46 protein-coding genes are annotated in these 48,433 nt (G+C 72.9%); 9 read left to right on the plus strand and 37 right to left on the minus strand.

What is annotated here, in order from left to right; all coding sequences use genetic code 11:
* Window positions 1-124: 124 nt before the first annotated feature.
* The 11 genes from KME75_RS12160 to KME75_RS12210 form a co-directional block, all read right to left on the minus strand.
* Complete coding sequence (locus KME75_RS12160; protein ID WP_219414719.1) at window positions 125-1,138, minus strand: restriction endonuclease subunit S; 1,014 nt, start codon at window positions 1,136-1,138, stop codon at window positions 125-127.
* Complete coding sequence (locus KME75_RS12165; RefSeq protein WP_219414720.1) at window positions 1,135-4,638, minus strand: DEAD/DEAH box helicase family protein; 3,504 nt, start codon at window positions 4,636-4,638, stop codon at window positions 1,135-1,137. The genes KME75_RS12160 and KME75_RS12165 overlap by 4 nt, the downstream gene beginning before the upstream one ends.
* Window positions 4,639-5,210: 572 nt before the next feature.
* Window positions 5,211-5,957: a hypothetical protein gene (locus KME75_RS12170; protein WP_219414721.1), complete on the minus strand. Its 747-nt coding sequence runs from the start codon at window positions 5,955-5,957 to the stop codon at window positions 5,211-5,213.
* Between the two features lie 41 nt (window positions 5,958-5,998).
* On the minus strand, window positions 5,999-7,978 hold the full coding sequence (locus tag KME75_RS45810) for a CHAT domain-containing protein (RefSeq protein WP_219414722.1): 1,980 nt from the start codon (window positions 7,976-7,978) through the stop codon (window positions 5,999-6,001).
* A 635-nt stretch (window positions 7,979-8,613) separates the two neighbouring features.
* Window positions 8,614-9,564: a ComEC/Rec2 family competence protein gene (locus KME75_RS12180; protein WP_219414723.1), complete on the minus strand. Its 951-nt coding sequence runs from the start codon at window positions 9,562-9,564 to the stop codon at window positions 8,614-8,616.
* Entirely contained in the window at window positions 9,564-10,466 is a 903-nt protein-coding gene (locus tag KME75_RS12185; RefSeq protein WP_308282719.1) for a ComEA family DNA-binding protein, read from the minus strand. The genes KME75_RS12180 and KME75_RS12185 overlap by 1 nt, the downstream gene beginning before the upstream one ends.
* A 1,267-nt stretch (window positions 10,467-11,733) precedes the next feature.
* Window positions 11,734-12,582 (minus strand): DegV family protein, encoded by an 849-nt coding sequence (locus tag KME75_RS12190; RefSeq protein ID WP_219414724.1) that lies wholly within the window; start codon window positions 12,580-12,582, stop codon window positions 11,734-11,736.
* Window positions 12,583-12,590: 8 nt separating this feature from the next.
* Entirely contained in the window at window positions 12,591-13,343 is a 753-nt protein-coding gene (octT, locus tag KME75_RS12195; RefSeq protein WP_219414725.1) for a diglucosylglycerate octanoyltransferase, read from the minus strand.
* Complete coding sequence (locus tag KME75_RS12200; RefSeq protein ID WP_219414726.1) at window positions 13,340-13,963, minus strand: histidine phosphatase family protein; 624 nt, start codon at window positions 13,961-13,963, stop codon at window positions 13,340-13,342. Before KME75_RS12200 ends, octT begins: the two co-directional genes overlap by 4 nt.
* Window positions 13,960-14,373: a ribosome silencing factor gene (rsfS, locus tag KME75_RS12205; protein ID WP_219414727.1), complete on the minus strand. Its 414-nt coding sequence runs from the start codon at window positions 14,371-14,373 to the stop codon at window positions 13,960-13,962. Before rsfS ends, KME75_RS12200 begins: the two co-directional genes overlap by 4 nt.
* Before the next feature lie 160 nt (window positions 14,374-14,533).
* Complete coding sequence (locus KME75_RS12210; protein ID WP_219414728.1) at window positions 14,534-14,719, minus strand: hypothetical protein; 186 nt, start codon at window positions 14,717-14,719, stop codon at window positions 14,534-14,536.
* On the opposite strand from KME75_RS12210, the gene KME75_RS12215 reads away from it, so the two are divergent.
* A complete protein-coding gene (locus KME75_RS12215; protein ID WP_219414729.1) occupies window positions 14,718-15,095 on the plus strand; it encodes an STAS domain-containing protein in 378 nt (125 codons plus the stop codon). The two genes, KME75_RS12210 and KME75_RS12215, sit on opposite strands and share 2 nt — an antisense overlap.
* 35 nt (window positions 15,096-15,130) lie before the next feature.
* The gene (locus KME75_RS12220) at window positions 15,131-15,553 is read left to right on the plus strand and encodes an ATP-binding protein (RefSeq protein WP_219414730.1); all 423 of its coding nucleotides are present in this window, start codon (window positions 15,131-15,133) and stop codon (window positions 15,551-15,553) included.
* Here the strand turns inward: KME75_RS12220 and KME75_RS12225 are convergent.
* The 9 genes from KME75_RS12225 to KME75_RS12265 all read right to left on the minus strand — a co-directional run bounded on the left by KME75_RS12225 (window position 15,540) and on the right by KME75_RS12265 (window position 23,282).
* Window positions 15,540-16,283 (minus strand): class I SAM-dependent methyltransferase, encoded by a 744-nt coding sequence (locus tag KME75_RS12225; protein ID WP_219414731.1) that lies wholly within the window; start codon window positions 16,281-16,283, stop codon window positions 15,540-15,542. The genes KME75_RS12220 and KME75_RS12225 overlap by 14 nt on opposite strands.
* A gap of 65 nt (window positions 16,284-16,348) precedes the next feature.
* Window positions 16,349-16,942, minus strand: coding sequence for a nicotinate-nucleotide adenylyltransferase (nadD, locus tag KME75_RS12230; protein WP_219414732.1), 594 nt, complete (start codon window positions 16,940-16,942; stop codon window positions 16,349-16,351).
* Between the two features lie 39 nt (window positions 16,943-16,981).
* The gene (locus KME75_RS12235; protein WP_219414733.1) at window positions 16,982-17,590 is read right to left on the minus strand and encodes a TetR/AcrR family transcriptional regulator; all 609 of its coding nucleotides are present in this window, start codon (window positions 17,588-17,590) and stop codon (window positions 16,982-16,984) included.
* A gap of 96 nt (window positions 17,591-17,686) precedes the next feature.
* Window positions 17,687-18,049: an SPW repeat protein gene (locus KME75_RS12240; RefSeq protein ID WP_219414734.1), complete on the minus strand. Its 363-nt coding sequence runs from the start codon at window positions 18,047-18,049 to the stop codon at window positions 17,687-17,689.
* Between the two features lie 78 nt (window positions 18,050-18,127).
* Entirely contained in the window at window positions 18,128-18,748 is a 621-nt protein-coding gene (locus KME75_RS12245; RefSeq protein WP_219414735.1) for an alpha-ketoglutarate-dependent dioxygenase AlkB, read from the minus strand.
* Between the two features lie 143 nt (window positions 18,749-18,891).
* Window positions 18,892-20,457 (minus strand): M20/M25/M40 family metallo-hydrolase, encoded by a 1,566-nt coding sequence (locus tag KME75_RS12250; protein WP_219414736.1) that lies wholly within the window; start codon window positions 20,455-20,457, stop codon window positions 18,892-18,894.
* Between the two features lie 105 nt (window positions 20,458-20,562).
* Window positions 20,563-21,984 (minus strand): vWA domain-containing protein, encoded by a 1,422-nt coding sequence (locus tag KME75_RS12255; protein ID WP_219414737.1) that lies wholly within the window; start codon window positions 21,982-21,984, stop codon window positions 20,563-20,565.
* A 193-nt stretch (window positions 21,985-22,177) separates the two neighbouring features.
* Complete coding sequence (locus tag KME75_RS12260) at window positions 22,178-23,062, minus strand: AAA family ATPase (protein ID WP_219414738.1); 885 nt, start codon at window positions 23,060-23,062, stop codon at window positions 22,178-22,180.
* Window positions 23,063-23,099: 37 nt separating this feature from the next.
* Complete coding sequence (locus KME75_RS12265; protein WP_219414739.1) at window positions 23,100-23,282, minus strand: hypothetical protein; 183 nt, start codon at window positions 23,280-23,282, stop codon at window positions 23,100-23,102.
* A gap of 83 nt (window positions 23,283-23,365) precedes the next feature.
* Between KME75_RS12265 and KME75_RS12270 the strand changes: the two genes are divergently transcribed.
* From KME75_RS12270 to KME75_RS47580, 3 genes are all read left to right on the plus strand, one after another.
* Window positions 23,366-25,459 (plus strand): RecQ family ATP-dependent DNA helicase, encoded by a 2,094-nt coding sequence (locus tag KME75_RS12270; protein ID WP_219414740.1) that lies wholly within the window; start codon window positions 23,366-23,368, stop codon window positions 25,457-25,459.
* Window positions 25,460-25,771: 312 nt separating this feature from the next.
* A complete protein-coding gene (locus KME75_RS12275; RefSeq protein WP_219414741.1) occupies window positions 25,772-26,026 on the plus strand; it encodes a hypothetical protein in 255 nt (84 codons plus the stop codon).
* A 344-nt stretch (window positions 26,027-26,370) separates the two neighbouring features.
* Window positions 26,371-26,490, plus strand: a complete 120-nt coding sequence (locus KME75_RS47580) for a hypothetical protein (protein ID WP_504739508.1) — start codon at window positions 26,371-26,373, stop codon at window positions 26,488-26,490.
* A gap of 8 nt (window positions 26,491-26,498) precedes the next feature.
* On the opposite strand, the gene fxlM is transcribed toward KME75_RS47580, so the two are convergent.
* From fxlM to dapA, 11 genes are all read right to left on the minus strand, one after another.
* Window positions 26,499-27,737 carry a methyltransferase, FxLD system gene (gene fxlM, locus KME75_RS12280; protein ID WP_219414742.1) on the minus strand — a complete coding sequence of 413 codons (1,239 nt, stop codon included), beginning with the start codon at window positions 27,735-27,737 and terminating at the stop codon, window positions 26,499-26,501.
* 116 nt (window positions 27,738-27,853) lie between these two features.
* Window positions 27,854-28,978, minus strand: coding sequence for a glutamate 5-kinase (gene proB / locus KME75_RS12285; RefSeq protein ID WP_219414743.1), 1,125 nt, complete (start codon window positions 28,976-28,978; stop codon window positions 27,854-27,856).
* Window positions 28,975-30,456: a GTPase ObgE gene (gene obgE, locus KME75_RS12290; protein WP_219414758.1), complete on the minus strand. Its 1,482-nt coding sequence runs from the start codon at window positions 30,454-30,456 to the stop codon at window positions 28,975-28,977. The genes proB and obgE overlap by 4 nt, the downstream gene beginning before the upstream one ends.
* Before the next feature lie 77 nt (window positions 30,457-30,533).
* Entirely contained in the window at window positions 30,534-30,791 is a 258-nt protein-coding gene (rpmA, locus tag KME75_RS12295; RefSeq protein ID WP_219414744.1) for a 50S ribosomal protein L27, read from the minus strand.
* A 14-nt stretch (window positions 30,792-30,805) separates the two neighbouring features.
* A complete protein-coding gene (rplU, locus tag KME75_RS12300; protein WP_219414745.1) occupies window positions 30,806-31,114 on the minus strand; it encodes a 50S ribosomal protein L21 in 309 nt (102 codons plus the stop codon).
* Window positions 31,115-31,234: 120 nt separating this feature from the next.
* Window positions 31,235-34,528, minus strand: a complete 3,294-nt coding sequence (locus KME75_RS12305; RefSeq protein WP_219414746.1) for a translation initiation factor IF-2 N-terminal domain-containing protein — start codon at window positions 34,526-34,528, stop codon at window positions 31,235-31,237.
* A 180-nt stretch (window positions 34,529-34,708) separates the two neighbouring features.
* Entirely contained in the window at window positions 34,709-35,512 is an 804-nt protein-coding gene (locus tag KME75_RS12310) for a TIGR03936 family radical SAM-associated protein (RefSeq protein ID WP_308282720.1), read from the minus strand.
* Window positions 35,513-35,874: 362 nt separating this feature from the next.
* On the minus strand, window positions 35,875-36,786 hold the full coding sequence (locus tag KME75_RS12315; RefSeq protein WP_308282721.1) for a 1-aminocyclopropane-1-carboxylate deaminase/D-cysteine desulfhydrase: 912 nt from the start codon (window positions 36,784-36,786) through the stop codon (window positions 35,875-35,877).
* A gap of 114 nt (window positions 36,787-36,900) precedes the next feature.
* Window positions 36,901-37,419 carry a GNAT family N-acetyltransferase gene (locus tag KME75_RS12320; RefSeq protein WP_219414747.1) on the minus strand — a complete coding sequence of 173 codons (519 nt, stop codon included), beginning with the start codon at window positions 37,417-37,419 and terminating at the stop codon, window positions 36,901-36,903.
* Entirely contained in the window at window positions 37,412-39,367 is a 1,956-nt protein-coding gene (locus KME75_RS12325; RefSeq protein WP_219414748.1) for a TIGR03960 family B12-binding radical SAM protein, read from the minus strand. The genes KME75_RS12320 and KME75_RS12325 overlap by 8 nt, the downstream gene beginning before the upstream one ends.
* 38 nt (window positions 39,368-39,405) lie before the next feature.
* Window positions 39,406-40,290, minus strand: coding sequence for a 4-hydroxy-tetrahydrodipicolinate synthase (gene dapA / locus KME75_RS12330; RefSeq protein ID WP_219414749.1), 885 nt, complete (start codon window positions 40,288-40,290; stop codon window positions 39,406-39,408).
* Between the two features lie 81 nt (window positions 40,291-40,371).
* On the opposite strand from dapA, the gene KME75_RS43065 reads away from it, so the two are divergent.
* The 3 genes from KME75_RS43065 to KME75_RS43075 are packed head-to-tail and all read left to right on the plus strand — an operon-like array spanning window position 40,372 to window position 41,279.
* Window positions 40,372-40,725 (plus strand): alpha/beta fold hydrolase, encoded by a 354-nt coding sequence (locus KME75_RS43065; protein WP_246631950.1) that lies wholly within the window; start codon window positions 40,372-40,374, stop codon window positions 40,723-40,725.
* Between the two features lie 11 nt (window positions 40,726-40,736).
* On the plus strand, window positions 40,737-41,000 hold the full coding sequence (locus KME75_RS43070; protein WP_246631951.1) for a hypothetical protein: 264 nt from the start codon (window positions 40,737-40,739) through the stop codon (window positions 40,998-41,000).
* A gap of 12 nt (window positions 41,001-41,012) precedes the next feature.
* Window positions 41,013-41,279, plus strand: a complete 267-nt coding sequence (locus KME75_RS43075) for an alpha/beta fold hydrolase (protein ID WP_308282722.1) — start codon at window positions 41,013-41,015, stop codon at window positions 41,277-41,279.
* Between the two features lie 74 nt (window positions 41,280-41,353).
* Here the strand turns inward: KME75_RS43075 and KME75_RS12340 are convergent, their stop codons facing one another.
* The 3 genes from KME75_RS12340 to pdxR form a co-directional block, all read right to left on the minus strand.
* A complete protein-coding gene (locus tag KME75_RS12340; RefSeq protein ID WP_219414750.1) occupies window positions 41,354-42,397 on the minus strand; it encodes a glycerophosphodiester phosphodiesterase family protein in 1,044 nt (347 codons plus the stop codon).
* A 75-nt stretch (window positions 42,398-42,472) separates the two neighbouring features.
* Window positions 42,473-43,261, minus strand: coding sequence for a TspO-related membrane protein (locus KME75_RS12345; RefSeq protein ID WP_219414751.1), 789 nt, complete (start codon window positions 43,259-43,261; stop codon window positions 42,473-42,475).
* 77 nt (window positions 43,262-43,338) lie between these two features.
* The gene (gene pdxR / locus KME75_RS12350; RefSeq protein ID WP_219414752.1) at window positions 43,339-44,757 is read right to left on the minus strand and encodes a MocR-like pyridoxine biosynthesis transcription factor PdxR; all 1,419 of its coding nucleotides are present in this window, start codon (window positions 44,755-44,757) and stop codon (window positions 43,339-43,341) included.
* Window positions 44,758-44,786: 29 nt separating this feature from the next.
* Here pdxR and KME75_RS12355 point away from each other — a divergent pair, with 29 nt between their 5' ends.
* Window positions 44,787-45,587 carry a B3/B4 domain-containing protein gene (locus KME75_RS12355; protein WP_219414753.1) on the plus strand — a complete coding sequence of 267 codons (801 nt, stop codon included), beginning with the start codon at window positions 44,787-44,789 and terminating at the stop codon, window positions 45,585-45,587.
* On the opposite strand, the gene KME75_RS12360 is transcribed toward KME75_RS12355, so the two are convergent.
* Genes KME75_RS12360 through KME75_RS12370 form a run of 3 tightly spaced genes read right to left on the minus strand, consistent with a single transcriptional unit; the run spans window position 45,515 to window position 48,098 of the window.
* The gene (locus tag KME75_RS12360; RefSeq protein ID WP_219414754.1) at window positions 45,515-46,348 is read right to left on the minus strand and encodes an ABC transporter permease; all 834 of its coding nucleotides are present in this window, start codon (window positions 46,346-46,348) and stop codon (window positions 45,515-45,517) included. The genes KME75_RS12355 and KME75_RS12360 overlap by 73 nt on opposite strands.
* On the minus strand, window positions 46,345-47,175 hold the full coding sequence (locus KME75_RS12365; protein WP_219414755.1) for an ABC transporter permease: 831 nt from the start codon (window positions 47,173-47,175) through the stop codon (window positions 46,345-46,347). The genes KME75_RS12360 and KME75_RS12365 overlap by 4 nt, the downstream gene beginning before the upstream one ends.
* Window positions 47,175-48,098, minus strand: coding sequence for an ABC transporter ATP-binding protein (locus KME75_RS12370; protein ID WP_219414756.1), 924 nt, complete (start codon window positions 48,096-48,098; stop codon window positions 47,175-47,177). The genes KME75_RS12365 and KME75_RS12370 overlap by 1 nt, the downstream gene beginning before the upstream one ends.
* Window positions 48,099-48,433: the final 335 nt, after the last annotated feature.

The following is a 48,433-nucleotide window of genomic DNA, read 5'->3' on the forward strand; positions in this document are numbered from 1 at the left end:
GGCCGCTGGCGAGCACTGCGCCGCATCACCGCCAGCCCCCGCAGAATCGGCGCCTACGTCAAAGCAGCGCTCGTCCTCACCCACATCGAACAACTCCAGCTACGCACTTCTTGCTGAGATCACCTCACTGACCCGCACTAGATGCGGCAAGCTCCTCAATCTGTCGCCGAACCGGAGGGCTTTGCAGGCATATCTGCGCCCAGCCCGGGAGCAATTGCGACCTGTCAAGTCGAATTCGGATCAAGTAGGAGGCGAAGGAGCAGTCGAAGTCTTTCTGGGCGACCGCAGACCTGCCAATTAGACCTTTCGTGCCATTAGTCCGAATAATGAGCAAGTCATCCTTTTGGATGGCGAGCCGAGTCAGATCGGGGGAATCGGTAACGGTGTACTTGATATCCGACAAGTCTATACGACCTGATTGCACGTTTGGGATCCGAAGCACGGGTCGGCCAGGGCCATCGTAGGAGCACTTCAGGGACGTTCCGTACCGAGCGTCGAGAGCGACACTGCCGAGCCGCGACCATGAATCGCGCGGACACGTCGCAACGGCACTAGCTAGTGCAGCATCGCGGGCGGCGCCAATCTTGCGCATGGCCGTTGCGAGATTCGAGCGGCCAACGTCGAGGCGGGAGATGTGGTCTTCGAGGGCGGCAACGATGCGTCGCTGCTCGTTCTGGGTAGGAACGGGGACTCGGATGCGACGAAGCTGCTGCTGAGGAAGGTGCTTGATCGTGCTACCGGTTGCGTACGGGATCAGTTGCCCGCTGACGCTCTGCCATTCGAGAAAGTAGCGCAGAAATCGGGCACTGATTCCAGTGTGAGGTCGAACGCGATGAAGTGCTTTTTGAAAGGCCATGTACGTTGCTGATCCCGGCCATACGGCACATCGGCCGATCTCGCCACCCTCGCACACTAGAAGATCGCCGCTCTTCACTTCGTAGGTGCTTAGCTGCTCGGGAGGAATGTCCATGGTGAACACACTGGAGAGGTCCAGGCGCCCCCACTGAACGTTCACGTTTCGTAGATATGGGACCTGGTTCGTTCCTGTTTCTCGTCCTCTATCGAGCATCTTGCCGAGACTTGTCTCGGCAATTTCACCAAAGGTTGCCCATTCCCAGCCGTGAGGAAGATCGCTCATGCGGGAAGGGTTCTGTTCAGGTCGTTCAATATCTCCTCCGCACGGTCCTCGCCGAAGTCGCGGACGAAGCCGTCGACGCCGCCGCGTTCGGTGAACGGTACGCCGTCGAGGTCATCGGGGGTCACGCAGAGTCGGTTGGCGAGCGCCACGGCGATCTTGTTGGCCCACCACACCTGGTCGGTGGTCAGGTGCACGCCCTGCTGCTCCTGCCGGGCGAGCCAGTTGGCCAGGTTGGCCTCGACCTTGCTGCGGAAGGGCCGCAGTTCGGTGTCGAGGCCCAACTCGTAACGCAGGATGGCCATCAGCTCGGGCACGCCCTTGCGGCCGCCGTTGCCCCTCGCGATGCCGAGCTTCTGGTAGGCGCGCCAGAGGATGTCGGGGGTCCAGCGGTGCGGGGGCGCCTGGATCTTGGCGGCCAGCCGCTTGAGCGAGCGGTAGACGGCTGCGGGATCGCGGGTGGGGTCGTCAAAGGTAACCCGCATCGCGGTGATCTCGTCGGCGTTGTCGGCCATGTACCGGCGCCAGTCCTCGACGGTCTCCTCCGACCCCTTGCCGTCTATAAGTCGGGCCTCGACCGACAGCACCTCGTCGAGGGTGTGCTCGTCGTAGGGCAGGTCGTACTTGCGGCGGATGGTGAGGATGCGCTCGCGCAGCTCGGGGCGTTCGGCGAGGGTGCGGACCGCCGCCAGCACGAGGCTGCGCTGCGCGTCCTCACCGCCCGCCTGGAACGCCGCCTCCTGGGCCTCCTCGTCGGTGGCGCGTTCCAGCTCGTGAGCGATCTGCTGGATCGTCTCGCCGCCGGCCAGCTCGGCGAGTTCGGCGCGCTCGCCCGCGGTAATCTGCTGGTCGAGCTTGGCCAGGCGCGAACCGAGGGCGGCGGCCTCGTTGACGGTGATGCCTTGGCTCGCAGCCTTGTTGAGCAGCTTCTCCAGGCTGACCTGCCGCTGCGATGCGGGCTGCAGCGGTTTGGCGTCGACCAGTGGTGAATCGGTGACGCCGACCGGGTCGACGAGCAGGAACTTCTCCTTGGCCCTCGCGTCCGGGGTGACGCGCTGGAACTCGTCGGTCTCGATGGTGCGGGCCCCGCGGCCTTTCATCTGCTCGAAGTACGTCGGGCTGGACACCCCGCGCAGGAACAGCACGCACTCCAATGGTTTGACGTCGGTGCCGGTGGCGATCATGTCGACAGTGACGGCGACGCGGAACGCGGCGTCGTTGCGGAAGTCGGAGATGAGCTGCTCGGGGTCGTCGGCCTTGTAAGTGATCTTTGCGCAGAACCGGGCGTCACCGCCGAAGACCTCCCGGACGATCTCGACGATGTCGTCGGCGTGTTGGTCGGTCTTGGCGAAGATCAGGGTCTTCGGGACGTGAGTGCGGTGCGGGAAGTACTGCGGCCAGCCGTCGTGGAACTGCTGGATGACCGTGCGGACCTGGCTGGGGTTCATCACGGTGCGGCCGATGGCGTCGGCGCCGTAGTCGAGGGCGGTGTCGAGCTGCTCGTAGCGTTCCTTGCGGCTGTGCAAGTCGACGATCCGGATCGGCACGTTCGCTGGGATGCTGCCGCCCTGCTCGCCGACCACGGTGGTGATCCGCATGACGTCGAAGTCGACGTTGACGCCGTCGGACACGGCCTGCCTATAGGAGTACTGGCTGACCAGGTTCTCGTGGAAGAAGCCGAACGTCTGCGCCACCGGGGTGGCGGTCAGTCCGACCAGGTGCGCGTCGAAGTACTCCAGCACCCCACGCCAGCGGCCGTAGATTGAGCGGTGGCACTCGTCGACGATCACCATGTCGAACATCTCCGGCGGGATCGCGGCGTTGTACTCCACCTCGACGGCGTCGTCGATCTCATACTCGTCCGGTTCGTCGGTCTCGGGTAGGTCGGCGCCCCGCAGCATGGCGTACATGCGCTGCACCGTGCTGATGACGACGTGTGTCGAGTCCAGCACCACCCCGCTGCGCAGCCGCTGCACGTTGTAGAGCTCGCCGAAGGCCGTGCCGTCTTCAGGGGTGCGGTAGTTGTCGAACTCGCCGTCGGCCTGGCGTCCGAGGTTATTGCGGTCGACGAGGAACAGCACCCGCCGCGCTCCGGCGTGCCGCAGCAGCCGATAGGTCTCGGTGACCATCGTGAACGTCTTGCCGGCACCGGTTGCCATCTGGATCAGCGCCCGTGGCCGGTCATCGCCGAGGGATGCCTCCAGTCCGGTGATGGCCTGCACCTGCGCCTCGCGCAGCTCGTCGACGGGCAGCGCCGGCATCTGCCGCAGCCGATGGCGCAGCGTCGGAGCCTCCGGGTCGGCGTCGGCCTCGCGCATCCACCGGGCGACCGTGGCGGGCTGGTGGAAGGAGAAGACTCGACGTGGGCGGACGATCGGGTCGAGGCCATTGGTGAACCGGGTGTCCACGCCGGTGGACTCGTAGCGGAACGGAAGCGGGCGTCGCCAGGCCACGAGCTGAAGGTCCGCACCCAGGCTGGCGGCGTAGCGCCCGGTCTGCCGGTCGACCCCGCCCAGGCTCCGGCCCTCACGCTTGGCCTCGATGACACCGACCAGCTTCGCGTCGACGTAGAGCAGGTAGTCGGCGGGGCCGGTCTCGGTGGGCACCTCGCGGACGGCGACCCCCTGGGCGGCGTGCACGTTGGTGGCCGCGCGATCTTGAACGGCCCATCCCGCTGCGGCCAGCATGCGGTCGATGATCCGCCGGGTCTGCGCCTCGGTGAGCAGGGGCCGGCTCGCCACGGTCGACCGCTCGACGTACTCCTCACGTACCGCCGCATCGATCGGGCTGGCGGCCGACGCCCTGGCCGAGAGCTGCTGCTGCAACGCTCCGACCTGGGCGGAGAGCTGCGTGACCAGCGCCTGCAGGCCGGCTTGGTCCCCGATCGCGCGCAGGATCGCCTGGTTGGCCGCCGCCTGTGCCGCGGCATCGGCCGCGGCCTGTGCCTTGTGCTCCTCGACCGAGGTCTTCATCTCGACCAGCTCGGCGTGATAGGCGTCCAGCAGCTGGTGCAGCTCGGCGTAGGCGGCGGGATCGCCACCGGCCGGTGTCGTGGCCGGGCCGGGTTGCGGTGGTACGAACGGCGGAGCGCCGTCCGCGCGGCCGCTGACCGTCCGGTGGAACCACGCGCCCAGCTCGTAGCAGGCACGGACGAGCAGCAGCGCGTCACGCTGGGCGTCGTAGCCCTCATGCGCGGCCTGGTTGCCGACGGTCCGAACTCGGTCAAACCAGTCGCGTACCCGGGCACTCAGGAACCCCTGATCGCTGAGCACCTTGAGTCGCTGGAACTGCTTGGAGGGCATCTTCGGGATGCCGAACTGGATGAACGCCTGCTCGACAAGCGCCTCACCGAACTGCCGGCATTTGATCATCGCCGTGTTCGGGTCGGCATAGACCGACGCCTCCGCCATGGCCCCGTACACGACGAGCAGCTGCTCGTAGGCCAACAGGTAGCCGAAGTTCGGAGCGCTGTCGGCCAGCGCACGGACCTTCGGATCAACCACAGCGCTCCGCCTCCCCCTGCCGGATCACCCCCGCCCCCGCGGACCCAAGATCGCGGAGCGTGCGCAAGACGTTACCCACGCGCACTCGACCGAGGTAGCGCGATTTCGCTTCGACCAGGCCCACGTGATCCGGCTCGGGCTCGCTGGACCCTCTCCGAGTCCGGCAGCTGATCCCGGTCACGCCGCGTCGCCGGTCACAACCTCGGACCATGCCCCGCCGTAGCTCCGGCTGTCGGGCTGGCTGCGTGTTGCCCCCGCCGCGACGACGACCATCCGGCAGAGTGGTATCGGCTCGGGTGCGCCGCGACGACTCGTAGAGCGGGGGTTCCTCTGAGGCGTGTGCACGCCGCCGTCGCGGCCGTGGTCCTCTGTCGCGACCGCTAACCACCGGTGTTTGCCAGGCCCCCTGAACCGAGCCCCACCGGAGCGCCCTTGCCTGAGTTTGGTCTCTGGACCCGACAGTCCCGGAGGTGAGCGCCGTGCAGCCTGCCTTCGGGGCCGCACACCTCGCTTCAGTGCGCTCGGTGCCCAGGCCAGACGCGCTCCTGCCGTCGGTGACCCGAGTAGACTGATCAGGAGTCAGTCAGGCCGACATGGCGCGGGGCGACGCGGAGGACCTCGTCACTCCCAAAGTCGCCCTCCCCTGTCGCTTCCCGAGGCGCATCTAAGTACGCATTATGCACGTCGTCGCGCAGAAGGCGACGGCGGACGAAGAGCGCTTCGTAGAGAGGCGTCGACGGCCCCAACACCCACGTCGCAGCCCGACCACCGGTTACGGTGACACCTGCTCCCGCACGGACCGTCGTCGGCATCCCCAGCTGCGCTGCATCGGCCTGCACACTCACCTCGGCACCATCGGTCTCGCCAACCACCAGTGTGCACATCGAGAACGAGCGGACGGCGGTGACGAGGTACCAACCGTCTTCCCACACGGTCCGTCGACGCAGTGAGGAGAGTGCCGTCCGAACCTCTGCCAACCGCCGGTACTCGGTCACGGTCCCACCACCGGCTGCGAACAGGAAGGCGTTGGCCCGGGCGAAGCGGCCGCGCAATCCAGCTCCTGGCGCCTCGGCCTCACCGACAGCCCCGATGGAGACACCGTCCTGCAAGAACAACCGTTCCGCGCCGGCACGGCTGACCACGGTGCCGACTTGCTCGGTGCGGGCCAGACGGTCGACGTGGGTCTCGACCTGCAATCCTCCACCGTGTCGACTCCGGCTGACCACGTCGCCCACCCGCAGTCGCCGATCAGGAAGCCAAGTGGCGAGTACCCCCTCCGCGTCCCACACGGCTTGCGCGTAGTTGTTGGGCAACGCCATGTGCGGCTCTCCCGAGATCCAGTGGTGCGCCGAGCGTAGGTTCAGACTGGCATTGTCCCGTGCACCGCCAGGCCCCAGCGGTGCAGCACGGTCGGCTCGGCCGTTTCCCTGGCCTCCGCCAATGCCCGATCGAGCCGACCGTGTCGGGCGATGCCGGCGATCGTAGCGCTCACGACCTCGGCCGTTGAGCGGGCCGGTAACGGCCACAGCCCGCCGATCACGGTCGCGACACCACTGAGCAGCATGGCGGCGGGCAGGTTTATGGGGAACGACACCGGCGGTGCGGCCGCGGACCAGCAGGCGGCGACCAGTGCTACCCGGGCAGGCGCGGCGGTGGCAAGATCGAGCGCACTGAGCGGCTGCCCGCCGCCGCCGGTCTGGAACTGCAAGCCTCGCCCGTGTCCGTGAGCGAACACGATCAGCAGGTCGCACGCCGCCAGGTGATCGATGCGACGGGAGAACTGGACCTCCAGGAGCCCTGCCGCGCGTGCCTCCTGCAACGCGTCGAACACGAGCTGGGCGCCCGGGGCGTCGTCGTCGATCACTGCGGTGACCCGGCGGAGCGGCACGGCTGTGGCGACCAGTCCAGCGTGCACCGACAGGGACGGTGCGAGGGTCACGTGCGTGTGCGAGAACAGGTCCGTCGCCTGCCACGGGATCGACCACAGCGGACCGTCCGGCACGACGAGCAGCGACGGAAGACGCCCATCCGTCGCGCGTTCGATCAGTCCCCTGGGGAGCAATGTGCGGATGAGCTCATCCGTCGCGGCCGGACCGATCGAGGCGATCGTTTTGGGGTCACCAGTGGCCAACTGGTCGATGAGCAGGCTCGCGGCGGAATCGAGCGTGGCCTTCTTGATCGCCAATCCGTCGGGTGGCACGACGTAGAGACCCAGCACGGAGAGTTGACCGGTGGAGAGCATCCGCTGGCGGCGCAGGAGGAGAGCCGGCTGGCCGCGAAGACCGCCGAGACATCGACCCAGGTCCGGCCACACCGGCTGGCTCTGCGCGAGCCCCATTAGTCGGGCTTGCGCAATTGCCGGTACTTCGTCGCCGGTGAGGTCCACGAGCTCCGACAGCCCCGCATCGGCCAGCGCTTCCACCAGCTCGGTGAGAACGTTTGCCGCCTCAGCGGTCGTCGCCAACGTCAGCAGGTCGATGATGATGTCGAGACCGGCACGCGCCACCGGTGGGACCCGGCCGAAACGTTGGCGCCGCCGCAAGTGTCCGACCGCCAGCATCAGACCCTGCCGGGCGGACTGCACGTCGATGTCCTCCGTTGACAGGGCGGTGAGCGTGCGGTGCAAGCCCTCCAGCAGATCGTCGTCGGTCTGCACGCGCAGCGCAGCGATCTCGTCGGCCAATGAGGCGGCCGCGTTCGGCCGGTCCTCCGCCCGCACCGCTTCGCCAGCGGCGTGAAGTGCCCAGGTCTCGTCCGGGTGCAGGGTCGCCCGCAGGGCTTCCGCAGACCGCGCCGCGAGGTCATCAGCGGGCAGCGAAGCCGCCCGGTCGTAGGCGTCTCTGATCATGGCGGGGTCCCGGGTGATGACGGCAGCGGTCAGCAGAGCCATTGCCTCGTGCGAGGCCCCGAGGGACCCACGGCGTGCCAATGCCTCCGTGGCGGCCCAGAGTGCGACGTCGTGCTGCTCCACGCGACGCGCGGACACGGCGACGTTGACGAGGTCCACTGCTGGCTGATCACCAGCACCGCGTACGGCCAGCAAGCCGAGCGCCGCGCTCGTGAGTGACCGCGCAGTGTCGCTGATCTCGGTCCGAAGCAGCGCCCGTGCACAGCCGAGGGCCGCGGAGATCAGATCGTCACGCAGTGGCGTGTCCGGTCGGTACGCCGACCACACGCCCCCGACGGCCACGGCGAGCAGCTCCGTCGGGGCCTGCTCGTCCGCCAACACGTTGATCATGAGTCGCGCCGATTCGGCGTCGCCGGGTTGCGCCGGCTCGATGCAGCGACGGCAGAGCTGCTCGGCTAACGCGGCGACGGTGGCCGCAACGCGTTCGTTCACCGGCCCATCATGAGGTTCCGGCACGGTGCGACGTGGTCCGGCCCTCGGCCGGTAGACGGACCACCAGATGCGGGCGGGAACCGCTGGTCAATCATGCAGCTGCGCCTCATCCCGCCCTCGACGGCGGCGCGCAACTCCCAGCCGTCCGACCACCATCAGTGTGGCTGGACACGTCGCCGTCGCAGAACCTGTCCGAACCACCCCGGGGGCACAGGTTCGAGTCCCGCCGGGGCGGCGGCCGAGACGGGCGACGAACCTCCGGCTTGGTCGCTGCGGCCGCCACCACCGGCATACAACACCGAACCGCCCAGCCTGCCCGCATCGCACCACGCGTGGCTACGACACCGCGATGGCCCGGACAGCACACCACGGTCCCCATGGGCAGCGATTCCGGACAGGACTACCTGGACCCCACCGCACGCCGCCGACTTCGAAAGCAAGCCCGGCCGTTCCGAACCTGCCTGACGTGACCAGCATCATGCCGAGCTGACCCGAGAATCTGGAGCAGACGTTGACCCCATTTCGCCGGTCAGAACGCCGTGCTCCAGATTTGCTCCAGATACGTGCCCAACCACTCAAACCATGATCGACAAAAGATCAACTCAAGGATCACGACAGGCACGAGTTTCCGCAGGTCAGACAGAACGAAAGGGTGACATCCCCGTCACAGAGGATGCCGCCCTTCGACCATCGGGACGACAGGATTTGAACCTGCGACCCCTTGACCCCCAGAAAGTAGTCGCGCGATCTTCACCGGTAGCGCGCATCATGTGGTCCGGCAACACATGTGTCTGACGTGCTTTCTCCCCGGACACCGCAAGAAGGTGAGTGAGCCCGGCCGCCCGGAAGTCGGCGTCGACCTCGGCGGTGAGCCCGCTGGTGTCGCCGACCGCCAGCCCCGGCAGCAGCCCGGCCTGTGCGGGCGGCAGCACGACGGCCGCGGCGTCGCGCAAGCCGCTGCGCAGCCCACCGGCGGCGTCCTGCCACCACGGCGGCGGGGCGACGGCGCGCGGCGGTCCGCGCACCCGGAGAACGGCGACGGTGAGATCGCCGCGAGCCGCGGGGGCGAGCAGCCCGTCGGCGGTGACGGCCTGCCCGGGCAGCAGCCCGGCCCAGTCCGCCACCGGCGCGATGAGCAGCACTCGTCCGCCTGCCGACCAACGCCCGTCACCCACCTCCCCGTGCTCGACCACGGCCGGGACGACGACCTGGCTCGCGGCCGCCGGGGTGGCGCCGTAGGCCGACGCGCGCACCGGCCGAGGGTCGTCGCGGACCGCCACGCGCAGGGTGGCCGCGGCGCCGCGCTCGGCGGGCTCGCGCAGCGGGTGCTGGACGAGCAGCAGCGTGTGCGCCGTGACGACCAGGCCAGCCGCTGCAGCGCTACCCGCGGCGGCGAGGACGACCGGGGCCCACGGCCTCCGCCGGGTCGCGAACGCCGCGAGCGCGGCCAGGAGCGTGACGCACAGCCCGGCCGCCGGGCCCAACCCGATCCCGAGCAGAACCACCGCCCACGCGGCGAGTGCAGCGGGCACGAGTCGCAGGTCCGGTGGCCTGCGGGGCTCGTCCGGGTGCGCCTGGCTGCGCATCAGACCCGCACCAGCTCACGCAGCTGCCCGAACCGGCGCTCGCCGATGCCCTCGACCTCGCGCAGCTGCTCGACCCGCACGAACCTCCCGTTGCGGGTGCGCCACTCGAGGATGCGCTCGGCGGTGACGGGCCCGACACCGGGCAGCGCGTCGAGCTGGTCGGCGGTGGCGCTGTTGAGGTCGACCTTCCCGACGGGTGCCCCGTCGCCGGGCGTCTGCCCCGGGCCTGCCCCGGCGTCGCCGCCGGGCGCGGGAACCGGGGCCGGCGGCACGCCGACCGCCACCTGCTCGCCGTCGGCCACGCGCCGGGCCAGGTTGAGCCCGGCGAGGTCGGTGCCGGGCAGCGCGCCACCGGCGGCCTCGAGGACGTCCGCCACGCGTGCACCGTCGGGCACCTCGACGAGCCCCGGCCGGTGGACCTTCCCGGACACGCTCACGACGAGCGGGCCGGCCGGCGCCGCGGATGCCGACGCCGGTGGCGGGTCGGGCGCGTCGGCGGCCGGCGCCTCGGCCACGACGTTCACCTCCGGCAGCGCCCCAACGGGCTCGGCCCGCGGCCGGTCCATCCAGACGCCGACCGCGGCGACGACCGCGGCCGCCGCGGCCACGAGCGCGAGCGCCGTGGCGCCCGGCCGCCCGGGGTCGACGCGAGATCCGCGCCACGACCTGGGTAGGAACCGCGCGAACCCCGGCGACGACCGGAGGGACGAACCGCCCCGTGCCGCCGGCGGCAGTTCGGGCAGCGGCAGCGGGGAGGTGTCGGGCTCCGCCGCACTCCGACCCGACGACCCGGACCGCGCGGGCGGCCATACTCCGCCGCCGTTACGGCCGCCGCCGGGCGCAGGTCCACCCAGGACGGCGTCCAGCCGCCGGGACCGGGACGGTGGGTCGGATCGAGGCACGGCTCGACGCTAGGTCGGGAGGGCGCCGGCGAAGGGACGAGTCGTCGGCCTGTGGATGGCCGACCGGCGATGGGGACAACTGCGGCCTCCGCGCGGTCCCCGCCCCGAAAACGTCACCCCGGCACGGCACACTGGTCACTGGGGGGCGGCGCCCGACCCCCGGTCCGCCAACCCGTGCGGCCACCCATCCCGATGATCGCCGCGAGTGTGCAGGGCGTGCACCGCGGACGACGACAACGCCGACCTCACGACGATCAGTGCCGCTGTGATCGCCGCGAGCGCGCAGTTTCCGCGGACGGAGGTGCGGGGAGCGCGATCTCACGGCGATCACACCCGCCGGCCCGGGGCGAAGTGGGCCCCGATCGGCGACTCGCGCCCACGGTCCGACTCACGCGTATCCGGAGCGCGACGGGCCCCACACGCCCGACCCGGCGCGGGGGTGCCCGTCCCCGGATCGATCGCCGCGAGTGCGCGGAACGTGCACCGCGGACGACGGCAACGCCGATCTCGCGACGATCAGTGCCGCTGTGATCGCCGCGAGCGCGCACCTTCCGCAGACGGAACTACGACGAGCGCGATCTCACCGCGATCACCCCCGCCGGCCACGGGCAGAGCGCACCCGGACCCGCGGACCCGCCCCTGCCCACGGTCCGACACGCGCATCCGAAGGCCGACCCGCCCCGACGCCCGATCCCGATCCGCCAACCGGCGGGAGACCCTCGCGATGATCACCACGAGTGGACCGAACGTGCACCGCAGACGACGACAACGCCGACCTCGGGACGACCAGTGCCGCTGTGATCGCCGCGAGCGCGCAGTTTCCGCGGACGGAACTACGACGAGCGCGATCTCACCGCGATCACCCCCGCCGGCCACGGGCAGAGCGCACCCGGACCCGCGGACCCGCCCCTGCCCACGGTCCGACACGCGCATCCGAAGGCCGACCCGCCCCGACGCCCGATCCCGATCCGCCAACCGGCGGGAGACCCTCGCGATGATCACCACGAGTGGACCGAACGTGCACCGCAGACGACGACAACGCCGACCTCGGGACGACCAGTGCCCCCATGATCGCCGCGAGCGCGCAGTTTCCGCAGACCGAACTACGACGAGCGCGATCTCACCGCGATCACCCCCGCCGGCCACGGGCAGAGCGCACCCGGACCCGCGGACCCGCCCGCGCCCACGGTCCGACACCCGACGCGGACCCGCCAACCGGTGGTCGTATCGGCGACAAGGTGCCGCCGGCGGCCGACCGGGGTGGCCGTCAGCGGCGCGGCACCACCACGACGCCCAGCAGCCCGGGCCCCACGTGCGCGCCGATCACCGCGCCGACCTCGGACACCAGCAGCCGAGCCACCCCCGGCAGCCGTTCGCGCAGTCGCGCGGCCACCTCCTCGGCGCGGGCGGCGGCGGCGAGGTGGTGCACCGCGAGGTCGACCGGCCCGTCCCCCGCGGCCCGGACGGCCAGCTCCACCAGGCGCTGGGCGGCCCGGGCGGTGGTCCGCACCTTCTCCAGCGGCACGATCCGCCCGTGCGCGACGTGTAGCAACGGCTTCACCGCGAGCGCGGTGCCCAGGAGCGCGGCTGCGGCGCCGATCCGGCCCCCGCGTCGCAGCCGGTCCAGGGTGTCGACGGAGAAGAACATCCGGCAGCGGGCGGCGACGTCCGCAGCGGCCGCTTCGACCGCGGCCCCGTCCGCGCCGTCGTCGGCGGCGTCGGCCGCGGCGAGCACGGCGTACCCGAGGCCCATGCCGGCGGCGCGGGAGTCGACGACGCGCACCCGCGCGGGGTCGATGTCGTCGGCAGCGATCCGGGCCGCCTCCCATGTCCCGGACAGCTCGCGGGACAGGTGCACCGACACCACCCCGTCGGCCCCGGCGTCCAGTGCCCCGCGGAAGCAGGCCGCGAACTCGGCCGGGGTGGGCCGCGAGGTCTGCACGTCGAGGTCGCGGGCGGACAGCGCCGCGGTCAGCTCGGCGGTGTCGATGTCGACGCCCTCACGCCCCACCCGCTCGCCCAGCCGGACCTCCAGCGGCACGACCCGGATGCCGCGGTCCTCGGCGACTCCCGGGGGCAGGTACGAGGTGGAGTCGGTGACGACGGCAACGGGCACGCCGCACCCTAACGGTCGGCGGCGGCCGATGCGGGGCGCAGCAGCGAGGCACACGCCGCGCCGACGGCGGCGTGGGCGGGCCAGCCCCAGTGCATGCCGTCGGGGTTGCCGTGGCCGCCGAGCACGTGGTCGCCGACGAGGGCGGGCAGGTCGAGCAGCCCGACCCGGCGCGCCTGTGCCCACTGGCGCACCGCGCGGTCGGCGGCGGGGCGGCCGGCGTGCACGCCCCCGTAGACGGCCGCGCGGTGCGGCGGCGGCAGCATCGCGACGACGGGCAGTCCCGGCCGGATCGCGAGCACGGCCTGCCGGCACTTCTCCAGGTACTGGACGGTGAGGTGCGGTGGCAGGGCCACCGGGCCGCCCCCGGGCAGCGCCCGCGCCAACGCCTTGGCCAACCCCGGCTGGGCGCGCAGGTAGCCGGTGCGGACCGCCCGGCGCAGCGGGCCGGGACGCAGCGCCGGGATCAGCTCGCGCAGCGCGGTGGGCAGCGGCGAGGGCAGGGTGTCCATCCCGCCCACGGCCAGCACCAGCGCGTCCACGCTCGGCAGCAGCGCCCACACGCGAGGATCGGACGTCAGCGCGCGCCAGGCGTGCCGGGCCGTCCACCCGATGCCCGCCACGAGCTCCGCCCGCCCGCCGAGCTCGCTGGCCGCGACGTTCGGCCACAGCCGGGGCTCGTCGGCGGGTTCCGGCCGTTCCGGACCGTGGAAGGCGAGCGAGTCGGCCAGCACCAGCAGCACCGGGCCGGGCGCGGCCGTCACCCCCCGGTGCCGACGTTGTAGCCGGCGAGCCGCCAGCGGGGGTGGTCGTCGCGGCGGGCGAGCACGGCCCACCGGCAGTTGCCGAGCCCGCCGATCGCGGGCCACGTCGACGTCGGCAGCGCGAGCAGCCCGCTGACCAGCCCCGCGATCAGCCCGCCGTGCGCGACGAGCACCGCGGTGGCGTCGATCCCGTCGGCGAACTCCTCCTCCAGCTCCTCGACGACCGGGCGGGACCGGCGCACCACCTCGATGCGCGACTCGCCGCCGGGCGGTGCCCACGCGGGGTCGGAGCGCCAGATCGCGATCGCCCCGGGCCACAGCTCCTCGATCTCCGCGACGGAGCACCCCTGCCACTCGCCCAGGTGCGTCTCGCGGAGCCGGGCGTCGACCTTGACCGGCTGCCCGCATGCCGCGCCCAGCACGTCGGCGGTGTCGGCGGCCCGGCGCAGGTCCGAGCTCACCAGCCGGTCTGGAGCCAGCCGCGCGATCTCCGGGGCGACGGCCGCGGCCTGCGCCCGGCCCGACTCGGTGAGCATCGAGTCGAGGTGCCCCTGCATCCGGCCGGCGGCGTTGTAGTCCGTCTGGCCATGACGCAGCAGGACAAGCCTGCGCAGCGTCACCCCGCGCCGTCCTCGTCCGCGCCGCCCCCGCCGGTGCCGTCGGGCCCGATCTCGGCCTCCGGGAACGCGATCCGCGGGCAGTCCTTCCACAGCCGGTCGAGCCCGTAGAAGCCGCGCTCCTCGCTGTGCTGCACGTGGACCACGACGTCGACGAAGTCCAGCAGCACCCAGCGCCCCTCGCGCGTGCCCTCGCGGCGGGTGGGCTTCGCCCCCTGCTCGCGGAGCTTCTCCTCCACCTCGTCGACGATGGCCTGGACCTGCCGCTCGTTCGGCGCCGAGGCGATCACGAAGCAGTCGGTGATCACCAGTTGGTCGGACACGTCGAGCACGACGATGTCCTGCGCCTTCTTGTCGGCCGCGGCGGCCACGGCCACGCGCGCCATGTCGAGTGCCTGGTCGGTCGCCGTCACCGTTCCCCTTCCCCGTGGACCGTCGGCCCACCTCGTCGCCCCCATTGTCCCAGCCGCGGCTGCACGACCCGGAGCGGGCCGCCGGGAGGTTTGGACCCCGGACCGGCGCGGGTACCGCAGGCTGCAAGGCGTTCCGTCACGAGGACTGCGGGGACCCATGTCAGCGAGCGACGACGTCACACGGGCGGCCGCGAGGGACGTTGCCCGCCTGCTCGACCGGCGGGGCCTGCGAGAGGTCGTCGCCCTGGCGCGCCGCGTCGTCCGGGAGGCGCACCGCCGCCCGGTCGCGCACGCGGCGGCGCGGCCGGATGAAGATCAGAACGTGATCGGTACGCTGCGCCACCATGAACGGTCCGCTGGGTGGCATGCCGCCGGCCGAACAGCTGATGACGGTTGCCCGTGACGATCAGCGCGGCTGTCTGGTGGTCGTGGTGCAGGGCGAGGTGGATCTCGGCACCGGCGGGCGGTTGATGGAGGCCACGGCCGAGGCGTTGCAGCAGGCCGCGGGCCGACCGGTGGTCCTCGACCTGTCCGCGGTCGGGTTCGTCTCGTCGTCCGGGCTGGGCCAGCTGGTCGCCCTCCACGAGGAGGGCCAGCGCACGGGGACGCCGGTGCGCGTCGTCGTCGACCGGTCGGGCCCCGCGATGCGCCCGATCCGGACGATGGGCCTCGACGGGGTGCTGTCGCTCTTCGACACCCTCGACGAGGCCCTCACGGCCTGAGCGGACCGATCTCCGCACCGGCACAATGACGTGTGATGCCCGCGCCAGAGCCGACCGACGTCATCTCCATGGTCCTGCTGGCCGACCCCGTGTCGCTCTCCGTGGTGCGCGAGCGCTTCCGGCGGTGGCTCGACGCGCTGTGCTGGCCCCGCGCCGAGGTCGACGACGTCGTGATGGCCGTCAACGAGGCGGTGACGATGGCCGTCGAGCAGACCCACCCGTCGATGCTGAGCGCGGAGGTCCGCGTGGCCGCCCGGCTGTTCACCGAGCCGGACGGGGGTAGGCGGGTGATGGTGGCGGTCGCGGCCGACCACCCGTGGTGTCCCTCGCCCGAGGAACCCGGGTTCGGGGGGCACGGCCTCCTGATGATCCACGCCTGCATGGACGCGGTGGAGCTGACCCGCGAAGCTGAAGAGACGACGATGTTGATGACCAGCGTGCGGGTTACGGCGACGTAGGCTGCTCGGTCAGCTGGAAGTGCCAGATGATGGTCGCGGGTCGACCGGCGTCGACGGCTCGCGCCGCTTCGGGCACCAGATCCGCCAAGCACCATGGCCAGAGCTTCCACGGCCCCACCTCGGCGGTCGGAGCAGATCGTGGCGGGTTCGTCGGCAAGCGCGGTTCCTCGCACCTGCGCACCTGCAACCCCAGAGGCAGGGCAGCGCGCAGGTAGTCCCCCACCCGGTGGCGGTAGGTCGAAACCCGTGCGGGCCGGCCATCCGCCCGGACCACGGAAGGAATGGAGCCCAGGGACACCGATTCCTCGTGACCGTCCGAGATCACCAGATGTCCGCCGGGGCGGAGAACCCGTGCGAACTCCGCCATCACGGGCCCGAGCACCGGAACGTGGTTCAGCGCGAGAGCGCACACCACGATGTCGGCGGAATCGTCGGCGAGCGGCAGCTCGTGGAGATCACCCGGCCGGAAGTCGGCCTGGGGTACGCGAATGCGAGCGTGCGCGAGCATGTCGGGTGAGCTGTCCACGCCGACGACCTGGTGACCGCGTCCAACCAGGTACGCCGCATATCTGCCGGTCCCGCACGCGGCGTCGACGGCGGTTCCGCTCGGCTGCGCGTCGAGGATCTCACGGACGACGGGCTCCTCGAGGTCGAACAGCCCGTTGCGCGGCTCGTCATAGGTCTCCGACCACACGTGGTAGCCCTCGACGGTGTCGACGCGGTCGACCATGACCCCGTCCCCGGGCACTTTCAATGTCGAGGCGGCCGCGGACGAACGGTTTCACCCGGTGCCGGTCAGGAGTTCGGCTCCCGATACAGGCGGCGCTTGGAGATGTACTGCACGACCCCGTCCGGCACGAGGTACCAGACCGGGCGTCCCTCGGCGACGCGCGCGCGGCAGTCGGTGGAGGAGATGGCCATGGCCGGCACCTCGACGAGGGTGACGGCGCCGACGGGCAGGTGGGTGCCGTCGAGCTCGAAGCCGGGCCGGGTGACGCCGACGAAGTGCGCGAGCGCGAACAGCTCGTCGATCCGGTGCCAGGACAGGATCTGGGCGAGCGCGTCGGCGCCGGTGATGAAGAACAGCTCGGCGTCGGGGAACTCGGCGTGCAGATCGGCGAGGGTGTCGGCGGTGTAGGTGGGGCCCGCCCGCTCGACGTCGACGCGGCTGACGGAGAACCGCGGGTTGGACGCGGTGGCGACCACTGTCATCAGGTACCGGTCCTCGGCCCGGCTCACGGCGCGGTCGGACTTCTGCCACGGCTGCCCGGTCGGCACGAAGATCACTTCGTCCAGGCCGAAGCGATCGGCGACCTCACTGGCCGCCACCAGGTGTCCGTGGTGGATCGGGTCGAACGTCCCGCCCATCACTCCGATCTTGCGCTGCACGCCACGGAGCCTACGTGGCGTCCCGTTCCACCGGCGCCGTCAGCCGGGCGCCGCACCCGCGCCGGCGGCCAGCGCGTCGGCGAGGAACCGCAGCTCGCGGTGCATCGCGTCCGGCCCGTCGCCCGCGTGCCGGGCCACCGAGTGCCGGTAGCTGACGGCGGAGGCGAGCAGATGCGCCGCGCTGTCGACGTCGGCCTCGGCGCACCCGGCCGGCCGCGCCATCGCGAGCACGCCTCGGATCTGCCCGACCATGCGGTCGAACCGGGCCTGCAGCGCCTCCAGAACCGCGGGGTGCGTGTCGGCCTCGCGCCAGAGCAGGTGCGAGAGCACCGCCGAGGAGCCCAGGGCGCGGTCGAGCGCGTCGACGAGCCGGTGCAGGCTCGCTGCGACGTCACCCGCCACGATCATCGCGGCCGGGTCGATCCGCTCCTCCGGCAACCGTTCGACCAGCGCCGTCAGCAGCTCGGGCTTGCGCTTGAAGTAGTAGTGGACCAGGCCCTTCGGTACGCCGGCCCGCTCGGCGATCCGGGAGGTGGGCGTGGCGTCGAAGCCCGCGGCCGCGAACAGCTCCTCCGCGGCGGCGAGGATCCGTTCCCGCGCGCCCGGCCCGTCTACCTGCGGGGTGCCGGGTTCCGGCGTCTCCCCCATGTCGTCCTCCCGTCCCGGACGCGCGGCACGGCCGCGGCGGGGTGCGCCGCGGCCGTGCGCTGCTGATCGACTCCGGCTGGAACCGGGACGGCAGGGTCAGTACTGGCCCGCGAGCCCCCGGTGCTCGGCGTTCGCCTCCGGCAGGGCCGCCAGCGCCACGACGACGGTGAGCAGCCCGGCGACCCAGGACACCCAGGACGCACCGGCGAGGTCACTGTAGGTCAGGACCCACGGGGAGATGAACAACAGCGCGCCGAGCACCGCGTGCACGTACTCGCTGGCCACCGAGCCGGGCTGCGCCAACGACCACAGCGCACCCGCAGCGATCAGCACACCGAAGACGATCAACGTCCACATCGCCGTGGTGTCGGTGTCCACCACGATCGGAGAGAGGGCCGTCAGCACGCCGATCACCAGCGCCGCCCAGTCCTGCCACCGGTGCCATGACATCCGGGTCATCGCGATCACCTTCCCTTGTGAGGAGATGACCCCAGTGTGCTCTTGACTGGCCGCCCGGTCAAGATTCCGTGGATCACCTCATCGCGGATAGGCGTGCCGGAACTGGATGCTGATACGCGGCCCCGCGGAGCGCGCCTTGGGCACCGCGTGCTGCCAGGTGCGCTGGCAGGACCCGCCCATCACGAGCAGGTCACCGGGCCCCGGGAGGTAGCCGATCGACGCTCCGCCGCCGGTCGGACGCAGCCGGAACGGACGCGGGGCGCCGAGCGACACCAGCGCGACCACCGCCTCCGGCAACTCCCGGGCCACCCGGTCGCCGTGCCAGGCCACACTGTCGGTCCCGTCGCGGTAGAGGTTCACCCCGACCTGCGTGAACGCCACGCCGTACCGCTCGCTCAGCACGTGCGCCATCTCGCGCAGCTCCGACGGCGGCTCCGGCCCGTGCCCGAGCCGCCAGCGGTGGGTGAGGCGCGGCTCCGGGACGTACCGCTCGTACATCCACACCTCGCGCCCCGCCCACGGCGTGCCGGCGAGCAGGCGGGCGAACAGTTCGTCGGCGCCCCGGCACCAGCCGGCCGCGTGGTCGACCCATGCACCCTCGGTCAGCTCGCGGCGCCGCAGCCCGTGGAACGCGGGGTCGATCTCCACGCCCGGGGCGTCGAGCAGCGACGGCTGCCAGGAGAGGTCGAGGGTGCCCATGCCGGCGACGGTACCGCAGATCGAACATCAGTTCGAGAGATCGGCGGAATTCGTTCACATGCGCCCTCGTCCATGCTCGGACCCACGGGACGGGGCCGGTGGCATGCTGCCACCGGCCCCGCCTCGTGCCTGGTGAAGAGCGATCAGGAAATGACGCCGCCGTGGGAGTGCTCGTCCCCCCCGCCGCCGGTGCCGCCGTCGCCCGGCGCACTGCCCCCCTGCTGCGCCCCGGCCCCCAGGTCGAGGCCCGAGGCGAGCGTCAGGGTCGCGTAGGCGATCGCGTCGGCGTTCTGGTCGAGCACGGTGTCGTCGACGTTCTTGATCGTGTCGCAGGCCTGGTGGTAGCACGGGTCGTAGGCGAGGCCGGCCGTTCCGCCGTAGGTGGCGGCCTGCTCCGGCGTCTTCACGCCTTCGGCGCCGGTGAACAGCCCGCCGGACGGGATCCCGACGGCGATGAACGGACCGTAGTCCGAGCGGCCGGTGAAGTCGGTGCCCTCGGCGGCGACGCGGTCGGCGAAGAACTTCTCGAACACGTCCTCGATCGCCCCCGACCCGTCGGGACCGGGCCCGGCGCCGACCATGTCGGAGTCGTCACCGTCGTAGATGAAGCGCACGAAGTTCGGCGATCCGACCATGTCGAAGTTCAGGTAGGCGCCGATGCCCGCCTGCTGCTCGGGAGACAGGGACGCGACGTAGTGCTCCGAACCGAGCAGACCGAGCTCCTCCGCGCCCCACCAGGCGAAGCGGATGGTGTGCTCGGGCTTCGCCTTCGCGATCTGCTGGGCGACCTCGAGGATCGCGGCGCTGCCGGTGCCGTTGTCGTTGATGCCGGGGCCCTCGACGACCGAGTCCAGGTGCGCGCCGACCATGACGACGGGCGCGTCGGTGCGGGCGCGGGTGGTCTCGGCGAACACGTTCTCGGTGGTGCGCACCTCGCTGATCGAGTCGACCGAGATCCGTACGGTCGCGCCGCCCAGGCTCGAGCCGAGCGCGAACGTCGTGCCGATCGCCGGGATCTCCCCCGGTGCGCCGAGGGTGCCCTGGAGCAGCTCGGTACGGCCCTCCTGGCCCTCGTTGAAGACGATGGCAGCCACGGCGCCCGCTGCGGCGGCGTTCGCCACCTTCTGCCCGAACGCGCAGGTGCCGCGCTGCATCAGTGCGACGTTGCCCGCGGTGAAGCCGGCGAAGTCGGCGGCCTCGCAGCCGCTCGTGCTGCTGTTCGGCTCACCCGGTGGCAGCGTGAGGTCGACGGCCTGCACGACGCCGGTGACGTCGCCGGGCGCGGTGAACGTCATCGGGGCGTAGTCGGTGCCCTCGGCGTAGGTCGACTCGGTGGGCGCCGTCTGCGCGAAGGTGCTGCCGTTCAGCTGGAAGAACGGGAACTCGAACTCCTGCCGGCTCACCTCCAGCCCCGCGGCGGCCGCCTGCTCGGCGACGTAGTCGGCGGACGCGTCGTAGCCCGGCGTGCCGGACGCGCGGGTGTCGCCGTGGGCGTCGGCGATTCCCTGGAAGGCCTCCAGGTGTTCGCGCACGCCTTCCAGCGTGACGCACTCCAGCAGCTTCTCGACGCTGTTGTTGGTGCGGTTGTCGCACCCCTGCGGCGCTGCGGCCGCTGGGGTGGTGACCACCAGCGAGCCTGCGAGTGCGAGGAGACCGGCAGTGGCGCCGGCGGCGGCCCGTGATCGACGGGCCGGGTTCCGTGCAGTCATACGGCGGGTTCCACCTTCGTTCGAGTGACCACCTCGTCGTGGGTCACACCGTCGGGGGACTCTTCCGGTGAACGCCACGCTCCGTCAAGACCCGATCTCCGGCGGTCAGATCGGGAGCAGCCCCTCCACCACGTCCGCGAGCTGTGCCGCGGTGCGGCACTCGTGCATCGGCAGCACGTCGGCGTAGCGCAGCGCCGCCGAGTCGCCGCTGCCCCACTGGGCCCGTGGCTCGGGGTTGAGCCAGTGGGCGTGCCTGGCCTGCCCGACGAGCCTGCGCAGCACCGTGAGGTTGGTGTCCCGGTAGTTGGTGCGGGCGTCGCCCAGCACGAGCAGTGACGTCTTCGCGGTGACGGCGTCGCCCCAGTGCTCGGCGAAGCTGCCGAAGGCGCCGCCGTAGTCGCTGTGCCCGTCGAACGCCACCAGGTCGGCCTCGCGCAGCACCCGCTGCATCACCCCGCCGAGCTCCGCCCCGGGGGCGAACAGGTCGGTGACCTCGTCGGTCCGCTCCACGAACGCGAACACCCGCACCTTGCTGAACTGCTCCCGCAACGCCTGCATCAGCAGCAGCGTGAAGTGGCTGAACCCGGCGACCGAGCCGGACACGTCGCACAGGACCACCAGCTCCGGCCGGCCCGGCCTGCGCCGCTGGTGGGCGGGACGCATCGGTACGCCGCCGGTCGGCATGGACCGGCGCAGGGTGCGCCGCATGTCGAGCGGGCCGCGCTTGGCGTGCCTGCGGCGCACGGCCAGCCGCGAGGCGAGCCTGCGGGCCAGCGGGTGCACGATGCGGCGCAGCTGCGCGAGCTGCTCGGCGTGCGCGGACAGGAACTCCACCTGCTCGGTCTGGCGCGGCACGGCGGTGCGGGCGACGTGCTCGCGTCCCCGCACCTCCGCGGTGCGCCGCCGCACGTCGTCGGTGATCATCTTCCGGAAGCCGGCGATGCGGTCGCGGATCTCCCTGCGCAGCATCTCGTCGGCGAACGGACCGTCGTCGCCCGGCGCCTCGGTGCGCAGGTCGGCCACGATCCGGGCCAGCAGCGTCTCCGGGGAGAGCGTCCGCAGTGCCTGGTAGGCCGACCAGCTCGGCCGGCCGCCCGCACCGCCCGGCCCGGAACCCCCGAGCGCGTCGACGGCCGCGCGGGCCAGCTCGGCGAGCGCCGCGGTGTCGCCGTCGCGCAGCAGGTCGGCGAGGATCTCGCGCAGCGAGTCGACGTCGACCGGGCCGTCGGGCGAGTCGCCGACCCGCGGCACCTCGACCTCGCTGCCGCCCGCACCGAGCGCCGCGGGGAAGAACAGGTCGAACAGGGCGTCGAACACCTGACGGTGCCCGGAGCGGCGCAGCACGGCGGCCGCGAGGCCCTCGCGCACCTGCTCACGGCGGGTCAGATCGAGCGCCCCGAGGACATGGGCGGCGTCGATCGTCTCCCCGGGACCGACCGCGACGCCGTGCCGGCGCAGGGCCGCGACGAACTCCACGAGGTGGCCGGGCAGGCCGTGCTCGGAGCCGAACCGCTGCACCGTCGCCATCCGCTCATCATGCCCGCAGGCGGGGCGCTACAACCATCCCTGCTCCTGCGCGGTGCGGGTGGGCCTCGGCCCGGCCGGGGACGCCGGCCCCGATTGCAGGAAAGCCACTCTGCCGCAACCTCGTGGCGTGAAAGTGCTTTGCTGCAACGCGGGCCGCCGATGTCACCGCCCGCTCGGGCCGTGCCGAGACGCGTCAGTTGAGCCGCAGCTCCGCCGCCGCCTTCACCGCGTCGGACTGGTGCTTGAGCACCACGCCGAGCGTGGCGCGGACGGTCTCGTCGTCGAGGGTGTCGAGCCCGAGCGCGAGCAGGGTGCGCCCCCAATCGAGCGTCTCGGCCACGGACGGCGACTTGCGCAGCTCCAGCCCGCGCAGCACGCGGACGGTGCGCACCAGCGCGTCCACCAGCGACTCGGCGAGCTCGGGCACCCGGCTGAGCACGATGCGCCGCTCCAGGTCGGCGTCGGGGAAGTCCAGGTGCAGGAACAGGCAGCGACGCTTGAGGGCCTCCGACAGCTCACGCGTGGAGTTGGACGTGAGCAGCGCGAACGGGCGCCGGTTGGCGACCACCGTGCCCATCTCCGGCACCGTGACCTGGTAGTCCGACAGCACCTCGAGCAGCAGTCCCTCGACCTCGACGTCGGCCTTGTCGATCTCGTCGACGAGCAGCACGGTCGGATCGTCGCGGCGAATCGCGGTGAGCAGCGGCCGGGGCAGGAGGAACTCCTCGGAGAACACGTCGTCGCGCGTGTCGTCCCAGGACTCCTTGCCCTGCCCCGCCGTGATCCGCAGCAGCTGCTTGGCGTGGTTCCACTCGTAGAGGGCGCGGGCCTCGTCGATGCCCTCGTAGCACTGCAGGCGCACCAACCCCGACCCCGTGGCCGCGGCCACGGCCTTCGCCAGCTCGGTCTTGCCGACCCCGGCCGGGCCCTCGACGAGCAGCGGCTTGCCGAGCCGGTCGGCGAGGAAGACGGTGGTGGCGACGGCTGTGGAGGCCAGGTAGCCGACTTCGCCCAGTCGCTCGGTCACGTCCGCGACGGTCGCGAACAAGGGCGGCTGGCTGGCTATCACGCCCGTCATACTGCCGTGCCGACGGCCGCTGTGCGCGTTATCACCGTCACGCCGTGCGCCGTCGCCCGGACCATTCGTCGACCCCGAGGAAGAACGCCCACTCGAGGTGCTCGGCGCAGGCGGCGACCGAGCCGGAGCGCTTGTCCGGCGCGACGACCACCACCGCCTCCCGCGTACAGCGGGTGCACCGGCGGATGCTGAAGGGCCACTTCCGGGGGACGCTGCTCATGCCGATCGGATTCCCCGTGCGGAGTTGTCCACACCTTCCGGGGTCGGCCGGAGAACGTCGGTGCCGTCGTCCACCATGGGTCCATGGCCACGACCGAGCAGGATCTCCGCGCCCGCGCCGAGGAGGTGCTGGCCACCTTGGCCGGGCCGGACGCCCGGCTGCGGGAGGACCAGTGGACGGCCGTCGAGGCGCTCGTCGCGCACCGGAGGCGCGCGCTCGTGGTGCAGCGCACGGGCTGGGGCAAGTCCGCCGTGTACTTCGTGGCCACGGCGCTGCTGCGGGCCGCGGGCGCGGGCCCCACCGTGATCGTGTCGCCGCTGCTCGCACTGATGCGCAACCAGATCGACGCCGCCGCCCTGGCGGGCATCACCGCCGCCACGGTCAACTCGGCCAACACCGCCGACTGGGAGCGCACCTACGCCGCGGTCGACGCGGGCGAGGTCGACGTGCTGCTGGTGAGCCCCGAGCGGTTGAACAACCCCGATTTCCGCGACCGCGTGCTGCCGCGGCTCACCGCGAGCGCTGGGATGCTCGTGGTCGACGAGGCGCACTGCGTCTCCGACTGGGGCCACGACTTCCGGCCCGACTACCGCAGGCTGCGGGCCCTCATCGCCGAGCTGCCCGAGGGCATCCCGGTGCTCGCCACCACGGCCACCGCCAACGACCGCGTGGTCACCGACGTCGCCGAGCAGCTGGGGCTGGGTGCCCACGACACGGGCAGCACTCTCGTGCTGCGCGGCTCGCTCGACCGGGAGAGCCTGCGGCTGTCGGTCGTGCCGCTGGCCACGCCCGCGCAGCGGCTCGGCTGGCTGGCCGCCCACCTCGATGCGCTGCCAGGCGCCGGGATCGTCTACACGCTCACCATCGCCGCCGCCGAGGAGGTGGCCGAGTTCCTGCGCGAGCGCGGACACCCGGTGGCCTCCTACACGGGCAAGACCGATCCGGAGGAGCGGCTGGCCGCGGAGTCCGACCTGCTCGCCAACCGGGTGAAGGCACTGGTGGCCACGAGCGCGCTCGGAATGGGCTTCGACAAGCCCGATCTCGGGTTCGTCGTGCACCTCGGGGCGCCCGCCTCGCCGGTCGCGTACTACCAGCAGATCGGGCGCGCGGGCCGCGCCGTCGACCGCGCCGAGGTGGTGCTGTTGCCGGGCCGGGAGGACCGCGACATCTGGGCCTATTTCGCCTCGCTGGCGTTCCCGCCGGAACCCCTGGTCCGCCAGACGCTCGGGGTGCTGGGACCGGAACCGCTGTCCACGGCGGCCATCGAGACGCGCGTCGACCTCTCGCGCACCCGGCTGGAGATGCTGCTCAAGGTGCTCGACAGCGACGGCGCCGCGCAGCGCGTCAAGGGCGGGTGGATCGCCACCGGCGAGGAGTGGGTCTACGACGCCGAGCGCCACCAGCGGATCGCGCAGGCCCGCTCCGCCGAGCAGCAGGCCATGCTCGACTACATCGGCACCGACGAGTGCCGGCTGGTGTTCCTGCGCCGCCAGCTCGACGACCCGTCCGCCGCCCCCTGCGGACGCTGCGACGTCTGCGCCGGCCCGGTGTGGTCCGCCGACGTCGACGCGGGTGCCACCACCGCGGCGCAGGAGCGGCTCGCCCGGCCCGGGGTGGAGGTACCGCCGCGCAAGCAGTGGCCGTCGGGGATGGCGGAGCTGGGCATACCGGTGGCCGGGCGGATCCCGGCGGCGGAGCTGGCCGAGAGCGGGCGGGTGATCGGGCGGCTGTCCGACATCGGATGGGGCACCCGGCTGCGCGAGCTCATCGGTGGCGACGACGCGCCGGTGCCGAAGGACGTGCTCGACGCCTGCGTGCGCGTGCTCGCAGGCTGGGGTTGGACGGAGCGCCCGGTGGGGGTCGTCGGGATCGGCTCCCGCACCCGCCCGCATCAGCTCGAGCACCTCGCCCGGCGCATCGCCGAGATCGGCAGGCTCCCGCTGCTGGGGATGCTCGTCCCGGCCGGGCAGCGCCCCGCGGCGGCGGCCAACTCCGCGCAGCGGCTGGCTGCGGTGTGGGGCGCGTTCGAGGAGCCGGCGTTCGAGGTGCCCCACGGGCCGGTGCTGCTGGTCGACGACCTGATCGACAGCGGCTGGACGGCCACGGTGGCGGCCCGGCACCTGCGGCTGGCCGGGACGTCGGCGGTGCTGCCGTTCGCGCTGGCGATGGCGGGGTGAGGCCGCTTCAGACCACCTCGGAGAGTACTTCCAGGGCGCATCCGCACCCGTCCTCGGCGGCCATCCGCCGGCCACGCGGGCACGGCCTCCGGGTCGGGCAGGGCGGCGAGAGCCACGGCGAGCCGGTCGTCGGCGAGCCGCCGTGGCCGCACGGGAGCAGCGGCGAGCCCGCGTTCGTGCAGGACCTTGCCCAAGAACGGCTGACCGGCGAGGAACGGCACCACCACCGACGGCACGCCGGCCCGCGCCGCGGCGTGCGCGTCCCCGCTCCGCGTGCTGCACTGCCGCGACGCAGCGGGGGAACACCGCCGCGTGCGGGAGGCTTCGGCGCACGAGCACGCCGGGCCCGCGCACCTCGTCGGGCACCTCGACGCCGCCCCAGCCGGTCGCCGCGAGCACCCGCCTGCCGACCGCCGGTACGGCGGCGACGGCGCGGCCGCGGGCCGCGGGATCACCGGTGGCGGTGGCCATCAGTGGTGGACGATCACGTCGGGCCGGTGGTCGAGGGCCGTCCGCGCCGCGGAGCGCAGCATCGCCCGCGTCGCCGCCGCGCCGACCGAGCGGTAGGACCGCAGTGCCGCCACCGGGGACACACCCTGCCCTGCCACGAGTGCCGCGAAGTCGCAGTCGAGGGCGACGACCACACGCCGCCGCCTCGACGCGGCCGACCGCGTCGCTGGTGACGCCGAGGTGCACGTCGTGGCCGTCGCGCAGGGCCCGGCGGGCAAGCGTGACGAACGGGTCGACGTCGCCGCGGCTGCCGGCCGTCTGCATCAGGATCCGCACGACGCGCTCCTTCGCGCCGGTTCCGGGAAGCCGCCGCGACCACTACCGGCTCGCCGGGGACACCGGGGCCGGGGCCGGTGTGGTCAGGCGGGAGCGCCTCGCCGGGCTCGCCGCCGACGGCCTCGGTGACCGGGCCCGACGGCCCCGCCGCAGACCGCCTGCGGGAGATGCGGGACTTCTACGCGTTCCTCGCCGAGGAGATCCCGGCGTTGCTGGATCGCCGGCGGTCCCGGCGCGGCGGCTGACCGGTTCCTCAGCCCGGGGTCAGGGCGGCCAGCACGCGGCAGTGCGCCGTGGTCACGACGTGGCCGCGCGGCACCTCGCCGGGCTCGTCCACACCGTCGGGCACGATCGTGAACCGCCAGTCGGGCGCACCGGGCCGGCCCGCGGCGTCCCAGCGGTCCAGGGCGTCGAGGAGCGCGTCGGCGAGCGCCGCGCCTTCCGGACCGAACGGGCGCACGGCGACCGGCCCGGGCCGCCGGAGGTCGCCGCGGCCGGCCAGGGGCACCACCATCGCGAGACCCGCCCGGTCGCGGTCCGCAGCGGTGGCGAGCGCGACCGTGCCGGTGCTCGGCCCGAGCGGCAGCAGGTCGTCGGGCAGCCCGGTGTCGGGGTCGGGGGCCAGCACGCGGCACGCGCCCGGCTCGGTGAGCGCCAGCCAGAGCCCGAACCCGTCCCACACGTCCACCACCCCGAGCGACACCGGGGCCGGAACAGGCTCGCCGGGCTCCTCGAGCGCCGCGGCGATGCGGGTGGGGTCGGCGCCGGGACCGTCGTCGGGCAGCTGCAGCGCGAGGCCCCAGCCGTCCACCGGGCGGATCGTGTCCCGGCCCGCGCCCTCGCCCCGCAGGCGGATGAACGCACAGCTGCGGACGGAGTCGCTGTGCAGCAGGCCGTCCGGACCGAGATCGAGTGCGACCGACAGCTGGCTGCCGCGTACGGCGAGCGGCAGGAGCAGGCGCCCGCCGGGTGCGAGCTGCGCGATCCACTCCGGCCGCACGTCGTCGCTGCCTACGGTGAGCACGATCCGGTCGTAGGGGGCGCCGGCGGGATGACCGAGCGCGCCGTCGGCGGTCACGAGGTCCACGCCGGCGACGTCCGCGGCCGCGAGGTGCTCCTCGGCGCCGGCCACGAGGGCCTCGTCGATGTCCACGGCGACCACCGTGCCCGTCGGTCCGACGATCCGTGCCATCAGCGCGGCGTTGTAGCCGGTGCCCGCGCCGATCTCCAACACCCGGTGCCCCGGCCGCAGGCCGAGCTGCTCCAGCATGATCGCCATCATCGACGGCTGGGACGCCGAGCTCGTGGTGACGCCGTCGGTGTACTGGACGGCCACGGCCTCGTCGGCGTAGGCCTGCTCGAGCGGGACGTCCGGCAGGAACAGGTGCCGCGGCACCGCACGGAAGGCCGCCTCGACCGCGGGCGTGTGGATCCGCCCGGCGGCGCGCAGGGCGTCGACCATCCGGGTGCGGGCGCGGGCGGCCTCCGTCACCGGGCCGAGTCTGGCCGCGGGACGGATCGCGGACAACCGGAGAGCGCCGCGCCGGCCCGATGCGATCGCCACGCCGTGCCGACTCGCCCGCCGGCGTGTGCGAACTCGCGGAGAGGTCAGGGGCCGACGAGCGGGACCAGGTCGTCGGCGTGCACCACCTCGCGGCGCTGCTCCGGGGGCAGGTCACGGCTGCGACGGCCGATCAGATCGGGCAGCTCGGCGGCGTCGAAGCCCACCACCCCACGCGCGACGACCACCCCGTGCGGACCCACGAGGTCCACGACGTCGCCCGCGACGAAGTCGCCGGAGATCCCGTGGATGCCCGCCGCCAGCAGCGAACGCCTCCGGTCGATCACCGCGGCGACCGCGCCCGCGTCGAGGTCGAGGGTGCCGCGAACGTCGGCGGCGTGCCGCAACCAGAAGCGGCGGGCCGACATCCGGCGGCCGGACGGCCGGAACGCCGTGCCGACCTTCGGGCCCGCGGCGGAGGTGTCGAGCGCGGCCGGGACGTCCTCGGCCGCGGCCAGCAGCACCGGGATGCCCGCCGCGGCGGCCATCGCCGCCGCCGTGATCTTGGTGGCCATCCCTCCGGTGCCGAGGCTGCCCGCGCCGGGGTGCGCGATCTGCACCATCTCCAGGTCCGTCGGCGCGTCCACGTCGGTGAGCAGCTGCGACCCCGGCAGGCGGGGATTGCCGTCGTAGAGCCCGTCGACGTCGGAGAGCAGCACCAGCCCGTCGGCGCCGATGAGGTGCGCCACCAGCGCGGCGAGCCGGTCGTTGTCACCGACCCGGATCTCGTCGGTGGCCACCGTGTCGTTCTCGTTGACCACGGGCAGCACGCCGAGGCCGAGCAACCGTTCGAGGGTGCGCTGGGCATTGCGGTAGTGCGACCGGCGGATCATGTCGTCGGCCGTGAGCAGCACCTGCCCGATCCGCTGGTCGTGCCGCCCGAACGACGCGCCGTAGGCCTGCGCGAGCAGCAGCTGACCGACCGCCGCCGCGGCCTGCTGGGTGGCGAGGTCGCGCGGGCGTCGGGTGAGCCCGAGCGGGGCGAGCCCGGCCGCGATCGCACCCGAGGACACGAGCACCACCTGGGCACCCGCGCTGTGCCGGGCCGCGAGCGCGTCGACGAGCGCGTCGAGCCGCAGCGGATCGAGGCCGCCGTCCAAGCTGGTCAGCGAGGAGGACCCGACCTTGACGACGATCCGGCGCGCCGCGGCGAGCTGCAGGCGGGCGTTCATTCGTCCTCGGGATCCTCGGGCTCGTCGGCGAACAGCTCGTCGTCGGTGCGGTGGCGCCGCCGCTCGGCCCGCGCGGCCTTGCGCTCCGCGGCGCTGACCCTGCTGACCTGCTGATCGAGTCGCCGGTCGGTGCCGCGCCCGGACATGAGCGCCGCGACGCCCGCGGGTGTGCTCGGCTCCCAGTCGAACGTGACGTCGCCGATCGTGACCGGGCAGCCCGGCTGGGCGCCGGCCTCGGCGAGGGCGTCCTCGACACCGAGCCGCGCGAGCCGGTCGGCGAGGTAGCCCACGGCCTCGTCGTTGTCGAACGCGGTCTGCCGGATCCAGCGCTCCGGGCGGGCGCCGCGCACGACGAAGCCACCCGGCAGCTCGGGGTCGTCCTCGATCGTGAACCCGGCGTCGTCCACCGCCTGCGGTCGCAGCACGATGCGGGTGGGCTCGACGACGGGCTGCGCGTCGCGGTGCGCCCGCACCTGCTCCGCCATCGCGAACGACAGCTCCCGCAGGCCGGCCCGCGACGCGGTGGAGATCGGGAAGACCGGCCAGCCGAAGCGTTCGGCGAGCTCGGCCGCCACGAGGTCGGCCATGTCCCGCGCGTCCGGGACGTCGATCTTGTTGAGCGCGATGAGGCGCGGCCGGTCGGACAGCTCGCCGCCGAGCGCGGGGGTGTAGCGGGCGAGCTCGTCCTCGAGCGCCTGCACGTCCGAGACGGGGTCGCGGCCCGGCTCGAACGTGGCGCAATCGACCACGTGGACGAGCACCGAGCAGCGCTCGATGTGGCGCAGGAAGTCCAGTCCCAGGCCGCGCCCCTCGGAGGCGCCGGGGATGAGGCCCGGCACGTCGGCCACGGTGAACACGTCCTCGCCCGCGGTGACCACACCGAGCTGCGGCACCAGCGTGGTGAACGGGTAGTCGGCGATCTTCGGCCGGGCCGCGGACAGGGCCGCGACCAGCGACGACTTCCCCGCGGAGGGGAACCCGAGTAGCCCGACGTCGGCCATCGAGCGCAGCTCGAGCACCAGGTCGCGGCTCTCCCCCGGCTCGCCCAGCAGCGCGAACCCGGGCGCCTTGCGGGCCTGCGAGGCGAGCGCGGCGTTGCCCAGCCCACCGCGGCCGCCCTCCGCCGCGACGAAGCGGGTGCCCGGCCCGACGAGATCGGCGATGATCTCGCCGTTCGTGTCGAACACGACCGTGCCGTCCGGGACGTGCAGCTCCAGGTCCTCGGCATTCGCGCCGGCCCGGAACCCGCCCTGGCCCTGCTTGCCGCCCCGCGCCATGGCGTGCGGGCGGTGGTGGAAGTCGAGCAGGGTGTGCACGCCGGGGTCGACGACCAGGACGATCGACCCGCCCCTGCCGCCGTTGCCGCCGTCGGGGCCGCCGAGCGGCTTGAACTTCTCGCGGTGCACGGAGGAGCAGCCGTTGCCGCCCGCCCCCGCGGTGGCGTGCAGCACCACGCGGTCCACGAACTTCGACATCAGCTACCTCTCACACGACGAAAACGGCGGGCCACCCAGGAGGGCGGCCCGCCGTTCTCAGGTTCTGCTGGGTGCAGGCCTCAGACCTGCGCCGGCACCACGTTGACGACCTTGCGGCCCTTCGCGTAGCCGAACTCGACCGAGCCCTCGACGAGGGCGAACAGCGTGTCGTCACCGCCGCGGCCGACGCCGTCGCCCGGGTGGAACTTGGTGCCGCGCTGGCGGACGAGGATCTCGCCCGCTCCGACGACCTGGCCGCCGAAGCGCTTCACGCCGAGACGCTGTGCATTGGAGTCGCGCCCGTTGCGCGAGCTGGACGCACCCTTCTTGTGAGCCATGGCTGCGTCACTCCCTACTTCGCGATGCCGGTGACCTGGACCTTCGTCAGCGGCTGACGGTGCCCCTGACGCTTGTGGTAGCCGGTCTTGTTCTTGAACTTGTGGATGCGGATCTTCGGGCCCTTGGTGTGCTCGACGACCGTGGCGGTGACGGACGCACCGGCGAGCGCCTGCGCGTCCGTGGTGACGTCGTCGCCGTCCACCAGGAGCACGGCCGGGAGGGTGACCTCCGCGCCGGGCTCACCGTTGATCTTCTCGACGGTGAGCACGTCGTCGACGGCCACCTTGTACTGCTTACCGCCGGTCTTGACGATCGCGTACATCGACGCACTGCTCCTGAAGCTCGGGGGACGTAGCACAGCGTTGCGCTGGGCGGGCCGCGGCTGCCGTTCGGTGGAGCGCGGCGCAGGGGTCCCAGGTTACCTGACGGGATTCGGGGCGTGTCATGCCGGGTCGCCCCCGCCCTCGACGGGCGGCCCGGCGGGCCGGGACGCCGCGCGTCGGGCGCGCCGGGGACGCGTGACCGCGGTGGGCTCCGGCTGCGGTGCGACCGCGGCGGTTACGGCCGCGGCCGGGGCTGCGGCGGGCGGTTCCGGGGCGGCCGGAGCGGCGGGCACGGTGACCACCGCGGCGACCGGGGCGTCCCCGGTCGTGGCCGTGGGCGCCCCCGCGGAGCGGGTGACGCGGCCGCGCCTGCGGGCCGGGCGGCCGTTGGGCGTGCCGGCGGGCTCCGCCTCGGCTGCTGCCGGGACCTCGGTGGGGGCCTCGGCCGGCGTCGCCGCGGGAGCCTCAGCCGGCGGCTCGGCGGGCTTCTCGGCGGCCGGCTCGGCGGCGGACACCCCGCTCGAGCGAGCCCGCGTCCGCCGCCGCCCGCTGCGCTCGGCGATCGACCGCTCGACCACGACCTCCTCGACGGCGTCGGCGGCCACGTCGTCGGTGGACCGGGCCTGGCCGGACGTCTCGACGACACCGTGGGGCACGGGCGCCTCGACGACCTGCGGCTCGACGTCGGGGGTGTCGACGACCGCGGACGCGTCGGCCGCGTCGGCGACGTCGGCCGGGGTGGCGGCACCCACGACCGGCGCCTCCACTACCACGCTCTCGGTGACCGGCGCCTCGACGACGGGAGCTGGCGCGCCCACGTCCACCGCGGCATCGGGCTTGTCGGCGTCGGGCCTGCCGGCGGACTTCTCCGCGGGACCGGGCTTGCCGGGGGTCGGCCCGCGGCCCGCGCCGTTCTGCTGCCCGCCGTGGTCGCGCCGGGCGTCGTGGCCACGGTCCTCGGTGTCACCGCGCTTGCCGCGGCCACCGCGGGACCGGCGGCCGGAGGGGTCCCGGTCGCCGCGACCGGACTCGTCGGCCACGGGCTCGGCGGTGACGATCACGCCGCGGCCCCGGCAGTGCTCGCACGGAGTGGAGAAGTGCTCCAGGAGGCCGCCGCCCACCCGCTTGCGGGTCATCTGCACCAGGCCCAGCGACGTGACCTCGGCCACCTGGTGGCGCGTGCGGTCGCGGGCCAGGCACTCGGTGAGCCTGCGCAGTACGAGGTCGCGGTTGGCCTCGAGCACCATGTCGATGAAGTCGATGACGATGATGCCGCCGATGTCGCGCAGCCGGAGCTGGCGGACGATCTCCTCGGCCGCCTCCAGGTTGTTGCGCGTGACCGTCTCCTCGAGGTTGCCCCCGGAGCCGGTGAACTTGCCGGTGTTGACGTCGATGACCGTCATCGCCTCGGTGCGGTCGATCACCAGCGTGCCACCGGACGGCAGCCACACCTTCCGGTCGAGCGCCTTGAGCAGCTGGTCGTCGATCCCGTACTCGGCGAACACGTCGCTGGTGCCCACGTGGCGGCGCAGCCGGTCGGTGAGCTCCGGTGCGACGTGCCCCACGTAGTGCGACAGCGTGTCCCAGGCGTCGTCGCCCTCGACGACGAGCCGCGAGAAGTCCTCGTTGAACTGGTCGCGGACGACCTTGATGAGCAGGTCGGGCTCCTCGTAGAGGAGCGTGGGCGCCTTGGGCTTGTTCGGGCCGGTCTGCTCGGCCTTGCCCTTGACGACCTCCCACTGCGCCTGCAGCCGGCGGACGTCGCGCTCCAGCGCCTCCTGGCTCACGCCCTCCGACGCGGTACGGATGATCACCCCGGCCTCGGTCGGGACGATTTCCTTGAGCATGTCCTTCAGCCGCTTGCGCTCGACGTCGGGGAGCTTCCGGCTGATGCCTGCGGCGCCGCCGGACGGGACGTAGACGAGGAACCGGCCGGCGAGGCTGATCTGCGTGGTCAGGCGGGCGCCCTTGTGCCCGATGGGGTCCTTCGTGACCTGCACGAGCACGCTGTCGCCGCTGGAGAGCGCCTGCTCGATGCGGCGGGCCTTGCCGCCGAGGCCTGCCGCGTCCCAGTCGACCTCGCCCGCGTACAGCACCGCGTTGCGGCCGCGGCCGATGTCGATGAACGCGGCCTCCATGCTGGGCAGCACGTTCTGGACGCGGCCGAGGTAGATGTTGCCCACCATCGAGCCGCCGTCCCTGCCTGCGACGAAGTGCTCGACCAGGACGTCGTCCTCGAGCACCGCGATCTCGACGCGGTCACCGCGCTCACGCACCACCATCGAACGGTCGACGGACTCGCGGCGGGCGAGGAACTCGGCCTCGGACAGGATCGGCACCCGCCGCCTGCCGGCGTCGCGACCGTCGCGGCGACGCTGACGCTTGGCCTCCAGGCGGGTGGACCCGCGCACGCTCTGCACGCCGTCGCCGCTCCCGTCGGCACCGTCGTCGGCGCGCTGCTCGCGCGGCGGGCGCACCTTGGTGACCGTGTTCGGCGGGTCGTTCTCGTCGGCGTCGGCGCTGTCGTCGGCCGAGCCCTTGCGCCGACGGCGGCGGCGCCTGCGGCGCGAGCCTCCGGACTCGTCCTCGGAGCGCTCGCTCTCGTCGGCGTCGTCGTCCGAGCGGAACTCGTCGTCGGCCTCGGAGGTGTCGGCGTCGGCCGTGGTCTCGGCCTTGTCGCCGTCCTCGGCCTCGTCGGTGTCGTCGTCGTTCTCGCCGTTCTCGTCGTCGAGGCCCTCGCCACCCCGGCCCCGGCCCCGGCCGCGCCGGCCGCGGCGCCTGCGCCTGCGGGCACCCGCGTCGTCGGAGTCGTCGGAGTCGTCGGCGTCCTCGACGGCGGCGGGCGCCGTGTCCTCGGCCTGCTGCTCGTCGGCACGGGTGGGCTCGGGCGCCGCGACGTCGGCTGCGGCGGCCGCCTCGGGCTCGGCGGTCCGCTTACGGGTGCGCAAAGGCCGCGAGGGCGCCTGGAACAGCGGAGTGGGCGGCGCGAACACCGGCGCGAGGGGCGCGGCGGGCTCGTCGGCCTCCTCGGCCGGGGCGGCCTGCTCGGCCGGGGCGGCCTGCTCTGCCGGGGCGGCCTCCCCGGCGGCGGACTCCCGGGTCGTCATGGTCGGGGCGGGCTCGGCGGGGGCCGGTGCCGCCTCGGCGGGCACGGCGGGCGCGGTGGCCTCGGTGCGGGCTGCGGCCTCGGGCGCGAGCGCCGCGACGACCTGCTCCGCGACCTTGCGGTCGATGCTCGACTGGGGGCTGCGCACCTCCAGGCCGAGCTCGCTCAGGGCGGCGAGCACCTGGCGGCTGGTGCGCGCGAGCAGCTTCGCGAGCGCGTGCACGCGCATCTTCTCCGGCAGGTCGTTCAGGGCGGGTACGGTGACCGGCCCGCCGGGGCCACCGGCGGGCGAATCGCTATTCGACATTCAGCTCCTCCGCCCCCGGGCGCCTCCGTGTGGAGGCGGCCGCGCAGGGGCACGTGCAGTTCTCTCCTCGCGCGGTGCGCGACGAGCAATCCTCGGTCTCGCTCCGCCCGGAGGCGGATCGTCCTCGACGGCGTGCCGTGACCGGCAGAGGCGCCGGTGCGCCGGGGCCGACCCACCCACTCAGGCCCGGGTGGTGACCCGGTCGGAACCGAGCGGATCGGCCAGGTCGCCTCGGTGGTCGAGCAGTCCCTGCGCCATCCGGGTCGCCTTCGCGGGCACCGGCGGCCTGAGGCCTGCGACAACGTCGAGTGCACCCAACACGTCATCGGGTCGAACGGCGGGTGTCGTCTGCCGCACGACCGCGGTCAGTATCGCACAGACTTCCGTGCGATCGGGGGTCGTCGAGGGTGAGACACCCGACGGTGCCCCATCCTGAACGCCCTCGGCGGCCACCTCGACCTGGGCGAGTGCGGCCCGGACGTCGATCTGCCGCCGTCCCGACGGTGTGACGCGTTCGACGACGACCGACTCCTGCGCGAGCAACGCGTCCACCGCCTCCCGCAGCGCGGCCGGCTCCACCCCGGGCAGCTCGATCCGCCAGCGACTCGCGTCGATCCGCTCGGCGAGGGCGGCCCCGCTCGCGACCGCGGCCGCAAGCACGTCGAGCCCGTCGGGGAGCGCGGCGTCCAATGCCGTGGCGAGTGCGGCCGGGTCGACCTCGCGGGTCAGCCCGATCTCCACGTACTCGGCCTCGCTGGCCGACCCCGTGGGCGCGGCCCCGATCCACGACAGCCGCGGGTGCGGGCTGAACCCGTGCGAGTGCGCGACGGGCACGCCGGCCCGCCGCACCGCCCGCTCGAAGCTGCGTGCGACGTCGCGGTGGGAGAGGAACCGCAGCCGCCCGCGCTTGGCGAAGCGCACCCGGATGCGCTGCACCGTGGGCGGAGCGGGATTGGCGGCCTCCCCCGGCCGAACGCGTGCCACGGACACCAGTCTACGAGCCGCGCGCCGGGCACCCCGAGGCGGACGATGGCTCCCTGCCGCACGCGCCCTTGCAGCAAAGCCACTTTCCTGCCATCTCCTTGCGTGAAAGTGGCTCTGCTGCAATCTGGGCGGGGTCGGCGCCCACGGGCCGCCGCGATGATCGCCGCCAGATCGCACTTTCTGCATCCCGAACTGCGGATACCCTCATCTCGCGACGATCATCGGTGCGAAGATCGCCGCGAACGCGAGGTTTCTGCAGCCGAGGGCGCAACCACCGCGCTCTCGCGGCGATCACCGAGGTCGTGGCGATCCCACGTCGACCGGGACAGTCGAGTTCGACCTCGCCACCGACGGGCTTCTCGTCACCGGAAACTGGACGGAGCGGACGGCGCCGGACGGCCACTACCGCGGGGCGGTCTACCACGGGATTGTGCAATTCGTCCTCGATCCCGCCGGGCGCTCGATGACCGGGAGATGGATGGGCCCGGACCGACACTTCCAGATCGACTCCGGCGCCTGGGAGCTACGGCGCAGCGGGCCGTAGTGGCGCCTCGCCGGCGGTCGGGCCAGGGGTCAAGGCCGTGCGCGATCAGCGTGAACAGCGCGGACATCATCTTTCCGACGTAGACCGGGTCGAGATGAAGCCCGTGCCGATCCGCGAAGTCGGCCAGGAACGCGTTGAGGGCACCTGTCCGCCGGGCGAATCCGCCGAAGTGGAAGCGATGGTCGATGGTCCAGTTTGTGAGCGGCTCGCCCAGAGCAGTCCGCTGCAGTTGCCTCACCTCGCCATCGAGCGAATGTGCTCCGCGGAGCACGCTGATGCCGAGCGCCCGCTGACCGGGCCGGAGCGCTGACGAGATTCCGGCGAGAGTGCCGCCGGTGCCGACCGGGCAGGCGATCAGGTCGAACGGCTCGGCGATCTCGTCGACCAACTCCGCGCAGCCCCGGACGCCGAGCACGGTGGTCCCGCCCTCCGGGATGAGGTAGAAGTCGCGGTAGGTCGTCCGAAGCAGATCGAGGACGTCCTCCTCGTGCTTGCGCCGGTAACTGGCCCGGTCGAGGTAATGCAGCCGCATGCCGTCGGCGACGGCGGCGGCGAGAACCGCGTTGAACGGCTTCTCCTCACCTCGCACGACGCCGATCGTCGCGAAGCCGCACAGGCGGCCGGCAGCTGCGACCGCGCGCAGATGGTTGGAGTACGCCCCCCGAAGGTGAGGAGCGTCGATGCGCCCGAGGCGCGTACGTCCGCCAGTACGTACTTGAGCTTCCGCCACTTGTTACCCGTCAGTTCGGGGTGGATCAGGTCGTCGCGCTTGAGCAGCAGACGAACACCTCGCAGCCGGTCGTCCACCAGCTCCACCAGCGGCGACGGGATGTTCAGCTCGGGATCACGTGTGTTGGCCATCGCGGGCCGCTTCCCGTGTCGCCCCGGGGTCGAGCACCAGAAACCCGTCCCCAGCCGGCTGGAAGCCGGCCCGCCGGTAGAACGCGACGCTCCCCGCCGTCGGGGCGAGCAGGAGCCGCCGGTAGCGGCGGGTGCGGGCGTGCTCGATGACGTGCGCGAGCAGGTCCCGCGGCACCCCGCGGTCGGCGAAGGACGCCAACACGAACGCGTTGCCCACGTGCCCGATCCGTCCACCGCGGGCGCCGGGCCGCGGCATGTGGACGATCTCGACCACGTTGATCGAGCCGACCGCCGTCCAGCCGCTGCGGGGGGAGCCGACCTCGGCCAGCCAGAACGTGCGCCGCGGCAGCTCCACGCGCCACCACTGCTCGAACGCGGCCTCGAACCCCGGGTCCTCGACGGGCCGGCCGGCGCGCTCCTCCAGCCACGCCCGCCGCAACCGGGCGAGCGCCAGCACGTCCCGCTCGTCGGCGACCCGGATGGTCACCGGCTGGTCAGGCACCCCGGTCCAGGCCTCCGCTGAGCGGGTTCACCACGGTGAGCGGGAGCAGGGTCGTGCCGCTGGGGCCGACCTCGATGTCGGTGCCGGTCGACGGGCACACACCGCAGTCGAAGCAGGGGGTCCAGCGGCAGTCGTCCTGCTCGCGCCCGGAGAGGGCGTCCTGCCAGTCGTCCCAGAGCCAGTCGCGCTCCAGCCCGGAGTCCAGGTGGTCCCACGGCAGGGTCTCGTCGCGGTCGCGCTCGCGCGTGGTGAACCAGTCCAGCGAGACGCCCAGCGGCTCCAGCTCGGCGGCCGCCGCGCCCGTCCAGCGCTCGTAGGAGAAGTGCTCGCTCCAGCCGTCGAAGCGCCCGCCCTCGCGCCAGACCCGCTCGATGACGCGCCCGACGCGGCGGTCGCCGCGGGCGAGCAGGCCTTCGATCAGCGACGGCTGACCGTCGTGGTAGCGCATGCCGATGTTGCGGCCGAGCTTCCGGTTGCTGTTGACGGCCGCGCGCAGCTTGCGGAGGCGCTCGTCCACGACGTCGGGGTGGGCCTGCGCGGCCCACTGGAACGGGGTGTGCGGCTTGGGCACGAACCCGCCGATGGAGATCGTGCAGCGGATGTCGTTGCGCCCGGACGCCGCCCGCCCGGCCTGGATCACCCGGTGCGCCATGCCCGCAATCTCGAGGACGTCCTCGTCCTCCTCGGTGGGCAGCCCGCACATGAAGTAGAGCTTCACCTGCCGCCAGCCCTGTGCGAACGCCTCGGAGACGGTGCGGATGAGGTCCTCCTCCGACACCATCTTGTTGATCACGCGCCGGATCCGCTCCGAGCCGCCCTCCGGGGCGAACGTCAGGCCGGAGCGGCGGCCGTTGCGGGAGATCTCGTTGGCGAGGTCGATGTTGAAGGCGTCGACGCGGGTGCTCGGTAGCGACAGCGAGGTGTTGGTGCCCTCGTAGCGGTCGGCGAGGCCCTTGGTGACCTCCGCGATCTCCGAGTGGTCGGCGCTGGACAGCGACAGCAGCCCCACCTCGTCGAACCCGCTCGCGCGCACCGCCGAGTCGACCATCTCGCCGATGCCCTGCAGCGATCGCTCACGCACCGGCCGGGTGATCATCCCGGCCTGGCAGAACCGGCAGCCGCGGGTGCAGCCGCGGAAGATCTCCACGCTGGCCCGCTCGTGCACCGTCTCGGCCATCGGGACCAGCGGCTTCTTCGGGTAGGGCCAGGCGTCCAGATCACTGGTGGTGCGCTTGGTGACGCTGCGCGGCACCCGCTCGTCGGCCGGCGTGACCGAGGTGATCGCGCCGTCGGCGGCGTAGGAGACGTCGTAGAGCGACGGGACGTAGCAGCCGTCGGTGGCCGCGAGGCGCAGCAGCAGCTCCCGGCGCCCGCCCGGCCGGCCCTCGGCCTTCCACGCCTTGACGACGTCGGTAATGTCGCCGACGACCTCCTCGCCGTCGCCGATCGCGGCGACGTCGACGAAGTCGGCGATCGGCTCCGGGTTGAACGCGGCGTGCCCGCCCGCGACGACCACCGGGTGATCGACGTCCCGGTCCACCGCGTGCAGCGGTATACCCGCCAGGTCGAGGGTGGTGAGGAGGTTGGTGTAGCCGAGCTCCGTGGAGAAGCTCACGCCGAGCAGGTCGAACGCGCCGACCGGCCGGTGCCCGTCGACGGTGAACGCGGGCACCCCGTGCTCGCGCATCAGCGACTCGAGGTCGGGCCACACCGCGTAGCAGCGCTCGGCGAGGGCGTCGGCCCGCTCGTTGAGCACCTCGTAGAGGATCATGACGCCCTGGTTCGGCAGCCCGACCTCGTAGGCGTCGGGGTACATCAGCGCCCACCGGACGGCGGCCGACTCCCAGTCCTTGAGCTGTGCGTTCAGCTCACCGCCGACGTACTGCACGGGCTTGGACACCCGGGGCAGCAGCGGTTCGAGGTCGGGGAAAACGGACGGAGCAGTCATGATGGCCGCCAGGGTAGTCCTCGGCGCGCCGTGGTGTTTCAGGCGTCGGCGGTGACTCCCGCCGCGCGCAGGGCCGCGCGGACGTCCTCGTGGTGCACCTCGTCGAGGGGCACCAGCGGCAGCCGGATGCCGCGGTCGATGAGCCCCAGCTCCGCCAGCGCCCACTTGACCGGGATCGGGTTCGGCTCGACGAACAGCGCGCGGTGCAGCCCGGCGATGTCGGCGTCGATCGCCGCGGCGGTCTCGCCGTCGCCCGTGATGGCCGCAGCGCACATCCGCGCCATCGCCTCGGGCACGACGTTCGCGGTCACGGAGATGTCGCCGTGGAACCCCTCGAGCATGCTGGCCCGGGCCGTGGCGTCGTCGCCGGAGTAGAGCGCGAAGTCGGTGAGGCCCAGTGCGACGAGGTCGCGCACCCGGTCGAGGTCGCCCAGCGCCTCCTTGAGGCCGACGATGTTCGGCACCTCGGCCAGCCGCTCCACGGTGGAGGGCAGCATGTCGCAGGCCGTGCGGCCGGGGACGTTGTAGAGGATCTGCGGGATGTCGACGGCCTCGGCGACCGCGCGGAAGTGCCGGTAGAGGCCCTCCTGCGGCGGCTTGTTGTAGTACGGCGTGACGAGCAACGCCGCGTCGGCCCCCGCCCGCTGCGCGTCCCGGGTGAGGTGGATGGCCTCCTCGGTGTTGTTGGCGCCGGTGCCGGCGATGATCGGCACCCGGCCCGCGGCCACGTCGATCGTGCGGCGGATGACCTCGGTGTGCTCGGCGACCGACAGCGTCGAGGACTCCCCCGTCGTCCCCACCGAGACGATGGCCGACGTCCCGGCCACGATGGTGCGTTCCACGAGCCGCTCGAGGGCGTCGTGGTCGACCGCGCCGTCGGCCCGCATGGGGGTGACCAGCGCGACGATACTTCCGGTGATCATGGGTCCTCCTGGCGCGACGCGACGGGCGACGGTAGCAAGCGGCGCCGAACCGCACCCCTTCCGGCGGCGAATGCCGGCCCGATGGACGAGCGATTCTGCCGGGTCGGGGACGTCGAGCTGTGCTACGAGTCCCTCGGCGACCCCGAGCACCCCACGGTCCTGCTGATCATGGGCCTCGGCCTGTCGATGGACTGGTGGCGCGACGACTTCTGCACGGAGCTCTCCGGCCGGGGCTTCCACGTGGTGCGGTTCGACAACCGCGACGTCGGACGGTCGACGCACCTGTGCGGGCCGGGCATCTCGGGGTGGCAGTTCGTCCGGCGGCGGGCCGACCCGGTCTACACGCTCGGCGACATGGCGGACGACGCCGCCGGACTGATCGCGGCGCTCGACCCGCGCGGCGCACACGTCGTCGGGGCGTCACTCGGTCACTGATCGCGCAGGAGGTGGCGATCCGGCACCCCGGGCGCACCCGGTCGCTGGTGTCGATCATGGGCAGGCCCGGGGACGGGCACACGGGCAAGGTGGCCTGGCGGATGGTGCCGGAGTTCCTGCGGCCGCCGTCGGCCGATCCCGTGGAGGGCATGGTGGGCAGCTTCCGCCGCATCGGCTCCCGCAACCGCACCGTTCAGGACGACGAGGACGTGCGCGTCACCATGCGGCGGGCGATGCGCCGCGAGACCGGGGACGGGACGGGCGGTGGGCGCTAGCTCGCGGCCTGCGTGGCCGAGCGGGACCGCACGGCCGACCTGCGCGAGCTGGCCATGCCCGCGCTCGTGGTGCACGGGGCGATCGACCGCGTCATCCAGCCGTCCGGCGGGCGGGCCACCGCCGCCGCGATCCCCGGCGCCGAGCTGCTCGAGGTGCCGGGGATGGGCCACGACCTCGCGCGCCGGGTCTGGCCGACCGTGATCGACGGGATCGCGCGCACGGCCGCTCGCTCGACTCACCGGCCGGAACCCGCTCCCGACGCGTCCCCACCCCGGTGATCAAGGCGTAGACGTCCTCGTGACAGATCAACAAAGGACGTCAGCGCCTTGATCAGCGGGTTCCGGGCGGCGGGCTACGCGGCCGGGTAGGCCCGGGGCAGGGCCATCCCGCGCTGCTCCATCAGCCAGCGCAGTCGGTCCGGGTGGTCGGTGATCAGGCCGTCGACGCCCGCCTCGATCAGCGCGTTCATGGTCGGCACGTCGTTGACCGTCCACGGAATCACCTGCATCCCGGCCTTGTGCGCCTCCTTCACCATCTCCTTCGTGGTGAACGGCGTGTAGCCGGGCTGGGTCACCCCGCTCGCCTGCGGCATCCCGTGCACCGGCGAGATCGCGTCGGCCCCGAAGGACGCCGCCGCCGCGACCAGGCTGCCGCCGAAGTCGTCGATGTCGATGCCGCCGAGCCACGGCGAGGCGCCGGGCTGCCCGACCTGCAGGAAGTCGCCGTTGGTCAGCGCGACGATCGGCAGCTCCGGGGCGACCTCGCGCATCCGCATCAGGGCGCCCCAGTCGAAGCTCTGGACCGACACGCGGTCGGCCACGCCGGCCCGCCGCACCTCGGCCGCGACGACCTGCACGAACTGCTCGCGCGGCGCCGTCTCGTCCGGCGCGCCCGCCTCGACCTTCGTCTCGATGTTGAACCGGACGTCGTCGGCGCCGCGCTCCTCGACGAGGTCGAACACCTCGTGCAGCTGCAACATCCGCGCGCCGGGCGAGAGCTGCTGCGCGGGGTAGGCGGGCTTGCGGGTCGAGCCACAGTTCAACGTCAGCACCTGGGCGAGGGTGAGGGTGTTGACGTAGCGGCCGACGTAGGGGAACTCCGGGTCGCCCGGGGTGGCCGGGGCGGTGTCAGTGCAGACGTCGGGGTTGGTGCGCCGGTCGTGGGTGACGACGGCGTGCCCGTCCTCGGTGATCTGCACGTCCAGCTCGAGCGTGCTCACCCCGAGGTCGAGCGCGGTGCCGAACGACAGCAGGGAACTTTCCACCGCGAGGCCGACGCCGCCGCGATGGGCCTGCAGGTCGAACGGCTGCTTCTCCTTGGCGACGGCGGCGCTCGGCGCGACGGTGAGTGAGAGGACGGCGACCGCGGCCGCGGTCACGAGACGGAAGGTACGCACGATCGGGGGACGCTAGGGCTCGTCGATGACGGAGAGCAGCTGTCGAGGCGAACGCTGGGTGAAGGCGCGCCGACGTCAGCCCCAGGCCGCCCGTGCCGGGTTGCCCGCCGTGGTGACGCGGCGCGCCGTCGCGGCGACCACGACGACGGCCGCGACCGCGCAGGCGACCACGACCGCGGCGGGCGGGTCGTTCAGGCCGATCCCGGCGATGCCCCACACGGCCGCTGCCCCGTACGCGACGACGGCGGTGCCGGACAGCACCACCCACGCGAGGATCGCGGTAACCGCCAGCAGCACGACGATCGCCGCGATCATCGCCAGTGCGCTCTCCCCCGGCAGACCCGCCCACACCCCGGTGGCCGCGGTGCCCGACGCAGTGGCGAGCGACACCCACCCGGTGTACAGCGCGACCGGGCCGCGCAGGACGACCCGCTCCACCACGCCGTCGGCCGGCACCCGGCTCAACCGGCCGAACACCACCGCCAGGCTCACCAGCAGCGCGACGATCAGCAGCTCGGCCAGCGGCAGCCAGCCGGCGCCGAACGCCAGCACCCATCCGGTGTTGAACACCGCCGACGCGGCGAGCCACCACCCGGTCTCCCGGTGGACGGCGCGTTGTCGCTGAGCCGGCAACGCCTGGTAGATCCCATAGGCGAGGAAGCCGGCGTAGATCGGCGCCCAGATCGCGAACGCCCATCCGGCGGCGAGCAACGGGGTGGCGTACTCGCGGGCGACCGCCCCGATCGGCGTGCCCGCGACGCGGCCGCAGAGCGCGGCCACCGCGATCTGGACGACGGTGAGCAGCGCCACCGTGGCGCTCCGCACGAGGTCGGAGAGGCCGGGCCGCTGGGAGGTGACCGTCATGGCGGACATTCTCGGTGTGACGGCGCCGTCGCGGCCACCCGAGTCGCCCGACGGGCCGCACCGCGCGTGGAGTTGCCTCAGCGGAGTCTCAGCGGCGCCCTGGCGGCCATGTCCGCCACTGCCCGGTCGATCCGGTCCGGCGTGGCCGCGCCGTAACCGACGACGAGCCCGGAGCACGGCGCCGACCCGTGCCGGTAGGCGGCCAGCGGGACCGCACCGACGTCGGGGCCGGCGGCGGCCATCTCCTCGAGCGCGGCGGCCGGCACGGGCGCGCCCGGAACCAGCACCGCGTGCAGCCCGGCCGCGATCCCGGTGACCGTCCAGTCCGGCAGGTGCCGGGCGACGGCGGTCAGCAGCCTGCGCCGCCGATCGGCGTAGCGCGCGGCCGTGCGGCGGAGGTGGCGGTCCAGGCCGCCGCTCTCGATGAGTGCCGCCAGCGCGACCTGTTCGAGCACAGGCGCGGCGATGTCGGCCCAGTGCTTGCGCTCGACGAGGGCCGCGGCCAGCCGGGCGGGCGCCACCAGCCAGCCGAGTCGCAGGCCGGGCGCGAGGGTCTTGGAGATGCTGCCGCCGTACACCACCCGCTCCGGGGCCAGCCCCTGCAGCGCGCCGACCGGGGACCGGTCGTAGCGGTACTCCGCGTCGTAGTCGTCCTCGACCACCACGGCCTGCCGGGCCCCGGCCCATTCGAGCAGGGCGGTGCGCCGGGCCGGGCCGAGGACGGCACCGGTGGGGAACTGGTGGGCCGGGGTCACGGCGACCGCCCGCAGGTCACCCGCGGACAGCGCGGCGACATCAAGCCCGTGTTCGTCGACGGGCACGGGGCAGGTCGTGAGACCGCCCCGCCGCAGGGTCTCGATCACCCCGACCGAGCCCGGGTCCTCCACACCGATCGCGGTGACGCCCTGGGCCGCCAGCGTCTCGGCCACCAGCCGGGTCGCCTGCGCGAAACCGGCGGTGACGACGATCCGGTCGACGGGGGCGACGACGGCGCGGGTGCGGCCGAGGTAGGCGGCGAGCGCGGCGCGCAGCCGCGGGTGCCCGCGCGGGTCGCCATAGCCGAGCTCGGCGTCCGGCAGCTCGCGCAGCGCGGTCTCCATCGCCCGCAGCCACTCGGTGCGGGGGAACCAGCCCAGCGCGGGCACCCCGGGGTTGGTCGGCACGAAGGGCCGGGACGGGGGCGGCGGGTCACCCTCGGTGGCCGGGACATCACCGACGACGGTGCCCCGTCCGGTGCGCGCCAGCAGATAGCCCTCGGCGGTGAGCTGCTCGTAGGCACGGACGACGACCCCGCGGGACACCTGCAGGTCGGCGGCCAGGCTGCGCGAGGCGGGCAGCCGCGTACCCGCGGGCAGCCTGCCGGCCCGGACCGCGTGGCGCAGGGCGTCGGCGACCGTGCCGGCAAGCGCCCGCGGGCCCTGGGCGTGCACGTCACCGAGTTCGAGCCGCAGCCCCGGATTGGTCCTCTTCACCGCGCTCGATTTGGCCCAGGTCACGGGACCAGAGTGCCCCTACGGTCCTCGGCGTGCAAACGTTCCGCTACGACGACCCCGTCGTCGCACGATTCCCGACGATCCACACCGCGCTCGTCCACGCGACCGGCCTCCGCAACGGACCGAGCGCGCCGGACCTACAGCAGGCGTACGGTGCCGAACAGCGCATCGCCGCGGACCGGCTGGTGGCGACGCCCGTGGCGCAGATGCCGTCGATCGCGGCGTGGCGGCGGGTCTTCGCCGGTTTCGGGGCCCGCCCCACGCAGTACCGCAGCGCCGCCGAGGCGCTGCTGCGCAGGGTGGCCCGGCACGGGGACATCCCGTCGATCAACACACTGGTGGATCTGGGCAACCTCGTGAGCATCCGGCACGCCCTGCCCGTGGCGGTGCTCGACCTCGCCGGTGTCGCCGGCCCGATCACCGTGCGGTTCGCGACCGGCTCCGAACGGTTCACCGACCTCGGCGCAGCCGACAGCGTGGCCCCGGAGCCGGGCGAGGTCGTGTTCGCCGACCGCGACGACGTGGTGTGCGCGCGCCGTTGGTGCTGGCGTCAGAGCGCGCAGAGCGCGACCGGCCCGGCCACGGTGGAGGCCCTCGTGGTGATCGAGGGCCACCACCAGACCGCGGACCGGGACGTCTCCGACGCGCTCGCCGACGTCGTGGCGCTGCTGGCGACGTTCCAGCCCGCCGCCCGGGTGGCCACGTACCGGCTGTCGGCGGCCGCGCCGGCCTCCGGGGCCCCGGGGCGACCTGCTGACCGCTACCGCAGCAGCAGCGCGTCGAGCCGGCGCGCGGCCAGCGTGACCCCGAACGCGATCATCACGAGGAAGTAGCCGAGGTGGCCGAGCATCCCGACGTGCACCGCGCCCGTGGTGAGCCCGCGCATCAGTTCCACGGCGTGGTAGAGCGGCAGGCACTCGACCACGATCTGCAGCCACCGCGGGTAGACCGACAGCGGGTAGAACGTGGTGGAGAACAGGAACATCGGCAGGATCACCAGCGTGACGAGGTCGAAGTCCTGCCACGACCGCATGAAGGAGGTGGCGGCCATTCCGACCGCGGCGAACGCGAACGCCACCACCAGCGCGGCGGGGAGCGCGAGCAGCGCCCACGGTGACATGAGCAGCCCGAAGCCGGCCATCACCGACAGGAACCCGAGCGCGTAGAGCCCACCCCGGATCAGGGCCCAGCCGATCTCCCCGAGCGCGATGTCGACCGGTCCGAGCGGAGTGGCCAGCATCGCGTCGTAGAGCTTTCCGTACTTGAGCTTGAAGAAGACGTTGAACGTGGAGTCGAACACCGCGCCGTTCATGGCCGAGGCCGCCAACAGCCCGGGCGCGATGAACGCCGCGTAGCTGATCGGGGTGCCGTCGGGGCCGGGCAGCGCCCCGACCATCGAGCCGAGCCCCTGCCCCATCGCGACCAGGTAGAACACCGGCTCGAAGAACCCCGAGACGAACGCGAGCCAGGCCCGCCGGGACGCGGTGGCCGACCGCAGCAGCAGGGCATGCGACCGCCCGGCGTAGCTGCCGGCCGGCAGCAGCCGCAGCAGCGCGGGCGGGGACGGGACCGTGGGGCGGACCTCGGTGCTCACTGCGCCAACCTCCGCGCGAAGAACCGGGTGGACAGCGCGACGCCGGCCGCGAGCAGCACCAGCAGGTAGGCCAGGTGCCCCAGCGCGGCGAGCGGCACCCACCGGTCGAGGGCCGCGGCGCGGGCGAGCTCGGTGCCGTGCCACAGCGGCGAGATCCATGCGGCGGGCTGCACCCACTCCGGCAGCCGGTCGACGGGGAAGAACGTGCCCGAGAACAGCGTCATCGGGATGACGACGAATCGGAACAGCGCGTTGAACGCCGGCCCCTCGTTGTCGACGGTGGCCGCGAACGCGGTGACCAGCGCCGCGACCGCCGCTCCGGTGAGCACCGCCGCCAGCAGCGACACTACGATCCCGGGGCTCGCGACACCCCCGACGGCCGCGATCACGGCGATGTAGACCGCACCGCACCCGGCCGTCTTGCACGCGACCCAGCCCAGATGGCCGATCGCCACCTGGGCGGGCGAGATCGGGCCCGCGGTCATCGCGTGGTAGATCCGCTGCCACTTGAACCCGGACAGCACGGGGTAGGTGGACTCGAACGCACCGCTCTGCACGGCCGACACGGCCAGCAGCGCGGGCGCCAGCCACACGAGGTACTCGGCGCCGCCGGTGGCCGCCGCCGCGCTGCCGTTGCGCTCGACCAGCGTGCCGAAACCGACGCCGAACGCCAGCAGGAACAGCAGTGGCTGCAGCACCGACGAGACGACGGTGGCCCGCCAGTTGCGCCGGTACCACGTCCAGAAGTGCTCGACGACGAGCAGCACACCCCGCCATGCGCCGGGCGCCCGCCCGGTGGACCGCGGAAACTCTCCGGTGACCGCCATCAGTCCACCAACGTCCGGCCGGTGAGCCGGAGGAACACGTCCTCCAGTGACGAGCGGCGCACCAGCGCCGACAGCGGGTGGTGGCCGGCCCTGGCCACCTCACCCTGGGTGTGCTCGCCGTCGGCGGTGTAGAGCAGCAGCCGGTCGGGCAGCTCCTCCACGCGCTCGGCCACGGCGGCCAGCGCCTCGGCGCTCGGGCGGCGCTGCGGATCGAAGCGCAGCTCCAGCACCTCTCGCGTGGAATACCGCTCGATCAGCTCGGCCGGCGAGCCCTCCGCCACGATCAGCCCGCCGTCCATGACGACGAGCCGGTCGCACAGCTGCTCCGCCTCGTCCATGTAGTGGGTGGTGATGATCTGGGTGACGCCCTCGCGTTTGAGCCGGTAGAGCCGCTCCCACAGCAGGTGGCGCGCCTGGGGGTCGAGCCCCGTGGTGGGCTCGTCGAGCAGCAGCAGCTCGGGCTCGTTGACCAGCGCGCGGGCGATGGTGAGCCGCCGCTTCATCCCGCCCGACAGCGGTTCGACCGGGTCGTCGGCCCGCTCGGTGAGCTGCGCGAACTCGAGCAGCTCGGTGGCCTTGGCCCGCACGTGCCCGCGCGACAGCCCGAAGTAGCGCCCGTAGATCTGCAGGTTCTGCCGGACCGTGAGCTCGACATCGAGGTTGTCGAGCTGCGGCACCACGCCGATGCGGGCCCGGATCCGCGGCCCGTCGGAGTCCGGATCCATCCCCAGCACCTGCAGTGAGCCGTCGCTGCGCGGCGAGACGCAGGCGATCATCCGCATCGTGGACGACTTGCCGGCCCCGTTGGGGCCCAGGAAGCCGAACACCTCGCCGCGCGCGACGTCGACGTCGATGCCGCGCACGGCCTCGAAGTGCCCGAACCGCTTGCGCAGCCCGCGGGCCTGAACGAGTCCATCCCCCATGGGAAGAACGGTAACGGGGACCACCGACAGAACGCGTGGACATTGCGGACCGCCCGCCGGCCGCCTCCGCCCCCGAACCGCAGCAAGGTGGCGTTCCTGTGACAACACCGCAGCAAAGCCACCTTGCTGCACCCGTGGGAGGCGTTGCGCAGGAGCTAGTGTTGCGTGTCGTAAGTGACTTTACGATGGCTGGTTGAGACAATGCCGCATGCCGACTGCTGCTCGCCTGGAGGTCCGGGGCAAAGACAAGTCGACGCTGCGTTCCTGGGTGCGGGCTTCGGGCATCCGGGCCGGGCTGGCGCAGCGGGCGCGGATCGTGCTGCTGGCCGGCGAAG

This window comes from Pseudonocardia nigra, assembly GCF_019396355.1.
Classification (GTDB): Bacteria; Actinomycetota; Actinomycetes; order Mycobacteriales; family Pseudonocardiaceae; genus Pseudonocardia; species Pseudonocardia nigra.

Coding starts and splice junctions, on each gene's coding strand:
- KME75_RS12160 (WP_219414719.1), bottom strand. CDS start 1,138: ATGAGCGATCTTCCTCACGGCTGGGAATGGGCAACCTTTGGTGAAATT.
- KME75_RS12170 (WP_219414721.1), bottom strand. CDS start 5,957: ATGGCGTTGCCCAACAACTACGCGCAAGCCGTGTGGGACGCGGAGGGG.
- KME75_RS12180 (WP_219414723.1), bottom strand. CDS start 9,564: ATGCGCAGCCAGGCGCACCCGGACGAGCCCCGCAGGCCACCGGACCTG.
- KME75_RS12215 (WP_219414729.1), top strand. CDS start 14,718: ATGAACGGTCCGCTGGGTGGCATGCCGCCGGCCGAACAGCTGATGACG.
- KME75_RS12210 (WP_219414728.1), bottom strand. CDS start 14,719: ATGGTGGCGCAGCGTACCGATCACGTTCTGATCTTCATCCGGCCGCGC.
- KME75_RS12220 (WP_219414730.1), top strand. CDS start 15,131: ATGCCCGCGCCAGAGCCGACCGACGTCATCTCCATGGTCCTGCTGGCC.
- KME75_RS12225 (WP_219414731.1), bottom strand. CDS start 16,283: ATGGTCGACCGCGTCGACACCGTCGAGGGCTACCACGTGTGGTCGGAG.
- KME75_RS12235 (WP_219414733.1), bottom strand. CDS start 17,590: ATGGGGGAGACGCCGGAACCCGGCACCCCGCAGGTAGACGGGCCGGGC.
- KME75_RS12240 (WP_219414734.1), bottom strand. CDS start 18,049: ATGACCCGGATGTCATGGCACCGGTGGCAGGACTGGGCGGCGCTGGTG.
- KME75_RS12245 (WP_219414735.1), bottom strand. CDS start 18,748: ATGGGCACCCTCGACCTCTCCTGGCAGCCGTCGCTGCTCGACGCCCCG.
- KME75_RS12250 (WP_219414736.1), bottom strand. CDS start 20,457: ATGACTGCACGGAACCCGGCCCGTCGATCACGGGCCGCCGCCGGCGCC.
- KME75_RS12255 (WP_219414737.1), bottom strand. CDS start 21,984: ATGGCGACGGTGCAGCGGTTCGGCTCCGAGCACGGCCTGCCCGGCCAC.
- KME75_RS12260 (WP_219414738.1), bottom strand. CDS start 23,062: ATGACGGGCGTGATAGCCAGCCAGCCGCCCTTGTTCGCGACCGTCGCG.
- KME75_RS12265 (WP_219414739.1), bottom strand. CDS start 23,282: ATGAGCAGCGTCCCCCGGAAGTGGCCCTTCAGCATCCGCCGGTGCACC.
- KME75_RS12270 (WP_219414740.1), top strand. CDS start 23,366: ATGGCCACGACCGAGCAGGATCTCCGCGCCCGCGCCGAGGAGGTGCTG.
- proB (WP_219414743.1), bottom strand. CDS start 28,978: ATGAACGCCCGCCTGCAGCTCGCCGCGGCGCGCCGGATCGTCGTCAAG.
- rpmA (WP_219414744.1), bottom strand. CDS start 30,791: ATGGCTCACAAGAAGGGTGCGTCCAGCTCGCGCAACGGGCGCGACTCC.
- rplU (WP_219414745.1), bottom strand. CDS start 31,114: ATGTACGCGATCGTCAAGACCGGCGGTAAGCAGTACAAGGTGGCCGTC.
- KME75_RS12305 (WP_219414746.1), bottom strand. CDS start 34,528: ATGTCGAATAGCGATTCGCCCGCCGGTGGCCCCGGCGGGCCGGTCACC.
- KME75_RS12325 (WP_219414748.1), bottom strand. CDS start 39,367: ATGACTGCTCCGTCCGTTTTCCCCGACCTCGAACCGCTGCTGCCCCGG.
- dapA (WP_219414749.1), bottom strand. CDS start 40,290: ATGATCACCGGAAGTATCGTCGCGCTGGTCACCCCCATGCGGGCCGAC.
- KME75_RS43065 (WP_246631950.1), top strand. CDS start 40,372: ATGGACGAGCGATTCTGCCGGGTCGGGGACGTCGAGCTGTGCTACGAG.
- KME75_RS12345 (WP_219414751.1), bottom strand. CDS start 43,261: ATGACGGTCACCTCCCAGCGGCCCGGCCTCTCCGACCTCGTGCGGAGC.
- KME75_RS12365 (WP_219414755.1), bottom strand. CDS start 47,175: ATGGCGGTCACCGGAGAGTTTCCGCGGTCCACCGGGCGGGCGCCCGGC.
- KME75_RS12370 (WP_219414756.1), bottom strand. CDS start 48,098: ATGGGGGATGGACTCGTTCAGGCCCGCGGGCTGCGCAAGCGGTTCGGG.